The sequence below is a fragment of the Geminocystis sp. genome (assembly GCF_041753295.1).
GTDB lineage: Bacteria > Cyanobacteriota > Cyanobacteriia > Cyanobacteriales > Cyanobacteriaceae > Geminocystis.
Genome location: NZ_JBGSUU010000120.1, coordinates 1 through 53,317 on the forward strand (window position 1 = coordinate 1; position 53,317 = coordinate 53,317).

General features: G+C 32.2%; 59 protein-coding genes, 2 tRNA genes and 1 pseudogene. 33 read left to right on the forward strand and 29 right to left on the reverse strand.

Annotation, left to right across the window (positions count from 1 at the left end; translation table 11 throughout):
- The 6 genes and pseudogenes from ACEW8E_RS14785 to ACEW8E_RS14810 form a co-directional block, all read right to left on the reverse strand.
- A pseudogene (locus tag ACEW8E_RS14785) lies at window positions 1–881 on the reverse strand (class I SAM-dependent DNA methyltransferase); the annotation flags it as partial.
- A gap of 157 nt (window positions 882–1,038) precedes the next feature.
- Window positions 1,039–1,548, reverse strand: coding sequence for an inorganic diphosphatase (locus tag ACEW8E_RS14790; RefSeq protein ID WP_373481124.1), 510 nt, complete (start codon window positions 1,546–1,548; stop codon window positions 1,039–1,041).
- A 189-nt stretch (window positions 1,549–1,737) separates the two neighbouring features.
- Entirely contained in the window at window positions 1,738–2,619 is an 882-nt protein-coding gene (gene truB, locus ACEW8E_RS14795; RefSeq protein ID WP_373481125.1) for a tRNA pseudouridine(55) synthase TruB, read from the reverse strand.
- A gap of 63 nt (window positions 2,620–2,682) precedes the next feature.
- A complete protein-coding gene (gene arsB / locus ACEW8E_RS14800; RefSeq protein ID WP_373481126.1) occupies window positions 2,683–3,822 on the reverse strand; it encodes an ACR3 family arsenite efflux transporter in 1,140 nt (379 codons plus the stop codon).
- Between the two features lie 100 nt (window positions 3,823–3,922).
- Window positions 3,923–4,246, reverse strand: coding sequence for an ArsR/SmtB family transcription factor (locus tag ACEW8E_RS14805; RefSeq protein WP_373481127.1), 324 nt, complete (start codon window positions 4,244–4,246; stop codon window positions 3,923–3,925).
- Window positions 4,247–4,508: 262 nt separating this feature from the next.
- Window positions 4,509–5,111, reverse strand: a complete 603-nt coding sequence (locus tag ACEW8E_RS14810; protein ID WP_373481128.1) for a helix-turn-helix domain-containing protein — start codon at window positions 5,109–5,111, stop codon at window positions 4,509–4,511.
- Between the two features lie 141 nt (window positions 5,112–5,252).
- Between ACEW8E_RS14810 and ACEW8E_RS14815 the strand changes: the two genes are divergently transcribed.
- From ACEW8E_RS14815 to ACEW8E_RS14830, 4 genes are all read left to right on the forward strand, one after another.
- The gene (locus tag ACEW8E_RS14815) at window positions 5,253–6,023 is read left to right on the forward strand and encodes a DUF4388 domain-containing protein (RefSeq protein WP_373481129.1); all 771 of its coding nucleotides are present in this window, start codon (window positions 5,253–5,255) and stop codon (window positions 6,021–6,023) included.
- Between the two features lie 36 nt (window positions 6,024–6,059).
- The gene (dusB, locus tag ACEW8E_RS14820) at window positions 6,060–7,043 is read left to right on the forward strand and encodes a tRNA dihydrouridine synthase DusB (protein ID WP_373481130.1); all 984 of its coding nucleotides are present in this window, start codon (window positions 6,060–6,062) and stop codon (window positions 7,041–7,043) included.
- A 68-nt stretch (window positions 7,044–7,111) separates the two neighbouring features.
- Window positions 7,112–7,432, forward strand: coding sequence for a hypothetical protein (locus tag ACEW8E_RS14825; RefSeq protein ID WP_373481131.1), 321 nt, complete (start codon window positions 7,112–7,114; stop codon window positions 7,430–7,432).
- 2 nt (window positions 7,433–7,434) lie between these two features.
- Window positions 7,435–7,824, forward strand: a complete 390-nt coding sequence (locus tag ACEW8E_RS14830; protein ID WP_373481132.1) for a DUF6516 family protein — start codon at window positions 7,435–7,437, stop codon at window positions 7,822–7,824.
- 116 nt (window positions 7,825–7,940) lie between these two features.
- Here ACEW8E_RS14830 and ACEW8E_RS14835 read toward each other — a convergent pair whose 3' ends face one another.
- Both ACEW8E_RS14835 and ACEW8E_RS14840 read right to left on the reverse strand, forming a co-directional pair.
- The gene (locus tag ACEW8E_RS14835; RefSeq protein WP_373481133.1) at window positions 7,941–8,561 is read right to left on the reverse strand and encodes a hypothetical protein; all 621 of its coding nucleotides are present in this window, start codon (window positions 8,559–8,561) and stop codon (window positions 7,941–7,943) included.
- A 138-nt stretch (window positions 8,562–8,699) separates the two neighbouring features.
- Window positions 8,700–8,828 carry a hypothetical protein gene (locus ACEW8E_RS14840; RefSeq protein ID WP_373481134.1) on the reverse strand — a complete coding sequence of 43 codons (129 nt, stop codon included), beginning with the start codon at window positions 8,826–8,828 and terminating at the stop codon, window positions 8,700–8,702.
- Between the two features lie 214 nt (window positions 8,829–9,042).
- On the opposite strand from ACEW8E_RS14840, the gene ACEW8E_RS14845 reads away from it, so the two are divergent.
- The 4 genes from ACEW8E_RS14845 (at window position 9,043) to ACEW8E_RS14860 (ending at window position 12,754) form a co-directional block, all read left to right on the forward strand.
- Complete coding sequence (locus ACEW8E_RS14845; protein WP_373481135.1) at window positions 9,043–9,996, forward strand: TAXI family TRAP transporter solute-binding subunit; 954 nt, start codon at window positions 9,043–9,045, stop codon at window positions 9,994–9,996.
- A 54-nt stretch (window positions 9,997–10,050) separates the two neighbouring features.
- Window positions 10,051–10,671, forward strand: coding sequence for a DUF3011 domain-containing protein (locus tag ACEW8E_RS14850; protein ID WP_373481136.1), 621 nt, complete (start codon window positions 10,051–10,053; stop codon window positions 10,669–10,671).
- A gap of 95 nt (window positions 10,672–10,766) precedes the next feature.
- Window positions 10,767–11,693, forward strand: a complete 927-nt coding sequence (locus tag ACEW8E_RS14855; protein ID WP_373481137.1) for a heme A synthase — start codon at window positions 10,767–10,769, stop codon at window positions 11,691–11,693.
- A gap of 134 nt (window positions 11,694–11,827) precedes the next feature.
- A complete protein-coding gene (locus tag ACEW8E_RS14860) occupies window positions 11,828–12,754 on the forward strand; it encodes a heme o synthase (RefSeq protein ID WP_373481138.1) in 927 nt (308 codons plus the stop codon).
- An 81-nt stretch (window positions 12,755–12,835) separates the two neighbouring features.
- Here the strand turns inward: ACEW8E_RS14860 and ACEW8E_RS14865 are convergent, their stop codons facing one another.
- Window positions 12,836–13,771, reverse strand: a complete 936-nt coding sequence (locus tag ACEW8E_RS14865; RefSeq protein WP_373481139.1) for a DNA polymerase III subunit delta' — start codon at window positions 13,769–13,771, stop codon at window positions 12,836–12,838.
- 186 nt (window positions 13,772–13,957) lie between these two features.
- Between ACEW8E_RS14865 and ACEW8E_RS14870 the strand changes: the two genes are divergently transcribed.
- Together ACEW8E_RS14870 and ACEW8E_RS14875 are read left to right on the forward strand one after the other, a co-directional pair.
- Window positions 13,958–17,206 (forward strand): efflux RND transporter permease subunit, encoded by a 3,249-nt coding sequence (locus ACEW8E_RS14870; protein WP_373481140.1) that lies wholly within the window; start codon window positions 13,958–13,960, stop codon window positions 17,204–17,206.
- Between the two features lie 155 nt (window positions 17,207–17,361).
- Window positions 17,362–18,204, forward strand: a complete 843-nt coding sequence (locus ACEW8E_RS14875) for a response regulator transcription factor (RefSeq protein WP_373481141.1) — start codon at window positions 17,362–17,364, stop codon at window positions 18,202–18,204.
- A 42-nt stretch (window positions 18,205–18,246) separates the two neighbouring features.
- Here the strand turns inward: ACEW8E_RS14875 and moaD are convergent, their stop codons facing one another.
- Entirely contained in the window at window positions 18,247–18,507 is a 261-nt protein-coding gene (gene moaD / locus ACEW8E_RS14880) for a molybdopterin converting factor subunit 1 (RefSeq protein ID WP_373481142.1), read from the reverse strand.
- A 29-nt stretch (window positions 18,508–18,536) separates the two neighbouring features.
- Entirely contained in the window at window positions 18,537–19,724 is a 1,188-nt protein-coding gene (locus tag ACEW8E_RS14885) for a TRC40/GET3/ArsA family transport-energizing ATPase (RefSeq protein ID WP_373481143.1), read from the reverse strand.
- 295 nt (window positions 19,725–20,019) lie between these two features.
- Here ACEW8E_RS14885 and ACEW8E_RS14890 point away from each other — a divergent pair, with 295 nt between their 5' ends.
- From ACEW8E_RS14890 to ACEW8E_RS14900, 3 genes are read left to right on the forward strand one after another with little or no spacing between them, the layout of a single operon-like run.
- Window positions 20,020–20,688 (forward strand): prepilin-type N-terminal cleavage/methylation domain-containing protein, encoded by a 669-nt coding sequence (locus tag ACEW8E_RS14890; protein ID WP_373481144.1) that lies wholly within the window; start codon window positions 20,020–20,022, stop codon window positions 20,686–20,688.
- On the forward strand, window positions 20,657–21,256 hold the full coding sequence (locus ACEW8E_RS14895) for a Tfp pilus assembly protein FimT/FimU (protein ID WP_373481145.1): 600 nt from the start codon (window positions 20,657–20,659) through the stop codon (window positions 21,254–21,256). The genes ACEW8E_RS14890 and ACEW8E_RS14895 overlap by 32 nt, the downstream gene beginning before the upstream one ends.
- A 38-nt stretch (window positions 21,257–21,294) precedes the next feature.
- Complete coding sequence (locus tag ACEW8E_RS14900) at window positions 21,295–22,005, forward strand: type II secretion system protein J (protein ID WP_373481146.1); 711 nt, start codon at window positions 21,295–21,297, stop codon at window positions 22,003–22,005.
- A 122-nt stretch (window positions 22,006–22,127) separates the two neighbouring features.
- On the opposite strand, the gene ACEW8E_RS14905 is transcribed toward ACEW8E_RS14900, so the two are convergent.
- Entirely contained in the window at window positions 22,128–24,365 is a 2,238-nt protein-coding gene (locus ACEW8E_RS14905) for a transglycosylase domain-containing protein (RefSeq protein WP_373481147.1), read from the reverse strand.
- A 174-nt stretch (window positions 24,366–24,539) separates the two neighbouring features.
- Here ACEW8E_RS14905 and ACEW8E_RS14910 point away from each other — a divergent pair.
- A tRNA-Arg gene (locus tag ACEW8E_RS14910) sits at window positions 24,540–24,613 on the forward strand.
- Window positions 24,614–24,903: 290 nt separating this feature from the next.
- Here ACEW8E_RS14910 and ACEW8E_RS14915 read toward each other — a convergent pair.
- A tRNA-Leu gene (locus ACEW8E_RS14915) sits at window positions 24,904–24,985 on the reverse strand.
- Entirely contained in the window at window positions 24,964–25,830 is an 867-nt protein-coding gene (locus ACEW8E_RS14920) for a M48 family metallopeptidase (RefSeq protein WP_373481148.1), read from the reverse strand. The genes ACEW8E_RS14915 and ACEW8E_RS14920 overlap by 22 nt, the downstream gene beginning before the upstream one ends.
- 241 nt (window positions 25,831–26,071) lie before the next feature.
- Between ACEW8E_RS14920 and ACEW8E_RS14925 the strand changes: the two genes are divergently transcribed.
- Window positions 26,072–26,407: a hypothetical protein gene (locus ACEW8E_RS14925; RefSeq protein ID WP_373481149.1), complete on the forward strand. Its 336-nt coding sequence runs from the start codon at window positions 26,072–26,074 to the stop codon at window positions 26,405–26,407.
- Between the two features lie 89 nt (window positions 26,408–26,496).
- On the opposite strand, the gene ACEW8E_RS14930 is transcribed toward ACEW8E_RS14925, so the two are convergent.
- On the reverse strand, window positions 26,497–27,252 hold the full coding sequence (locus tag ACEW8E_RS14930; RefSeq protein WP_373481150.1) for a sulfite exporter TauE/SafE family protein: 756 nt from the start codon (window positions 27,250–27,252) through the stop codon (window positions 26,497–26,499).
- Window positions 27,253–27,562: 310 nt separating this feature from the next.
- Between ACEW8E_RS14930 and ACEW8E_RS14935 the strand changes: the two genes are divergently transcribed.
- Together ACEW8E_RS14935 and ACEW8E_RS14940 are read left to right on the forward strand one after the other, a co-directional pair.
- Window positions 27,563–28,219 (forward strand): DUF4033 domain-containing protein, encoded by a 657-nt coding sequence (locus ACEW8E_RS14935; RefSeq protein WP_373481151.1) that lies wholly within the window; start codon window positions 27,563–27,565, stop codon window positions 28,217–28,219.
- A 266-nt stretch (window positions 28,220–28,485) separates the two neighbouring features.
- Window positions 28,486–29,382 carry a lysylphosphatidylglycerol synthase domain-containing protein gene (locus ACEW8E_RS14940; protein WP_373481152.1) on the forward strand — a complete coding sequence of 299 codons (897 nt, stop codon included), beginning with the start codon at window positions 28,486–28,488 and terminating at the stop codon, window positions 29,380–29,382.
- 52 nt (window positions 29,383–29,434) lie between these two features.
- Here the strand turns inward: ACEW8E_RS14940 and nadB are convergent, their stop codons facing one another.
- Window positions 29,435–31,111: an L-aspartate oxidase gene (gene nadB, locus ACEW8E_RS14945; protein ID WP_373481153.1), complete on the reverse strand. Its 1,677-nt coding sequence runs from the start codon at window positions 31,109–31,111 to the stop codon at window positions 29,435–29,437.
- Between the two features lie 252 nt (window positions 31,112–31,363).
- Between nadB and ACEW8E_RS14950 the strand changes: the two genes are divergently transcribed.
- The 3 genes from ACEW8E_RS14950 (at window position 31,364) to ACEW8E_RS14960 (ending at window position 32,588) form a co-directional block, all read left to right on the forward strand.
- Window positions 31,364–31,684, forward strand: a complete 321-nt coding sequence (locus ACEW8E_RS14950; RefSeq protein WP_373481154.1) for a hypothetical protein — start codon at window positions 31,364–31,366, stop codon at window positions 31,682–31,684.
- 81 nt (window positions 31,685–31,765) lie between these two features.
- Window positions 31,766–32,209 (forward strand): hypothetical protein, encoded by a 444-nt coding sequence (locus ACEW8E_RS14955; protein WP_373481155.1) that lies wholly within the window; start codon window positions 31,766–31,768, stop codon window positions 32,207–32,209.
- Window positions 32,210–32,270: 61 nt separating this feature from the next.
- Entirely contained in the window at window positions 32,271–32,588 is a 318-nt protein-coding gene (locus ACEW8E_RS14960; RefSeq protein ID WP_373481156.1) for a hypothetical protein, read from the forward strand.
- A 27-nt stretch (window positions 32,589–32,615) separates the two neighbouring features.
- Here ACEW8E_RS14960 and proC read toward each other — a convergent pair whose 3' ends face one another.
- From proC to ACEW8E_RS14975, 3 genes are all read right to left on the reverse strand, one after another.
- On the reverse strand, window positions 32,616–33,419 hold the full coding sequence (gene proC / locus ACEW8E_RS14965; protein ID WP_373481157.1) for a pyrroline-5-carboxylate reductase: 804 nt from the start codon (window positions 33,417–33,419) through the stop codon (window positions 32,616–32,618).
- Between the two features lie 62 nt (window positions 33,420–33,481).
- Window positions 33,482–34,132 carry a cell division protein SepF gene (locus ACEW8E_RS14970; RefSeq protein ID WP_373481158.1) on the reverse strand — a complete coding sequence of 217 codons (651 nt, stop codon included), beginning with the start codon at window positions 34,130–34,132 and terminating at the stop codon, window positions 33,482–33,484.
- Between the two features lie 179 nt (window positions 34,133–34,311).
- Window positions 34,312–35,622, reverse strand: a complete 1,311-nt coding sequence (locus tag ACEW8E_RS14975) for a dihydroorotase (protein WP_373481159.1) — start codon at window positions 35,620–35,622, stop codon at window positions 34,312–34,314.
- Between the two features lie 125 nt (window positions 35,623–35,747).
- On the opposite strand from ACEW8E_RS14975, the gene ACEW8E_RS14980 reads away from it, so the two are divergent.
- Window positions 35,748–37,259 carry a hypothetical protein gene (locus tag ACEW8E_RS14980; protein WP_373481160.1) on the forward strand — a complete coding sequence of 504 codons (1,512 nt, stop codon included), beginning with the start codon at window positions 35,748–35,750 and terminating at the stop codon, window positions 37,257–37,259.
- A 74-nt stretch (window positions 37,260–37,333) separates the two neighbouring features.
- Here the strand turns inward: ACEW8E_RS14980 and ACEW8E_RS14985 are convergent, their stop codons facing one another.
- The 3 genes from ACEW8E_RS14985 to ACEW8E_RS14995 form a co-directional block, all read right to left on the reverse strand.
- Window positions 37,334–37,615: a DUF4090 family protein gene (locus tag ACEW8E_RS14985; RefSeq protein ID WP_373481161.1), complete on the reverse strand. Its 282-nt coding sequence runs from the start codon at window positions 37,613–37,615 to the stop codon at window positions 37,334–37,336.
- A 380-nt stretch (window positions 37,616–37,995) separates the two neighbouring features.
- Entirely contained in the window at window positions 37,996–38,346 is a 351-nt protein-coding gene (locus ACEW8E_RS14990) for a carbon dioxide-concentrating mechanism protein CcmK (protein WP_373481162.1), read from the reverse strand.
- A 115-nt stretch (window positions 38,347–38,461) separates the two neighbouring features.
- Entirely contained in the window at window positions 38,462–38,770 is a 309-nt protein-coding gene (locus ACEW8E_RS14995; protein WP_373481163.1) for a carbon dioxide-concentrating mechanism protein CcmK, read from the reverse strand.
- A 165-nt stretch (window positions 38,771–38,935) separates the two neighbouring features.
- Here ACEW8E_RS14995 and ACEW8E_RS15000 point away from each other — a divergent pair, with 165 nt between their 5' ends.
- Both ACEW8E_RS15000 and sipA read left to right on the forward strand, forming a co-directional pair.
- The gene (locus ACEW8E_RS15000) at window positions 38,936–39,937 is read left to right on the forward strand and encodes a sirohydrochlorin chelatase (protein WP_373481182.1); all 1,002 of its coding nucleotides are present in this window, start codon (window positions 38,936–38,938) and stop codon (window positions 39,935–39,937) included.
- Between the two features lie 79 nt (window positions 39,938–40,016).
- The gene (gene sipA / locus ACEW8E_RS15005; RefSeq protein ID WP_373481164.1) at window positions 40,017–40,235 is read left to right on the forward strand and encodes a regulatory protein SipA; all 219 of its coding nucleotides are present in this window, start codon (window positions 40,017–40,019) and stop codon (window positions 40,233–40,235) included.
- A 24-nt stretch (window positions 40,236–40,259) separates the two neighbouring features.
- On the opposite strand, the gene ACEW8E_RS15010 is transcribed toward sipA, so the two are convergent.
- The 4 genes from ACEW8E_RS15010 to ACEW8E_RS15025 form a co-directional block, all read right to left on the reverse strand.
- Window positions 40,260–41,102, reverse strand: coding sequence for a hypothetical protein (locus ACEW8E_RS15010; protein WP_373481165.1), 843 nt, complete (start codon window positions 41,100–41,102; stop codon window positions 40,260–40,262).
- Between the two features lie 13 nt (window positions 41,103–41,115).
- Entirely contained in the window at window positions 41,116–42,204 is a 1,089-nt protein-coding gene (locus ACEW8E_RS15015; RefSeq protein ID WP_373481166.1) for an HpaII family restriction endonuclease, read from the reverse strand.
- Between the two features lie 5 nt (window positions 42,205–42,209).
- Entirely contained in the window at window positions 42,210–43,295 is a 1,086-nt protein-coding gene (locus ACEW8E_RS15020; protein ID WP_373481167.1) for a DNA cytosine methyltransferase, read from the reverse strand.
- Between the two features lie 121 nt (window positions 43,296–43,416).
- The gene (locus tag ACEW8E_RS15025) at window positions 43,417–43,782 is read right to left on the reverse strand and encodes a hypothetical protein (protein WP_373481168.1); all 366 of its coding nucleotides are present in this window, start codon (window positions 43,780–43,782) and stop codon (window positions 43,417–43,419) included.
- Window positions 43,783–43,927: 145 nt separating this feature from the next.
- On the opposite strand from ACEW8E_RS15025, the gene ACEW8E_RS15030 reads away from it, so the two are divergent.
- From ACEW8E_RS15030 to ACEW8E_RS15045, 4 genes are read left to right on the forward strand one after another with little or no spacing between them, the layout of a single operon-like run.
- The gene (locus ACEW8E_RS15030; RefSeq protein ID WP_373481169.1) at window positions 43,928–44,362 is read left to right on the forward strand and encodes a tetratricopeptide repeat protein; all 435 of its coding nucleotides are present in this window, start codon (window positions 43,928–43,930) and stop codon (window positions 44,360–44,362) included.
- Between the two features lie 53 nt (window positions 44,363–44,415).
- On the forward strand, window positions 44,416–45,567 hold the full coding sequence (locus ACEW8E_RS15035) for a DegT/DnrJ/EryC1/StrS family aminotransferase (RefSeq protein ID WP_373481170.1): 1,152 nt from the start codon (window positions 44,416–44,418) through the stop codon (window positions 45,565–45,567).
- A 5-nt stretch (window positions 45,568–45,572) separates the two neighbouring features.
- A complete protein-coding gene (locus tag ACEW8E_RS15040; protein ID WP_373481171.1) occupies window positions 45,573–46,367 on the forward strand; it encodes an ABC transporter permease in 795 nt (264 codons plus the stop codon).
- A gap of 43 nt (window positions 46,368–46,410) precedes the next feature.
- Window positions 46,411–47,277: a bifunctional class I SAM-dependent methyltransferase/HIT family protein gene (locus tag ACEW8E_RS15045; RefSeq protein WP_373481172.1), complete on the forward strand. Its 867-nt coding sequence runs from the start codon at window positions 46,411–46,413 to the stop codon at window positions 47,275–47,277.
- A gap of 178 nt (window positions 47,278–47,455) precedes the next feature.
- Here the strand turns inward: ACEW8E_RS15045 and ebsA are convergent, their stop codons facing one another.
- A complete protein-coding gene (ebsA, locus tag ACEW8E_RS15050; protein ID WP_373481173.1) occupies window positions 47,456–47,833 on the reverse strand; it encodes a type IV pilus biogenesis protein EbsA in 378 nt (125 codons plus the stop codon).
- 131 nt (window positions 47,834–47,964) lie between these two features.
- Here ebsA and dusA point away from each other — a divergent pair, with 131 nt between their 5' ends.
- The 3 genes from dusA to ACEW8E_RS15065 all read left to right on the forward strand — a co-directional run bounded on the left by dusA (window position 47,965) and on the right by ACEW8E_RS15065 (window position 50,014).
- Window positions 47,965–48,933 (forward strand): tRNA dihydrouridine(20/20a) synthase DusA, encoded by a 969-nt coding sequence (gene dusA, locus ACEW8E_RS15055; RefSeq protein ID WP_373481174.1) that lies wholly within the window; start codon window positions 47,965–47,967, stop codon window positions 48,931–48,933.
- 16 nt (window positions 48,934–48,949) lie between these two features.
- The gene (rnc, locus tag ACEW8E_RS15060; protein WP_373481175.1) at window positions 48,950–49,663 is read left to right on the forward strand and encodes a ribonuclease III; all 714 of its coding nucleotides are present in this window, start codon (window positions 48,950–48,952) and stop codon (window positions 49,661–49,663) included.
- Between the two features lie 108 nt (window positions 49,664–49,771).
- The gene (locus ACEW8E_RS15065) at window positions 49,772–50,014 is read left to right on the forward strand and encodes a hypothetical protein (RefSeq protein ID WP_373481176.1); all 243 of its coding nucleotides are present in this window, start codon (window positions 49,772–49,774) and stop codon (window positions 50,012–50,014) included.
- On the opposite strand, the gene ACEW8E_RS15070 is transcribed toward ACEW8E_RS15065, so the two are convergent.
- Entirely contained in the window at window positions 50,011–50,457 is a 447-nt protein-coding gene (locus ACEW8E_RS15070; RefSeq protein WP_373481177.1) for a DUF3531 family protein, read from the reverse strand. The genes ACEW8E_RS15065 and ACEW8E_RS15070 overlap by 4 nt on opposite strands.
- 46 nt (window positions 50,458–50,503) lie before the next feature.
- Here ACEW8E_RS15070 and ACEW8E_RS15075 point away from each other — a divergent pair, with 46 nt between their 5' ends.
- On the forward strand, window positions 50,504–51,160 hold the full coding sequence (locus ACEW8E_RS15075; RefSeq protein WP_373481178.1) for a ComF family protein: 657 nt from the start codon (window positions 50,504–50,506) through the stop codon (window positions 51,158–51,160).
- A 104-nt stretch (window positions 51,161–51,264) separates the two neighbouring features.
- On the opposite strand, the gene ACEW8E_RS15080 is transcribed toward ACEW8E_RS15075, so the two are convergent.
- Window positions 51,265–51,432, reverse strand: coding sequence for an NblA/ycf18 family protein (locus ACEW8E_RS15080; protein ID WP_373481179.1), 168 nt, complete (start codon window positions 51,430–51,432; stop codon window positions 51,265–51,267).
- 256 nt (window positions 51,433–51,688) lie between these two features.
- On the opposite strand from ACEW8E_RS15080, the gene ACEW8E_RS15085 reads away from it, so the two are divergent.
- Both ACEW8E_RS15085 and gloB read left to right on the forward strand, forming a co-directional pair.
- Complete coding sequence (locus ACEW8E_RS15085; protein WP_373481180.1) at window positions 51,689–52,024, forward strand: hypothetical protein; 336 nt, start codon at window positions 51,689–51,691, stop codon at window positions 52,022–52,024.
- A gap of 363 nt (window positions 52,025–52,387) precedes the next feature.
- Window positions 52,388–53,161, forward strand: a complete 774-nt coding sequence (gloB, locus tag ACEW8E_RS15090) for a hydroxyacylglutathione hydrolase (protein WP_373481181.1) — start codon at window positions 52,388–52,390, stop codon at window positions 53,159–53,161.
- Window positions 53,162–53,317: the final 156 nt, after the last annotated feature.

Below are 53,317 nucleotides of genomic sequence, written 5' to 3' on the forward strand. Positions count from 1 at the left end.
AACTTATTATAAGTATCTAATTGATAGATAGTATTTTCTAAAAGTGAGCCTTGATAACGTTTATTTTCTGGTAATCTTTCAATTAATTTTTTACTCCCTTGTTTTACTTCTGTTAAGCCGATTATGTGTAATAATTCACTATAGAAACCTTGATCTAAACTATTACTATCATTGGCGAAAGGTAACTTTAATAAATGTTGGGGCGATAAAAATTTATACAGTAAAGTTAAATAAAAATCTTCTTCTGTTTCATAATCTTTGAGGTTAAAATTAATGCAATTTTCTTTTAACTCTAATTCAACTTTATTGATAGCATTAAAGGCAATTTCTTCATAAAATAACTTTGTCTTTTCACTGGTTAATCTTTTTTCTTGAAAATCATTAAATTGTTTAACTAAAAACTTGTCTTGATAAAATAATCTTTCAAATAAATCCGCCCGAAAAACAAACCAATCATAAATATTAGTAATAATTAAATACTTAATCTCAAAATTTTGATTGGTGATTCTTTCTCGCAAATAATATAATAATAACTGTTGTAAACCCTTGCAATTAAATATATTAGATGTTATCATTTCCCTATTATTATGAGGGCGTTTAGTTTCTATAATTACCCCAATTTTACTATTAATATCTTTTCCGTTATAAATAACTAAATCATTATTATCTTGAGTATTGATATAATGATTTGTGCTGTAATAAGTATCTTTTAGAAAAGTTATTAAATTATTTTTATTAAATTCCTCTTTTTCGTTAATTTCTTTATCTGTTATCCTCAATAAAATCTCTAAATTATCCTTAAACTTATTAATATCTTGTCGTAATAGTTTAACTTTTAAAAAGGCTTTATTTAAACTTTCACGGATTTTTTTGTTAACCATAACAGACAATCAAAAGAGTTTTTCTATCTAATATATAACAGAAAAACAGTTAGTTAGAATCATATTTTATTAAGGTAATTCCTAATTCCTATTAAGAGGTGAAACCAATTCACCCCTACAGTATTCCCCGTTTCCTTTCTAATTTCTAATTTCTAATTTATTTATACGCTTTAACGCATTCTTCCACTAAAGGTGCAACTTGATCAATATCTTTCCAACCTAAAATATTAGTTTCTTTTTTTTCTAGGTTTTTATAGCTACGGAAAAATTCGGCAATCTCGTCTAAAATATGAGGTGCAACATCCTTCATCGATTTAACATGATCATAGCGCGGATCTTCTGCTGGTACACATAAAATTTTCTCATCACGATCACCACCATCAATCATTTCTAACATACAAATAGGACGAGAGGCAATAACGCAACCGGGAAAAGTAGGCTCATCCATCATAACCATACCATCAAGAGGATCACCATCATCAGCTAAAGTATTAGGCACAAAACCGTAATCATAGGGATATTTCACTGAAGAAAATAATACTCTATCTAAGATAAAAGCATTCATATCCTTGTCAAACTCATATTTATTTTTGCCACCCCCGGGGATTTCAATTAAAACGTTGATAATACCAGCTTTGGGTTGTGCAGGAATTCTTGATAAATCCATTTTTAATATTTCCTTAACTTAATTTAACAAATACCGTTAATATTTAACCATAAATTGATAAAGCAAAAAAATAATCTTAACTGAAATATCAAAAGAAACTCGACAAGCTAAATTTTTAAGAAAAAAAGCGTTATAAATATTAAGTAAATACAAACTTTTTTGACAAGTATGAATATATTTTCATCGAGATTAAATCACCACTTTAGGTTTAAGTAATGTTATATCTTCATTTATTATTAATTCACTAATACCGATAAATTTAGAAACGTAGTTATAAGTACGATAAAATTCTTGATTAAGATTATTATTGATAGTTATTTTTTGCCCTTGACACCATTTTTTACTTTCTTCTTCATTAAGATAAATTGACGGTAAATTTTTTAAAGGTAAATCAAGGTTAATTAAACTTAAATTTTCAGTTTCTTTTCCTTCTATTATTTGCTCAAAATTGAGACTATTTTCCATCATCATATCACAACTAAGAGTTCTATTTAAAGCCGATAAAGTCGCCCCTGTGCCTAGTTTTTCTCCTAAATCACGAGCTATAGATCTAATGTAAGTACCACCACCACAAAAAATATGTAAATCTAACTCAGGAAAATCACCATTTTGCCAATGTAAAATATCAATTTTAGTAATAATAACTTCTCTTTTTGGTATATCTATTACTTGCCCTTTTCTTGCCAATTCATATAATTTTTTTCCGTCTTGTTTAATGGCACTATAAGCTGGAGGTATTTGCTCAATTTTGCCGATAAAATCTTTTAAAAAAGGGGTAATTTTTTCTAAAGTTAAATGTTTAGCAGAAGTTTTTTTGATAACATCTCCTTCTAAATCATCCGTAGTTGTGACAACCCCAAATCTGATTTTTCCTTGATATGCTTTTTCTGTGGGTAAAAATTGCAGTAAACGAGTCGCTTTACCAATGGCGATGGGTAAAACTCCCGTAGCCGATGGATCTAATGTACCACCATGACCAATTTTCTTTGTGTTTAAAATCTTCCTCAATTTCGCAACACAATCATGAGAGGTAAAATTTTGCGGTTTATTTAGGTTAAGAAAACCATCCATGACAATTAATAATTAACAGTGAATAATGAACAATTATGACTGATTATTTACTTTAAGAGTTAATTAGTGTAGTATCAAGTTAGGATCTAGTAAAGTTGCTTTATCAGGCTCTCTTCTAAACCAAGGAGCAGTTTTTTTACATATTTCTACTAACATTAACATAACTGGTACTTCAATTAAAACTCCTACCACTGTCGCTAACGCCGCACCAGAATTTAACCCAAATAACATCACGGCTGTGGCGATCGCAACTTCAAAATGATTACTAGCACCGACTAAAGCAGCGGGTGCAGCATCTTCGTAAGCTAAATCCATTTTTAAAGCGATAGTATAAGTAATTAAAAAGATAAAATTAGTTTGAATAAATAAAGGAATTGCGATTAATAAAATATGCAAAGGATTATTAACAATTAACTCACCTTTAAAAGCGAATAATAAAATTAAAGTTAACAATAAAGCAGAAATAGCAATAGGAGAAAGATATTGTAAAAACTGATTTTCAAACCATTTTCGCCCTTTATATTTAAAGATAAAATAACGACTAAAAATAGCACAAATTAAAGGTAAACCGACATAAATTAATACCGATAAAATGATAGTTTCCCAAGGCACAATTAAATTATTTGCAGATAATAACCACTTACCTAAAGGCGCATATAAAAACAACATTGCCAGAGAATTTACCGCTACCATTACTAAAGTATGCCCTTGATTACTATAGGAAAGATAACCCCACATTAACACCATAGCAGTACAAGGAGCGATCCCTAATAAAATTGTACCAGCAATATAAGAATTTGCTAGAGTAACCTCTGCGCCTCTAATAATTTCCGTTTGCGTTAGTAAAGGAGAGAATAACCAACCAAGGAAAAATTTAGCGAAGATAACCATAGAAAAAGGTTTAATTAACCAATTTACCACCAAAGTTAAAATTACAGGTTTAGGAGTTTTTACCGCTTTTAGCGCCTGAGAAAAATCGATTTTTACCATAATCGGATACATCATGAAAAATAAACAGATAGCGATAGGAATGGAGAGGTTATAAACACTCATACTATCGAGAGTTTTGGCAACATCGGGGAAAATTCTCCCTAAACCAATACCTAAAACAATGCAGACAATAATCCAAATCGTTAGATATTTCTCAAAAAAACTTAAGCTATTACCAGCTTTTACTGCGCGGGAATTAATTTGATTATCCATAACTATAAATCAAGAAAACTTGAGTTGAAAATTAAAATTAACTATGTTTATTATACTCTTAACTATTTTCAAAACAAGAAAAATTGATTTGTAATTATCTTTAAGGCTCACAAATACGGGTAGGAAGCAATACAATTGAGCGTCTAAATTCAGATAAATATTGTTCTAAAGCTACTAATTGAGATAAATTGATACTGTAATATGTCCATTTTCCTTGTTGACGAGTATTAACTAAACCTGTTTCTCGTAAAGTCTTCAAATGAAAAGATAACTTTGATTGCGGTATATTAAGAATTTCTTTAATTTCACAAACACATAATTCTCTGGTGCGTAATAAGTTTAAGACTTCCATTCTAATGCTATCGGATAAAGCATGAAACCCTAAGATAATAGTTTCTTGACTGTGAATTTGAGTGAATGTCATAGAGTATTTGTTAATTTTTAATTTAATTATATACTAACTTTAAATACAATAATACTTGTTATTCTTAATAATAGTTAAAATTTATGGCAAAAGATAAACTATTATCCTCTATTATTGTTTCTTTTTTTTTATATTTTTTGATTTTTTTTTCAGAAAAACTCTTGACATTTTATTGATCTTTTGTTATGATTAGAATATAAAATAAAGCCACATTTTTCTGACCCGTTGCGGTCGGGGGAGGTGGCTTGTCCATTTTTTATGATCAATTATTAACACTTACTTTCGCACGATATAATAACTTTTCTCTCTGGCGATAACCAACATAACGTATTTTTACTTGTGGGATATTATCAGGATTTAAGTCAGAATCTTCCATCAAATCATGTTCTTCGGGGTTATAATCGACTATATCCCCCACTTTTCCGATAGGATTAATTTCCCATCTCCAGAGTAATTCTTCTAAAGGTTGAAGTAGGGGTAAAAGACGAGAAGCAGGTAAATCAGGATTATGATTAACACCATGAATAAATGTCGGTAATTGCAATAATAAAGATTCTAAAATTAAAATGGTTTCCTGTTGATATTCAGTGATTAATAGTTGATTATCTAAGGATAAATTATAATTTTTCTGAGGGAAATTTTTATCGGTATTTTCAAAATCTAAATAATCGATTAAACTAGCAAGAGAAATATCTAAAGTGGTAGCAATTTTTTTGAGAATTCCTAAAGGAATCTTATCCAATAAACCATTTTCAATACGATAAAAATGTAATTCTGATACATTACTTTGACGACTCAATTGAAGATAAGTAGTAATTTTTGCGTTGTGCATTAATTGATGTAAAATTGTGGGTGTCTTATCCATAAAAATGTCTCTTATTGAAATAGTTTTTAACCTTACTCAAATAACGATAAACTAAAGAATGTTTAAGTAAAGTTCCTTCCATCATAACTACTAACCTAAAATCAATTTAAGTAACCTAATCATTCAATCTAAATTGTAATAATGACAGAATCGAGTAAATCTCCTAAAATTCCTATCCGAGAATTTATTGGCACAAGACAATCTAACTTATTTCAAACCCTCAAACAACCACAGTTTACAGGAGAATTGATCCTTGGTTCAATAAAAGGGGAAGAATGGATTTTTTATCTTTATCTTGGCAGAATAGTTTACGCCACAGGAGGCAGACATTCCGTTAGAAGATGGATGAGAAATGTCACTAGATTTGCACCAGCGTTGATTACTTATTTACCCACAGTGGATAAAAAAATCTTTCGTCAAGAGAGTTTTCAGAAATGTTGGGAGTATGAATTACTTAATCATTGGTTACAAGAGCAACTCGTCACAAGACAACAATTAAATCAGATCATTCGTACTATGATCATTGAAATATTATTAGACATTACCCAAGCCATGGAAATAGTATTTCAGCTAAACGCCTCACAATCATTGTCAACTCAGTTACTTTTTATTGATGCAGATCAAGTTATTGTAGAAGCATGGGAAGATTGGCAAAAATGGCAAGGAGCAAAATTAGCAGATCGTTCTCCTAATGATTGTCCCATAATTCGTCAACCAGATCAACTTAAGCAACGTACATCGGAAAAAACTTATATGATCATGAGTAAGTTATTTAATGGCAAAAATACCTTGCGAGATTTGAGTTTACAACTAAACCAAGATATTATGCAAATGACAAGGTTAATGTTACCTTATATTCAACTAGGGTTAATTGATTTAGTTTCCATCCCCGATTTACCTTTACCTTTTTAATAGTGGGTTATATTCTCATTGATAAATAAATCATTTTTGCTACAAAAACTCTCAACACCGTTACAAATTGGTGACGTTATTATTAATAGTCGAGTCTTGCAATCGCCATTATCAGGGGTAACAGATTTAGTGTTTCGTCGTTTAGTTAGACGTTATGCACCAGAATCCATGATATATACAGAGATGGTAAACGCCACAGAAATAAACCATCTTAAACAATTACCTAGATTAATGGAAATTGATGCAGATGAGCAACCCATTAGTATTCAACTTTTTGACTGTCGCCCTGATTTTATGGCACAAGCCGCCGAAAAAGCCGTCACCGAAGGTGCAAAAACCATTGATATAAATATGGGATGCCCAGTAAATAAGATTACCAGAAAAGGGGGTGGCTCAGGCTTATTACGTCAACCAGAAATTGCCCAAGCCATTGTTAAAGAGGTAAAACAGGCGGTAAATGTACCAGTGACGGTGAAAACTCGTCTTGGTTGGAATGATGACGAAATCAATATCATTGAATTTGCTCAAAAAATGGAAGAAGCAGGAGCAAGTATGATAACTGTACATGGACGTACTCGTGAGCAAGGTTATACGGGCACAGCAAGATGGGATATAATCGCTCAAGTCAAGGAAAAATTAACAATTCCTGTCATCGCCAACGGTGATATTTTTTCGGTGGAAGATGCCCTTCGTTGCCTCGAAATTACTAACGCTGATGGGGTTATGTGTTCTCGTGGTACTCTGGGTTATCCGTTTTTAGTGGGGGAAATTGACTTTTACCTCAAAAATGGCAAAAATTCCGTCTCTCCCACCATCAAGGAGCGTTTAGACTGTGCTAAAGAGCATTTAATCGGCTTATGGGAATATAAAGGACAAAAAGGCATATTTCAAGCTCGTAAACATTTAGGATGGTATTGTAAAGGCTTTAGTGGTGCATCAGAACTACGGGATCAATGTTCTCGTATCAATAGCGTTGAGGAAGGATTAAAGTTAATTAATAATGTACATTTAAAAGAATAATTAGATAATTAAGAACTTAAAATCTAAAATATTTTATAATAAATAAATTTTAATCTCTAAAAAAATTAATGATAACTCAAGATAAAATACTCAATCAATTACAACTGCTAGAAACGCTTTCTAAACAAGGATTTTATAGTGATAAATTTGCTATATCTTTGACAAATATTATTCTCGAAGAAATTAAAAGTATCGAGCAAGATATTCAAGAAATAAAAGTTGATTTACAAACTTTTGAACAACAATATAAATTATCCTCTGAAGAGTTTTATCAACAATTTAAGACTGGAAAACTAGGAGATGAAATAGACTTTGTTGAATGGAGTACTTTTTATCGAATGTGGTACTTATTACAAGAGCGATTAAATTTACTTAAATCTCAACTTTAATAATGATTGCACAAGAATATATTAACCAGATTAAACTAAGGTTAAAAAGAAGTAAAGTTGTTGATAAGTTAGAAATTATTAAAGAAAAAGTAATCTCAGATCAAGGATATTTTAGAGCTAAAATAATTTTAGAAAATGGAGATTTTTTAGAAGTAGCTGAATTTTTTAAAGTAGAAAATAAACAGTGTATTACTGTTACTTATCGCTATCAATGGATGAGTGAAAATAAACAACAATTAAGAAAACGTTGGGATAATGTAGAGCATTTTTCTGATTTAGCAAATTTTCCCCATCATGTTCATATTGATAATGAGTTTACCGTAAAACCTAGTGAGTTGAGAAATATTATACAAATTATGAATTTAATTGAAACAAAAATAAATATTAACTAAAATTACTAAAAAACTATAATAATTAAGAAATATTTTGTCAATTCATCGGATTATTTAGTATTGCGATCGCCATTTTTTATCTTAAAATAACGATCATTTACTAGCTGAAAAAACACCTATTTAGCGCATTTATCACTAGAATTATAGACAATACTACTATAACGTCCTTCCACCGTACCTACTTCCACACAATAGCCCGTTTTATCTTCAATATAGTAGGCACTTTTACCGCCATCGAAAGTTACGGTATTACGATAAGTATAACCTCGTTTGATCAATTCTCCTTCGGCTTGTCCTGCTTTTGCATCAACTAAATCTTGTAATGTGGGAGGTGTTGTGCTATAAAGATTTTCAGGAGTTTTTCCTTTAGAATGAGATGAAGTTGAACGAGATGGAGATGGTGCTTTTTCTCCCTGATAAACATAAACGGATTCATTTTTGAAACGAAAGATAAAAGTATTACCATCAATTTCTCTAATGACAGAATTACCATTTTGATCAGTATATTTATTATTAGCCTGTTTTGGTGTTAATTCGTAAGTAACGCCATCTTCCCGTTGAATGGTAATAAAACCTTGACGTTGAGAAAAAGTACAATTGACGACACCAGAAGCCTTATCTTCTCCTTTTGGGTAAATGTCACAACGGGAATTAATAGTATCTGCTTGGGCAATACTAGAAAAAGAAACCGTGGAAATAACAGCGATGGTTGATAATAAAGCGTTTTTGATTTTCATGTTTTTTAAATTGATGTGATTAAAATATTGTGAGTGGATTTTTGAGTTTTTCCTTACTTTTGATCTTTAAAAAAAGTAATCCTATTAAAGATACATTTTTTGTGTAAAAAGATATATTATTTAACTATCAATTTTTTACTATAGTTTACCTTCATCGGCCATAGAAAAAATATAGTTATAAAACTCTGTACCTGTTTTTTTATTGATGATTACCACATGACTTGTGCCTTTATCATACATAACTCGCACTTGTTTATCTTCTCCCATAAACCTATTGTGTGGATAAAGTTAAAGATTTCATGATAATTTAATGGATGAGTTTGAAAGATACTTTTAACCTTTAAAAAAAGTTAGATATTTATATGTTATTCTTGTCAATGTCAAAAATCAAGAAATGTTTTGTAATGTAAATTAATTTATTCTGAATAGGAATTTTAAACTAAAATTTGAAAAGTAAACCTTAAAATCATTGAGTAAAATTTTGAATAAGAAAAAATCATTATCTAATATAGTCAGTGGATTATTGGGAATAGTAACAATACCTTTTATTTCCTTTCAAATTCCAGCCTTTGCGCAACCATCACCCTCAGAAATTAAGTTAGTTACGGGGAATGAAGTTGGGGAATATTATTCTATTGCCAAAGACATCGAAAAACTGGCAAGACAAAACAATGTAGATATTGATGTGATACCTACTAGAGGTGGATTACAAAATATTCATGATGTTTTTATGTATGAAAGCATACCTTTAGGTATTATTCAAGGTGACGTATTGGCTTTCCTCAATATTTTTGCTAACTATGATGAAGAAATTAGAGTTAAAGCTGAAAGTATGAGAGTAGTATTACCTCTCTATCAAGAACAAATTTACGTTATCGCTCGTAAAGATATTAAATCTATGCAAGATTTATCAGGAAAAATAGTTTCCATTGGGGATGAAGGTAGCGGTACAAGCATGACTGCTTCCACTTTACTATATCAATTAGGAATTAATCCAAAAGAATTAGTTACCTATGATATTAAAAAAGGAATTGATGCCTTGCGTAACAGCAAAATTGACGCTTTATTTTATGTGGTAGGAAGTCCTGCTAAAGTATTGCAACAACAAATCGTATCTGAAGATAATTTTCATGTTTTACCTTTAAGTTTGCCCACCACTACTGAAGATGAGTTTTACACTAAGTTATATTCTAAAGTGACTTTACCAGCAAATACTTATAGTTGGCAAACAGAAGCCATAGAAACCTTAGCGGTGCAATCTTTCTTGTTTACTGTAGAAAATGATGACTGTAGTCAAGTAACTCCCGTGGCTTCCTTAATTAAAAATAATTTATCATGGTTACAAAAAAATGGCAATCCCATGTGGCAAAAAGTTGACTTAAAACCACTACAAACTCAAGAATTAAGTAGAATGTCTAAATGTATTAAGCCTTAATCTTGTCTTTTCACTTAAACAAAAACCTAACAACTTTAATCAAGAATATTCATCATGAAAAATTTACATAAATTAGCCTTAATTAGTGTTATTGGCTTTGGTTTCTTTTCTCAAGCTAATCCCGTTTCTGCGCAACAACAAAGAATTACTTGTCAATCTCAAAATGGGCGCTATCGTTTTTGTGAAACTAATACTAGAGGAGGAGTCAAATTTATTCGTCAAATTAGCAATGCAGAATGTCGTCAAGGGAGTACTTGGGGTTATGATAGAAATGGTATTTGGGTAGATCAAGGTTGTAGTGCTGAATTCTCTGTCAGAGATAGAGGTGGCAATAATAACAATAATAATAACAATAATAACTATAATAATGGAGGAGATAGTACAGCTGCCATTGTGGGGGGCGTTTTAGCAGTAGGTGCCATCGCAGCAGTATTGGCATCTGGTTCTAATAATAACAATAATAACAATAATAATTCTTTTAATGATACTGTAACTTGTGGTTCTGAGCGAGGTAATTTCACCCGTTGTAATACAAATATTAGTCGTCGTGATCGAGTTGTTTTGAAACGTCAATTAAGTAACTCTGGATGTTGGGAAAACGATACATGGGGTTATGATAGTAACGGTATTTGGGTTGACGGAGGTTGTCGAGGATTATTTGAAATTCAACGTTAACAATAGTTAATTGTAGATAGTCAAAAAATGAGTAAAAGTAACTAAAACCTGAGTTAAAATCAAAATAATCATAACTTCAATGACATTTTTTTGATATGACAGAATCAATTTTTTATCCTTCTCATACTCAGGATGACACTTCTTCTCAACCTTTGAAATGGATTCGTTGGTTAGTGTGGAAAATTGCTTTTGCTACTTTAGCTTTAATGGCTATTGGGGCGGCTACAAGGGTTATGAATGCGGGATTAGCTTGTCCTGATTGGCCTTTGTGCTATGGTCAAGTTATACCCACTCAACAAATGAATTTACAAGTATTTTTAGAGTGGTTTCATCGTCTTGATGCAGGGTTAATCGGTTTAAGTACAATTGTTTTAGTTATTTTATCTTGGTGGCATAAAGCAAAATTACCTCAATGGTTGCCTATTAGTTCAACTTTTGCCCTGAGTTTAATCGTTTTTCAAGGAGTTTTAGGGGGTTTAACCGTTACTCAATTACTCCGCTTTGATATTGTTACCGCTCATTTAGGTACAGCTTTACTATTTTTTTCGACTCTCGTGGCCATGGCATCTAGTTTAACACCCTATCAAGGTAATGCCACAGTAGGTAATTTAACGGGAATAAGTATCACTGCAACGATATTAGTTTATCTTCAATGTTTATTAGGAGGTTTAGTAGCCTCTCAATGGGCATTACATCAATGTTTTGGGGGAAATCAATTATGTATCGTGATGAATAGTCATATCATCGGGGTTTTTCCTGCGACTATTGCGACTTTAACCTTAATTATTTTAGCGTGGCGAACTCCTGCTTTAAGCCTAAAACTAAGAAAATTAACTAAATACATCGCTTTAATTTTAGTTAGTCAAATATTACTGGGTATAACTACTTTTTACCTTCATTTACAAGTTGAACCTCTTACTATTGCTCATCATACTATGGGAGCAGGATTACTGGGAATATTAGTTGCTTTTAGTGTTTTTGCGAAAAAAGATATTAAAGTAAGTTCTGTTCAAGAATTGTGAGTTAACATTGACAGTAAGTAATAGGTAATAGTGCTTAAATTGATTCTTATTTTTAATCAATAATAACTGTTTATTCCTCATTACTTTATATACCTTTAGGTATCAACATATCATTATCTTATTTAACAATTACCATGATTGGATCTAGTATCTCACCTCGCAACGAAAATTTTAGACAAGTAATTCAAAGCTACTATCAACTAACCAAACCTCGCATTATTCCCTTACTATTAATTACCACCGCTGCCTCGATGTTTATGGCTTCTGAGGGTAATATCGATCCAATTTTACTCATTATCACCCTTTTAGGGGGTACATTAGCCGCCGCTTCTGCTCAAACTTTTAACTGTGTTTATGATCAAGATATTGATTATGACATGAAAAGAACCAGAAAACGCCCCATTCCTTCAGGTAAAGTGCAATCTAACCATGCTATTATTTTCGGAATTATTTTAGGTGTTTTATCCTTTTCTTTACTTGCTATTTGGGTAAACTTACTTTCTGCTTTACTGGCAATTTCAGGTATCATTTTCTATATGCTCATTTATACCCATTGGTTAAAACGTCATACAACGCAAAATATCGTCATTGGTGGTGCGGCTGGGGCAATTCCGCCTTTGGTAGGTTGGGCCGCCGTTACAGGGGATTTAAGTTGGAGTGCTTGGGCAATTTTTATGCTAATATTTTTATGGACTCCTCCTCATTTTTGGGCATTAGCATTAATGATTTCCGATGATTATGCAGAAGTAGGTGTACCCATGTTACCTGTTGTAGAAGGTGCATCTTATACTGTCAAACAAATTTGGGTTTATACTCTCATAACCGTTGCCTTTAGTTTTATTTTAATTTATCCTTTACATAGTTTAGGCTTGGTTTATTTCGGTTTTGCCACAATATTAGGTATAACTTTTATTGTCAAAGCATGGCAATTATTACAACAACCTGAAGATAAAGAAACGGCAAAATCCATGTTTAAATATTCTATTCTGTATATGATGCTTTTATGCACAGGAATAGTTATCGATACTCTACCGAATATTAATCAATACACCATTTTTTGATATTAGGGAAAATAGAAGACAAAAGTTAGAAAAATTGACTTTTACTGAGTTAAATTTGATTTTTTCTACTTTGTCAATTCATTAAATTATATCTAAGAAAAAACAATCCCAAACTAACCGAGGTTGTACATAACGTAGTAAAGTTTTTTTGACTTTTTCTAAACTTTCAATTAACTTAATTTTTCTTTCTTTATCCCAATATAAATACTGTAAATAATCCGCTAACCAAATTTGACTGTCTAATTCTAATTCTTTAGTAATTTCTTTTGCTAAAATTAAGCCATCAATAGCATTGTTAGGCAATTTAGTTAATTTTGATAGTAAATCTGAAGGAATTTCTCGTAATTTTTGCCAATCAGAAATCGCTTTACCCGGACATCCTTGAGAGAGTTTAATTAACTGAGGATAATCTAAAACTTGTGCCGCATCTTCTCGGTATAAAACTAATTTTAAATGATCTTCACTGAGGCGAGAAAAAGGAATTATTTGACACCGTGAAACTAAAGTTGACAAAATAGAATCCATACTCGGTGCAATTAAAATAATTGTAGCTTTTCCCGGTTCTTCTAAAGTTTTTAATAGGGCATTTCCTGCGGATTCTGCCATTAATTCTGCGGATTCAATTACCACTACTGAGTGATCGCACTTCAGGGGAGGACGACTTAAAAATTGACTAATATCTCTGATTTGTTCAATTCTAATTTTTGGAGCTGTTTTACGTTTTAAGGCTTTTTCTGTTGCTTCTTTAGCCGTTAATAACGTTCCTTTATCGTTGTAAGTTGGTTCTACCCATAAAAAGTCAGGATGATTTCCTGCATATATTTTTTTACAAGCACAAGCGTAATTTTCTGTGTCATTAATCATTAACATTTCTGTAAAACACTTCGCCGCAAAGGCTTTTCCGACACCATGCGCCCCTACAAATAAATAAGCCGGAGCTACACGATTTTTGGCGATCGCCCGTTCTAATAATTCTACCGCAAGAGGTTGTCCGATTAATTTAGCAAGAGGTTTCATGGTAATTAGGAATTAGGAAGAAAACGGGGAGATAAATATTAACAATTATAAAATGGGAAAGTAATAAAAAACTTATTGACAAAATTAGTTAAGATTTCTAACTTATGGATATAATTACCTTGAGTTTTGTTTATTTTAGATTAAATCAGTATTATTAATTTATCGGTATTCATCCACCACTAATCTATGTCTCTTTCTTCAGAATTTATTAAACGTCCAGTATTAACAACGGTTTGCACTATAGTAATTATTCTTATAGGAGTAATCTGTATGGCACTGTTACCCTTAGATAAATTACCGCAAATCGCCCCAAAACGAGTATCTGTTACCGCTAACTATGTAGGTGCAGATGCCAAAACCACTGTTGATAACGTTACCAGCGTGTTAGAAAGAGAAATTAACGGTACAGCAGATATTCGATGGATTAGCTCAAATACTGCTAATACTGGGCAAAGCACTATTAACGTTAGTTTTCCTGTAGAAGTTGATAGTAACACCGCTCAAGTATTAGTACAAAACCGAGTCGCTCAAGCTCAATCTAGTTTACCAGCTATCGTTAACCAATCAGGGGTAACAACGGAGCAACAATCTCCCAGCGTCACCTTAGCTTATGGTTTTTACTCCGAAAAAGGAGAAGATGGTAAATATTTATACGATTCCACATTTTTGTATAATTATCTTGATCGCTATATGTGGAACGAATTGGCAAGAATTGAAGGAGTCGGAAGTTTAACCGCTCTAGGTTCTTCTACCTATGCGATGCGAATATGGCTAGATCCTAGTAAATTAGCGGCTAGGGGTTTAACAGCTACGGATGTTGTTTCTGTAATTCAAGAGCAAAATTTTGATATTGGTACAGGTGGTATTGGTAGATTACCTAATCCTGATGAACAACAATTTGAAATTCCCTTAAAAGTACAAGGACGTTTTGTTACAGAAGAAGAAGCAGAAAATATTGTAGTCAAGGTGGGAGATAATGGAACTTTAATTAAAATAGGTGATATTGGTAGAGCAGAATTAGGAGTTGAAAATTACAATACATTAGTTCTTCTTGATGGTGATAATCCTGCGGTTACTTTAATCATCTATCAATTACCCGGTAGTAACGCCCTTGATACTGCTAACGCTATTAAAGCCAAAATGGAGGAATTAAGAAAATCTTTTCCCCCCGGCTATAAAGATGTGGTTGTTTTAGATAACACCGAGTTTATTGATGCGGCACTAAAAGACTTAGTTGTTACCTTATTACAAGCGATCGCACTGGTAGTTTTAGTTATTTTCGTATTTTTACAAGATTGGCGTACCACCATTATTCCCTCCGTTGCCATTCCTGTAGCCTTAATTGGTTCGATGATTGCCTTAAAAGCCTTGGGTTTTACCCTAAATCAATTAACCTTATTCGCTTGTGTATTAGCCACAGGTTTAGTAGTGGATGATGGTATCGTAATTGTAGAATCAGTATCTAATAAATTAGCCCAGAGAATGCGTCCCCTTCAAGCCGCCTTTGACTCTATGGATGAGTTATTCGGAGCAGTAATCGCTACTTCGGTGGTATTAATGGCGGTGTTTATTCCCGTATCTTTCTTCCCCGGCACAACGGGCATTGTTTATAAACAATTTGCGTTAACCATCGCCGCCGCCGTTTTATTTTCTACCTTTAACGCTTTAACTTTTTCCCCTACTATGTCAGGGATATTACTTAAAGCACCACAAAAAACAAAAGGTCCTTTAGGGGTATTTTTTGAATTATTTAACCGTTTCTTTGACGCTTTTAAGGAGGGATATAAAAAAGTTATCACCTTCCTCACGAAACTCAAAACCATTATTATGATTATCTTTATCAGTGGTTTAATTCTCACAGGGTGGATGTATCAAACCATACCTCAAGGATTTATTCCCGAAGAAGATCAAGGATACTTTTTTGTTATCGTTAGCGCTCAACCCGGGGTTTCTCTTAACTATACCCAAGATATTAATAGAAAAATCATGACTGAAATCATCGAGTTTGAGGAAGTTGATCACGCTATGGCGTTAACGGGATTTTCCTTTGACGGGATTAACAGTAATCAGGGTTTATTCTTCGTTAAGTTAAAAAATTGGGCAGAAAGAGAAGGGGCAGAACACTCAGTATTTGGGGTTATACGCCGTTTAAATCCTATTTTCCGTCAAAAAATTGATAATGCAAGAGTTTTCGCCGCTAATGCTCCTCCTGTGGATGGTTTAAGTAACTTTAGTGGTTTAGAACTTTATATTCAAGATCGTCAGTTATCAGGGATGGATGCTTTAATTGATAACACTCAACGGATAATTGCGGCGGCGAATCAACGTCCTGAAATTGCTGGGGCATTTACTACTTTTACCTTTAACTCTCCCATCTTAGAGGCGAAAATCAATCGAGAAAAAGTCAAAGCGATGGATGTGGATATAAATGTTGTTTTGGCAAACCTACAAACCTATCTCGGTGGAAACTATATCAATCAATTTGTTTTAGATGGGCGATTATATCGAGTTTTTGCTCAGGCTGACGGGGATTTTCGCTCTAATCCTGATGATATTGGTAAAATTTATGTGCGTAGTCGTAGCGGTGCAATGGTGCAGATGAGCGATATGTTAACCCTAGAAGAAAGTACCTATCCTCCCATCGTTACGAACTATAATGTTTATCCTGCCATCAAAGTTAACGTATCACCAGCCCAAGGATATAGCTCAGGGCAAGTTATCCAAATCATGGAAGAAGTGGCAAACGCCACCTTACAGCCCGGTTTTGGCTTTGAATGGACAAACACCGCCGCCGAAGAAAAAACCGCAGGAGGTGCTGCACCCATTGTTTTTGGCTTAGGTTTTGTGATGGTATTCTTAGTATTAGCCTCTCAGTATGAAAGCTATATTGATCCGACTATTATTATGTTAACTGTACCTTTATCGATTTTAGGGGCATTAGGAGGCATCTGGTTAAGAGTTCAATTTCAAGGCACAGAAAGTATTTGGCCCGTACTTGATAACAATATCTATGTGCAAGTCGGTTTAGTAATGCTTATCGGGATGTCTAGTAAAAACGCCATTCTCATTGTGGAATTTGCCAACCAAGCCCGTACTTTAGGTATGAGTATAACTAATGCAGCAATCTATGCTTCTACTGAGCGTTTTCGCCCTATTTTAATGACAACTATTTCTACCTTATTCGGCTTTTTACCTTTATTAGTGGCCAGTGGTGCTGGTAGTATTAGTCGTTGGTCATTAGGTACATCTGTATTTGGTGGGATGATTATTTCTACAATCTTGAGTTTGTTATTTGTGCCTAACCTTTATATCGTTATTAAGAGTTTTGAAGATAGTGTCTTGAAAGGCGAGAAAAAACCACCTAAATCTAATCATAGTGATAAAAATGGCGGTACTCCTACCATTTCTTCTCCTAGTTTTAGTGAAAAATCTTAATAACCTCAAATTTATTTTGGTAATATAGCAATCCTATTTGATTCCTAAGAAAATAACAAGTTAGTTGCCCCCATTTTGGGGGTTTATCATAGCGAATGTCAAATTTAAGATAGTTAAAGTATTCTATGTAACAGTATCTTGACAATTCATTGGTTATGCTTAAGGTATCAAAGATTCATGATATTGGTATAGCTGAAGTGATTTATATATCTATTATTGAAGGTAATTCTAATTTGCGATCGCTGTTGGGATGGCATTTACAACAAGTAGGGTATGTTACCCATCAATACGGTAGTATTCAACAAGCGAGAAACAGTTTAACAACTAATCCACCTACTCTAGTTATTTTAGATTCAGATTTGCCCGATGGGGATGGTTTAGAGTTTTGTCAATGGTTATATCAATCACATCAAGCATTAATTTTAATGTTGTCAGCGAAAATAACAGAGAAAGATGTAGTAAAAGGCTTAAAAGCTGGTGCTGATGATTACTTAAAAAAACCTTTTGGAATGCAAGAATTTTTAGGTAGAGTGGAATCTTTATTACGACGTTTTCGAGTGAATAATGCACCTTTAGTGTTAGATTTTGGAGACTTAAAAATTGATTTAGTACAAAGAAGAGTTGAATTTAGAGGGGAATTTATCGATCTCACACCACAAGAATTTAGCTTATTATATGTATTAAGTCAAGCTCAAGGAATACCATTAAGTCGTTCCGAATTATTGCGTAAAGCATGGCCAGAAGCTATCGAAAATCAAAGAACTATTGATACTCATGTGTTATCATTGCGCAAGAAAATAGAACTTGATCCTCGTCAGCCTAATTTAATTCAGACAGTACGCAATGTTGGTTATCGCTTTAATTTAGAGATATTACAACATCAATATCAAGAAAATTTTGCCCCCAAGAATTATCAATCCAAAAATCAACTTCCCAATAGTCCATATTTAGGTAACGGTAGAGTCACCACAGAAAAACTATTAGCAAAACAAATATAGTAATTCTAATGTAGGGTGGGCAATGCCCACCTATAGCCTTAATTAACCACCACTAACAGGAGGAATTAAGGCGATTTCGTCACCATGTTTAATAACAAAATTAGGGTTAACAAATTCTAAATTTACTGCTAATTTTGTGATTTTACCCCATTTTGCTAACTCTGGTTTTTGTTCAAAAATGACATTTAAAATATCTTTTACTTGACTTTTTTGAGGTATTTTTAAAGTAATTTCATCTTGTTGATATACTTCTTGATATATGGCAAATAATTTGACTTTTACAGTAATTAAATCTAAAAACATGGGACAAATTTATAAATATTATTACTGAATTATTTATTCATATTAGCGAACTTAATTTTCAAGTAATCATCTTCCATTTTTGCCCCTGATGGATTTAAAGCAGCTAAGGCTTGAGGTAAAACTAAATTACGGCGATGATTCCCGATTCTGATGTTTAACTCATCTCCTGTTTTATTTAATTTAACTTGTTCTTTAGGAATACCCGGAAGATATAATTCTAAACTATAATTACCATCATCTTGAACTATTCTAATGGTATTTTCTGCATAATATACCTTACTGGGATCTTCATCTTCAGCATAAAGAATATCTTTTAATCTTTCTAAGGCTTTTAAACCACACATTTCTTCAGAGAATAATGGTGCTTCCTTAATAGGTAAAGGATGAAAATTATCGTAGATTTCTTGCTTATAAATAGCTTGATTTTCTTTCCATTTTTTGAAGAATGGATCTTCTACTTCTTCAGGTATAATGCGATTAGCAATAATTAAATCTGTGGATACATTATATAAACTTAAATAAGCGTGGGCGCGCAAAGATTCTTTAATAACCATTTTTTCAGGATTTGTAACTAATCTGACAGAAGTTTGGCTATTATCAGTTAATACTTTCTCTAAGGCTTCTATTTGTTGATAAAACTCATAAGGAGCGTCCATAACTTCATTGGTAGGCAATGAAAATCCCGCAATAGGTTTAAAAATAGGCTCAAAGAAAGGACGTAAAGCCGCCGACATACTTTGAAAGGGTTTATAAAACCTTCTCATATACCAACCGCTAATTTCTGGTAAACTTAATAATCTAAGGGCAGTACCTGTTGGGGCGGAATCAATAATTAAGACATCGAAATCTCCTTCATCGTAATGTCTCTTCATCCGCACTAAGCCGAAAATTTCATCCATACCGGGTAAAATAGCTAATTCTTGAGCTTGTACTCCGTCTAATCCCCTAGCTTGTAAAACTTCAGTGATATAGCGTTTAACTGCACCCCAATTACCTTCTAATTCCATCAAAGCATCTAATTCTGCACCCCAAAGGTTATTAACCACAGGTTGAGGATCATGACCTAATTCTATATCAAAACTGTCTGCTAAAGAGTGAGCAGGATCTGTACTTAAAACTAAGGTTTTATAGCCTAATTCGGCACATTTAAGCCCAGTAGCAGCGGCAACGGATGTTTTACCGACTCCCCCTTTTCCAGTCATCAAAATTACACGCATTATTTTTGAGTTAAATTAATTAAATAAATGTTTATAATTACTATCTTCTTTACAATATAACGTTTTGTAACGATGTTGCCATTTATTCTTTAAAATTGTTAAAAACTAAAATCTGACCATAATATTGCGTATAATTACTAATGCTTAAAAGTACTAAGATCGTTATGATCAAAGTAGAGCAATTATTAATATCATGTTATTAAATTTATCCTCAATTTCTCTGAAAAGTAAACAATGATATTTAATAGTTAAACAATTATATTATTGATTAAATTTTGAAAAGAGGTTAGAGATAATGTTAAATAACTTAGTCTTTCCATTAATAAATAATTTTTCTTCTCACTCTATAAATGATTCTTTTTACCCTATCTTAAAAGATAAAAACCAAAACAAACAAAAAGGTTTTTCTATTCTTGAAGTATTAGTTACTATTTTAGTTATTAGTGGTTTTTTATTAGGCTCTTTACAGGCAACAGTTTTAGCCACTTTTTTAAGAGTACAATCTCAAGATAAACAAGAAACAGCGAACTGGTTACAACAAGATTTAGAATTAATTAAGTATCAGGCTTTTGTGTTAGATAATGTTAGCGAGCCTACAGGATTAAGTGTTTCTAAGGATAATGCTTGTACTCAATCTAGATATGGTGAGAGATTTCAAGACTTTATTGATGATAGTCATGACGGAAGTTCAAATCCTAGCGCTATTCGAGTAGAAATTCCTAGTAACAGTGGTAAATTTTACAGTGTATTTAGACAATATATTGCGACGAACAATAATTTAACGATTAATTATATTGTGGCTTATGCTCCCGGGGCTAATTCTAATGCAGCCCATCCTCGTTATAAATTGAATGATGCTTATGAATTATCCACTTTACCTAGTTTAGAAAATACAAATATTGTAACAACTTTATACATGGAGGTTATTCCTAATGCTGCCTTTGATTGCACTCCCAATCTTTAAAATTTCTCAAAAACAAAAGGGTTTTACTTTATTAGAATTAATTGCAGTTTGTGCTATTATCGGTGTTGTTTCTGCCGTTGCTGCACCTAATTTAATCGATTCTAAAAGACAAGAAGAAGTTAATAAAACTTTCACGAAAATTAGAAGTACTTTAATTGAAGCTCAAACTAATGCTAACCGTAAAAGTACTGATTGCACCGTCAGCATTAGCAATAATAATGCTACTTATAGTATTACGGGAAATCCATCTGGTTGCGTTTTAGAGCCTTTTTCCGTTGATAAAAATATCGTTAGTGTAACAAAAAGTAATTTTAGTAATGATCCCACTTTTTCTAATGGTAACAATGACGGTATGGAATTTGATTTAAAAAGTACAACGGTGGACTCAGGCACTTTATGGATTGCCAGAAAAGATTTTTCAGGAAAAGTTTTGCCAGAATCAGCTAAATGTATTGTAGTATCTAGTATTGGCATGATTAGAACAGGTATTTTCGCAGGTACATCATCAAAGCCTACTTGTAACAATATCGAAAATAAACGTTATGACAATTCCGTGACTTCTCCTTAATCTATGATTAATTTTACTTGTTTGTGGGGGATAAAAAAATGAGTTATAAAAAGTTATATAAATATTTATTAAATTTACCAAAACAGAATACTAAAGGCATTTCTTTGACGGAATTATTAATCGCTTTAGTTTTAGGTAGTATTGTTTTAACCGCCGCCGCTAGTGGTTTTATTAATCTTTTACGAGCAAATCAAAATTTAGAATCAAAAACCGTTAGGAATGCTAGTTTAACACGGGCTTTAACTTTTATGCAAGAAGATATAAAACAAGGTAAGAAAGTAGAAGCTGTTACACCTACCATAGACTCTAAATGTGACTCTTCAAAACTTAATTCTCAGGAATGTTTAAAAGTAACTACTTCAGATAATAGTACTATTTATTATGGTTTTAAAGATATAAGTAAAAATAGTCAAGTATTTTTGAAACCCGCTATTTTAAAAAGACAAGAATATGATTCTACAGGCACTGCGATTTTTCAAAATTCACAATCTCAGCCTTGGGAAGATGAATATACTACTGTGGCTGATGCTTTAATTGGTGTCAATGAAAACCAACCTATCATCAGTTGTTCTCAAGATGGTGTTTCATGGTCTAATAATATAATTTATGGTAGAAATAATCAAAAAAAAGGTGGTTTTAATTTTTGCCTTAACGGTGATCGTGTCATCAGAGTTTTATTATATGGATATATAGATAAAAATAACGATCCAATTCATATGAGTACAGTAATTTTTGCCAGATCCGAGTAATATTTAACTAGGAAATGGGGAGATATTGCATCAGATCAAAAATGCTTAATAAGCAAAAATAGAAAAATCAATTTTAGTATAGTTTAAGTCAATTTTAAGCCTTTTGTCCTTTGCTATGCACCCTATAAAATTTTTTTCATATAATCACCCCATAAAATAGCGGCTTGTCCACTGCTACTATTTGTAGGAGAATTGTTATCATTACCTAACCAAATTCCCGTTACTAAATTATCCTTAACAACATAACCAATAAACCATAAATCAACACCTTTATTAGTTGTGCCCGTTTTACCTGCTTCATCTTTACCTACATAAGCACCTTTTCCCGTACCAGCAGTAATTACTTGATGCAACATTTTATTCATAGTTGAGGCTGTAGTAGGTTTAATTACTTGTTTTTGTTCGTCTTTATTCTCGTTAAAACGGTAAATTTCTCGACAGGTTTTATGATTTTGGAAATCTTCACAATCTCTTCCATCTCGGATTACCTTAATAGCGTGAGGACGTGACCAAATTCCTTGATTAGCAAAAGCAGTATAAGCACCAGTCATTTCTAATACATTTACTTCACTTTGTCCTAATATTAACCCCGGTAAAGCATTTAACTCTGATTTGATACCCATTTTTTTAGCTGTCTCTACTACTTTATTTAAACCAACATCTTTAGCTACCCTTAAGGCGATGGCATTTTCTGATAAAGCTAAACCTTGATACATATTTGTAGCCCCTCCCGTACGCTCACAAGCTCTATAGAGGAATCCTTGCCATAGTAACCCTCCACAAGAATAGCTCTTATTTGCTGAAATACCACTTTCTAAGGCTGCTGCATAAGCAAAAACCTTAAAAGTTGACCCCGGTTGTCTTTTGGCTTGACTAGCACGATTAAACTGACTTTCTTTATAATCTTTTCCTCCCACTAAAGCAACGATTTCACCGTTTTTAGCTTTAATAGTGGCCATCGCCCCTTGAGAGAAATTATTTTGTTTACCGTTAGTATTCAGGTGATTCTTAAGGCTTTCTTCAGCTATAGCTTGAACTTTAGGGTTTAAAGCCGTTTCGATGACGAAATCTCCTTCTTGAGTTAAATTATCCCCCAATAGGCGATTCATCTCTTGGAAAACGTGACTATAATAATAAGGTGCTAAGATATTCGATAAAGTTTCCTGTGCTTTAGGACTAATTTCAATTCTTGAGCGTCTAGCTTCCGATGCTTCATCTTTAGTAATCATACCAGCGTTTAACATCCTTTCAATGACTCGGTTACGGAATTGGATAGCCGTATCATAATCTTGTACAGGATTATAAGCGTTTGGTGCTGGTAAAATACCCACTAAAGTAGCAGCTTGGGCAATGTTTAAGTCTTTAGCGGATTTATCGAAATAAAATTTAGCGGCATCTTCAAAACCATATAAATTAACTCCTAAATAAACTCGATTAAGATAAGTTTTTATGATTTCGTCTTTGCTGTAAACCGTTTCTAATTTGAAAGCTACCATCATTTCTCGTAACTTTCTCTGTAAATTATTATCTCTCCCCACCGCAGGATATAAACTTCTGGCTAATTGTTGGGTTATAGTACTCGCACCCTGTTTTACTTCACCCTGTTTATTTACTAATATTGCCCTTAAAATGCCTAAAGGATCAACTCCAAAATGCCAATAATAACGACTGTCTTCTGATGCCATCAAGGCTTTAGGTAAATAAGGGGAAAACTCTTTTAAATTTTCTAACTCTCGATGAGGGGAATCAATGCGAGGTGAAAGTAAGGTTTTACCATCTTCAGCATACATTACTGTTGAACCCCCCACATGATCAGGGATAGGATACACGTCATATTTTGTCCATTCAAAGCCTATCCAAGCCATCATGAAGAATAAACCCACTCCGCTAGTAATTAAACCATAACGGGCAAAAGTTAACCATTTCGGTGGACATTTATCAAAGCGAATTTCAATAACATCTGCTAATTCTGGAGGACCTAAAGTGATAATATCATTATGATTGAGAGTAATAGATTGATAACGCTGATTGCCGCAATAAACGCCATTAGTAGAGTTTAAGTCTTTGATAATAAACTGCCCAGGGTTGTTACTATCTCTTTCGATGACACAATGAGTTTGACTGATAATCGCACTACGGATCACAATATCACAACTTTTAGTACTTCTTCCTATGATATAGCGATCGCCCAATAAAGGATAAAAAGAAGTATGTTTTTCTTGTCCATTTTTAACATGAATACCCTGTACTTTTGCGTTGGGTTTTAAAGTAGGAATCGATAACTGACTTTGAAGATTATGCCATACTTGTGTAACGACTTTACTGACAGAAGAATCCGAGTTACCAGAGCGATTATCCATAATTTACAGCTACACAAAGTCAAGAAAAGAATTTTTAACCATACAAGTATAACTTTTTTCTTCGATAAAGGAAAGAAAGAGGGGAAGTAGCAAACTATCATTTCACCAGAAGGGAAACTATAAAAACTTGCATTTTTACTGGTCATTTGTTATTATAGATAAGTGTTGAAAAAAGGGTGTGTAGCTTAGTGGATTAGAGCGGCTGACTACGGATCAGCAGGTCGGGGGTTCGAGTCCCTCCACGCCCGTGCTTTTTAAATATATTTAATATAAAAATAAAACTCTTTACTTAGTTTTTCATGTTCTTTCCATCAGTGGATTTCGTTGATCAAAAAAATATCTGAACAAATGTATTCACAGCCAGATAAAAATACAAAAAAGTTAAACAGAGTTAAAAGAATTTATAAATACTATTATTTTCCTGTCATCTAAGATAAACAAAAAATTTAAGCATAAAGTGAGGAAACTATGAGCAAGTATAAGTCTTTAACACTAAAGAAAGAGATTGAAACGTAGATATAGTAAGAGAAGTAGAGAATGGGCAGAGCGAGGGTCGAACTCGCATGACCTAAGCCGCCACATTTTGAGTGTGGTGCGTCTACCAATTTCGCCATCCGCCCAGATAGTTACTTTCGTCATTATAACTCATTTTTCTAGTTTTGAGCAACTGAGAATAATTGGGAGAATTTGCCCAGTTTTCGATTTCTTTTGCTCTAATTATGGGTACAGGATGGGTTAATTGTGAGGTTTGCATTTCTTTTAACAAAATTCCGATGTCTGTGTCACTCATGGCTTTATATTCTTTTACTTGTGCCATAAAGGCTTCTAAATTTAGTTTATGAGCGATACTTGGTGAGCCTCCTGTTAATTTCATCAATACTGACATGACTATTGACGGTTTTTGCACGACTAACAAAGCACTGCGATCGCAACTGAATTCGGCACAACGAACCCATTGTAATAATTGACTTTGAAGGGATTGAGCGACAAAAGTTCCCCAAGAAGGAATTAAACCTGCGGCTAATACCATGATATTAGCTAAAGAAAGATAAACCCCATGTTCACATTTAAGATGTCCTAATTCATGGGCAATAACGGCTTTAATTTCTTCGGGGGTGAGAATTTCTAGTAAAGAAGTATGAATAACAATAAAAGGTTTTTTGCCTCGAATAGCTAAAGTATAAGCGTTAGGTGTAGGATTTTGTTGAATGTAGAGTTGGGGTGGTTCAATATCTAAAATTTCAGACGCAGATATAAGTAGTTCATATAAATCAGGTAATTGTTTTTCGCTGATGAGAATACTAGAGGCGATATTATTAAGATAAAAAAAATCTTCAGCAACATTTCCTAAAAGGCTTCTCATGGCTAAATCTAAAGCGGGAATTTGTTTTAATTTAGTAGTAGCTTCTAAATCGAGGGGATGACGAAAGTGATCTGCTTTGAGTCCAATTAGTTTAACTGTCATAGTTATCGTTAATAAATTATTTTCTGTACATTGTAACAACAACCTTCTAAATAGGAGAAAAACACCGTAAAAAGAAATTTATGTTTCGATTTTCATAATTAATATTTCATTTTAAGCACTTTTGTGTAATAATAAATAGTAAATATTTGTAAATATTTTGTCCGATTTATGGCAACATAGGGCAGTTTTATACTACTCTAGTCTTACCTAATGTCTAAATAATTAAAAGGAAGGAAAAATTATGCGTGGTTCACACAGAACTTCAACAACTCAAATGGAAGTAACCAGTATCCGTTTAGAGAAAACTCTTAAAGATAGTTTAAAATCTTTATCTGGTAGTCAAGGTTATCAAACTTTAATCAGAGATATTCTCTGGAATTATGTACAACAAAAATCTGGGGAATATCGTCCTAATTTCTCAAAAACTGACATTCGTGCGACTATTCCTGCCACTGCAAGAAAAGATGAAAGTTGTGTCTTAAGTGGTAAATTAATTTCTGAAGATGACGAAATGCTTTTAGCTTTAACCATTCATGGTGATTTTGTACCCGTATCTGAAGAAGCCTTAAAAAAGTAAATAATTAATAGGGTTATTTACCCTAACTGAAGCTAGATTCTGTGTTAGTAAACATTTTGATTTATTGATACGGAATTTAGTTTTTTTATTTAATTAATCCATTTTAATAAATTTCTAACGGCGAGAAAAATTACGGTAATAATGAAAATTCTTCTTAACCAAAGATTGCTCATTTTTAAGGCAAATTTTGCTCCAATTATTGCACCAAAAAACATAGTTATACCTAAAATTATTCCTAGTTTATAATCAATAATTCCTTGAGTCATAAAAATAAAAGTGGCGATTAATGAGGAAAAAATATTCAACACTTTTGTTATGGCTACTGCTTCCATAAATGTCATGTTTAGAAAAGCAATAAAACAAGCGGTAAGAGTAGTAACATAACCACCGCTAAAAAATCCTCCATAAATACCTAAGAGAAAAGTTAAAGCGTAACCAATTTTTTGTGCTGTCGGAGAAGATTCTTCGATTTTTTCTACTCCTTTATTCCGATTAATCACAGAAAAAATTGTCACTACAATCATAGAAATAGAGATAAGTAAAGGCATCGTTTTTGAGGGAATAATTATCACTAATAATGCCCCAAATATTGAACCGATAATAGTTAAAATAATTAAGAGAGATAAATCTTGACGTTTAAGTAAGTCTCCTTTTAAAAAGGGAATTGTGCCACCAATACTCATAAAGATTAAAGCAAACATATTCGTAGCGATGGCATTTGCTGGGGAAATACCAAATTCAAGCATAACGGGAATTGTAACTAAGGAATTACTCCCTGTTACCACGCCAATGATGCTAGTAAAAAGAAAAATGATGACTAGAGAGATTAATTGACTTGTTATCATATATAGTAAAAATTTTAAATTATTAATTATTATTAAAATCATAATAAAAATAGATTAAATCCTTCATAATATTTAGAGAAAAAAATCTTAAACTAATTCTAATAATGAAAATATAGTTAAATTTTTGAGGATTGATTGAAGGAATAATTTTGATAACTTAAAATATTAATATTATTTTCTATAATATTTGAAAAGTCAATGTATTTTGATCAAATATGATCATGTAAGTTTCAAGAAAAATTAAGTAATTATTTAATTGTTTAATGATAAAGGTTACACTCAAGGAGAGTTATAACAGAAAATACCATTTATGATGAATAAGAGTGAAAAAACACAATATAAAGATAATGTAATTGATAAACTGTTTATTGCTTTATTTTCCCGTAAAATGGCTAAAGCTGTGGGGAAAAGTACAAATTTCAAAGGTTATGATGGTTTTGTGGATTTATCGCAACAAATAATGAAAGGGCGCACAGCACAACAACAACAAGAATTAGTCGCTATCGTGCTAAAATCTTTAGTACCTTCTCCTGCTTTATATTTGATTCGTAATCTTTTTTCCCCTACAAAATGGGTATGTGAATCTAATGCGTGGTTTGCCACAATTTTATTTGAATGGTTAGTTGGCAAATCTGAAATTAAAGAAATCGAAATTGTCACGGAAGATAATCAAATTAATCGGCAAAAAAGCGGAGTTAAAATAAAAAAATGTCGTTATCTTGAAGAAAGTGGTTGTGTGGGAATGTGTATAAATATGTGTAAATTGCCTACTCAAAAATTTTTTACTGAGTCTTTTGGCATTCCTTTAACCATGACTCCTGATTTTGAAGATTTAAGTTGTGAAATGATTTTCGGAAAGTATCCTCCAGCTTTAGAAACAGAAGAAGCTAGTCGTCAACCTTGTTTACAAACTTATTGTCCTACTGCTAATATTTCATCTGAACCTTGTCCTAAGATTTATCAATAAATGTTTGATTTTTATTGGATATTTCTTTCAGACATTTACTATAAAGTTAATATTAGATTTTGTCAAGATAATATCTCCATTTACGAAAGTTGTCATATTTTTAAAAGCCTATAAATAGTCAGTTTTCAGGTATAGTAATATTTATAAATTTATTTTTTAATCTTTGATTATTTGTTAGTTATTTTAGATTAATATTTTAATTAATTTTATTATTTATTTGGTTTTTGACTACTTTTATTACTTTTTTTACAACTATTATTTAATAAATGAAATTAGGTAAAAAATTTTTACGTTGGCTAATTTTAGGAATAACTTTCTTTTTTATCTTTTCTACATTTAAAAATTATTGGCGAGAAGTTATTGAAGTTAAATTCAACTTTTTTATTTACTTAATGCTATGTTTAAGTTTATTTTTTAATTTGTTTGCTCATATTTTTTCTGCTTGGGTTTGGACTTGGATTTTAGCTATTTTTCAAGCAAAGTTAAAGGGATTTAAAGCTATTAAAGTTTACTTAATTACAAATATTAGTAAGTATTTACCGGGTAATATTTGGCATTTTGTGGGAAGAGTAAAAGCTATTCAAAATGAAGGTGATAGTTTAGCTTTAGCTACTGTTAGCGTTATTCTTGAACCTTTATTAATGGCAGTTGCTGCTTTCTTAATTACTATCTTTAGTGTTAGTTTTGGTATCATTAGAGTTAATTTTTCTCTTCTAATTTTTACAATTCAATGTATTATTATCTTTCTAGTTTTAATGGGTATTCATCCTAAGATAATTAATCATATTTTAACCAAATTAGCTAAAGGTAAAGGTAGTAAAAATATTGTTAATTTAACTCAATATCCTTTATTACCATTACTGGGGGAATTAGGTTTTTTATTACTTAGAGGAATAGCTTTTCTGTTGATTATAAATGCTTTTATTCCTCTCAAAATAAGTTTAATTTTACCTGTTTTAAGTACCTTTAGTTTTGCTTGGTTATTAGGTTTAATTGTACCCGGTGCCCCCGGAGGAATTGGGGTTTTTGAAGCAACGGCGATCGCAACTTTAAATCCAACTTTTTTTCCTCCTCAAAATGTATTAATAGTAGTGGCGTTATTTCGTCTTATTAGTATTTTAGCTGAGTTAATTAGTGCAGGAATTGCTTTTATTAAACAATGAAAATGATCAAAATAAATTGATTGAAACCCAATAATTTCGTCATGATTAATAATTAATTTCCTTGCCACCAACTATTATTTTTAACTAAAGTGTGAATTTGCCAGTTATCATCAGTGTGAGGATAATCAAGGCGATAATGTCCACCTCGGCTTTCCGTGCGAAATGAAGCACTTTTGAGAATTAAATAACCCACATCGAGCAAATTAATAGTTTCAGTGGCTAATTTTAACTGTTGTTGAGCTTGAGATGAAGTTAAATTATATTCATGAGATGAGGAAATATTGTTAATAAACTGATAAATAGAAAGTGTTTCGAGTTGAATACGCCAATTATCAATTTGGTGAAGTGCTTTTTCTAATCCTTCTTTGGTGCGACAAATTCCTGCACCTTCCCACATCGTAATAGGTAAAGAAGCTCGAATATAACTAATTAACTCCATTTCTTCTTCCCAATCATCATCAATATTTTGTTGATTACTAATAGTTATAGAAGGTTGAGAAAAAGAATCTAAAGATAAATGACGGAAATTTTCAGCAAAAACAACACACTCCAATAAAGAATTACTCGCTAAACGATTTGCCCCATGAACGCCAGTACTAGCAGTTTCGCCGATGGCATATAAACCATTGATAGAGGTTTGATTTTGAAGATTAACACAAACGCCTCCCATCCAATAATGAGCGGCAGGAGACACGGGAATTCGTTGAGAAAACAAATCTATTCCCCATTGTTGACACTTATCGATGATATTCGGAAAGCGATATTCAATGCGAGAAGGAGAAATGGGGCGTAAATCAAGATATACTTTACCAAGAGCAGGATTTTCACAGGTTTTGTGTAAATGACTGTAAATAGCTCGACTTACCACATCCCTAGGGGCTAATTCACCTTTTTCGTGGTAGTCAAAAGCGAAACGTTTTCCTTCTTCATCTACTAAATGAGCGCCTTCTCCTCTAACAGCTTCACTGATTAAAAAATGAGGAGTATTAGGCATATTTAACGCCGTCGGGTGAAATTGAACAAACTCTAAATCCCGTAAAATAGCACCGCTACGCCACGCTAAAGCCACGCCATCCCCTGTGCTAACGTGAGGATTAGTAGTTTGGGCAAAAACTTGTCCACCGCCTCCTGTGGCTAAAATAACGGCTTTGGCTGATAACCAACGAATTTGATTTTCATAGAGTAAACTAATGCCAAGACATTGATTTTTGCTCTCATTTAACCATAAACTAAGGGCGTAAGCCTGTTCATATACTTGAATATGTGGACTATCTAAGACTTTTTGACGGAGAATAGAAACAATAGCTCTACCTGTAGTGTCGGCTGCATGAAGTACTCTAGGGAAAGAATGAGCCGCTTCTAAAGTCATGGCTAATGGATGAGGAATATTATTATTATCATCTTTTACCCGATCAAAATCTACCCCCATTTCTAGTAAAGATTGAATAGAGATAGCGGCATTTTCTACTAAATATTTAACGGCGTGGGTATCACATAAACCAGCCCCTGCTTTGAGGGTATCTTGTAAATGAAACAGAGGAGAATCATCGGGGTTAATAGCTGCCGCAATACCTCCTTGTGCCCAATCACTAGCACCTCTTTTTAATTTATCCTTAGTAACTAAAGCGATACGGAAATTATTTGGCAAACATAAAGCTGTATATAAACCTGCAGCACCAGAGCCAACAATAATGACATCAAAGTTACTAGGAAAAGGTGACTCTTGCATTCTTTTTATTAAAATTAGTTGAGGGAAAAAGCCCGATAAAAATAACGAGATTAATATATTTCTGCTAATTGTACCGAAAGATTAACATCTGCGCACAAATAAATTAGGAGATGGAAGATAGAAAGGAAACAGGGAAGAATATTGAATAATCGATAAACTCATTATTTAAAACCTGACACCTGAAACCTAATCAGCTTTTAAGTTTTTCAACTACAATAAGAGAAAATATTGTTTTATGGGGGTGGTAAGTTTATGGCTGATTCAGAGAATTTATTAAAAAAAGCCTTTTATTTAGGAGTGGGCATTGCTAGTTATGCGGTGGAAAAAGCTAACGATACTTTTCAAGAATTAAAACAACAAGCGGAAAAAATCGCCCTTAATCCAGATTTTAGCCAAGAATTGCAAAAAATGGCGGATGAAATGGTAAATAAAGGGAAAATAAATGCAGAAGAAGCACATAAATTTGTGGATGAAATCCTTAAACAGAATCAAACTAAAGGGGTTAAAAGTGAAGATATAAATAAAAATTCTCAACCGCGCACCATTGAAATTATCACTGATGAAGATGAGTAATTAAAGAAATTTTAAGAGGTTTACAATAATATTCAATAATTGAGTTAAATTAGTGATGAGATCTTTCTTTGTTTTCAACTAATGGATAATTGGGAAAATACTTTCAAAAATTGGCTAAATGCGGTGGAGGGTGAATTTGAGTCACTGTACAAACAAATCAACCAAGATTGGCAGAAAAATAATCAGGAATGGGAAAAAAAAATAAATGAGTTAACCGAAGAAGTAGAAGAAATATTGACAACGGAATTAACTCAATTTTTAGCAGAAATAGATGATTTATTTACAGAAATCGTGGAATTATTTATCGATGAGGAATCTCAAGAAGATATTTTTTATGATGATGATTTTTATGATGAATTAAATTCTTTCTTTGACAATGACAATATCAAACCCAATCCACAAATACACCCCGCTTGTCAAGGTTGTCGTAATTATCACGGGCGAAGTTATAACGGTAATTTATTAGTTTGTGGTATGCACCCTTACGGTTGGGATGGTGATACTTGTCCAGACTGGGAAGATTAATTATTGATAATTGTTATGGAAGAAAAAACTTTAAAATCGTAAATATTTAAGAGATTATTTTATGAGTCAAATTATTGAAGTTAATATTGCTGATGTCTTGTTGAGACTTGAGGCAAAAATGGACAAGTTAGAAAACAAAATTGAAAAGTTAGAAGACAAAATCGATCATTTAGCTAATGAGGTTAATGAGGTAAAAATCAATGTTACTAAACTTGATGAAAAATTAAACAGTGTAAAAAGCGATGTTAAGACTAATTTTGATGGTTTAGATAAAAGATTAGTAAATATAGAATTTGTTGCTCGTTCAATAGCAAGTGGTATAATTATTGCTTTACTTTTGGCTTTGACTCGTTATCTTTTCCCTAATGTCACTTTGTGATGTGCAGCACTTTTTTTCATAATTATCTTAACCTAATTCTTGAGATCTTTTATAAGCAGCCGTTACAGCCGATATAATAGCATTACGAAAGCCATTTTTTTCTAATTGTGCAACTCCAGCGATAGTTGTACCTCCGGGGCTTGTAACTTGATCTTTTAATAAGGCTGGATGTAAATTCTTTTGTTTCACTAATTGTGCTGTACCTAAAACCGTTTGAGTTGCCAATTCTAAGGCGATAACACGGGGTAAACCTGAAGCGACTCCTCCATCAGCTAAAGCCTCAATCATCAATGCTACAAAAGCTGGTCCTGAGCCTGATAAACCCGTGACGGCATCCATTAAATATTCTGGTATTTCAATTACCGAACCAATAGCCTTAAAAAGAGACAGAGTAAGACTTAATTGATTTTCCGACACCAAATTATTTGGGGTAATAGCAGTCATGGCTTCCCCGACAATAGCGGGGGTATTAGGCATTACTCTGACTAGGGGAAATTGCGGAAATCCTTGGGCTAATTTATCTAAAGAAACTCCAGCTAAAATTGAGATAATTAAGGGTTTTTTCTCTTGAGAATTTAAGGTTAAATTAGAGATTACCGTTGACAAAATCTGGGGTTTAATTCCTAAGATGATAACGTCAGAATTATCTAAAATTTGTTGATTTTCTGCGGTAGTAATAACGCCGTATTTTTCTTGCCAAAATTGACGACGATTAACCGAAGGTTCACTAATAATAATATCTGAGGAAGAATAAATATTTTTTTCAATTAAGCAGGAAATAATCGCTTCTGCCATTACTCCACCGCCAATAACACCTAGTTTTAAAGACACTTTTTTTATAAAAAATTATTACTTATGACTTTTCTATTATTACTTATTACCTATTATTTCATTTATTGTGCAATGGGATCAGAAAGAGGTGTGGAATCATTTTCCCACAAGGATTCAGAAAAAGAACTACCTAAAGTATTGTTGCTACTTACAATAGATTCTCTCACTTGATAAGAACTACCTGATATAGTACTCACTTTTACGCTTCTAGGAGTGAATAAAAAGATACTTTCTCCAATTCTTTCTTGATGGCCGTCAATGGCATAAGTACCACCTGCGACAAAATCCACAGCTCTTTGTGCCTCATCAGGTTCCATTACATTTAAGTTTAATACTACACATCTTTGTTCTCTCAAGGTTTGAATTACTTGGGGAATCTCATCAAAAGTGTGGGGCTCGATTACAACTACTTCATTCACGGCGGTACTAACTCCTGGCATTCCAATTACATTACTAGGTAAACTACTATCCATATCTAAATAAGATGGCGAAGGCAATTCCATTTGATTTTGAGATTTATCCCGTTGACGACGACGAGAAGGAGTAGAAGATTGTATGGGAGATTCGGGTTGTTTTTCCACGATGGGCTCGACAATTTTTTCTTCTTGGGGTAAATCTTGAGTTACTAAGTTCTCAATTTCGTCCTCGTAATATTGGTAATCTTGTTGACCTCCACCAATAATATCTTTTAATTTGCCTAAAAAATTACTCACTTGTTTAATTCCTCAATGACTCTAGTATAATAGTACAAACTTTGTGATTTCATCCAAAAATTTATGGAGATTTTTCTTTACTTTATAATTGCAATAATGATCACAAAAATAAATCTTATTTTACTCAGATTTTGGTTCAACTTTCAAATTCAGTGTTGAAACTAAAAATTAGTCTGGAATTAACCAAAACTTAGGGCTTTTCCCCTTACATTGGTATTAAGTTTTCCGTTTTCTAAGGCAATATCACCATTCACAATAGTATATATAGGCCAACCTGTTAAATTCCAACCTTCAAAAGGACTCCAACCGCATTTTGTGGCTAAATTTTCCTTTAACACTGGTTTATAGTTGTTTAAATCCACTAAAATCAAATCAGCGTCATAGCCTACTTTTATTTCTCCTTTATTCGGTATTTCATAGAGTTTTGCTGGATTTGTACACATCCATTGTACGACTTGAACTAGGGTACAACGTCCTTTTTTATATTCTGTTAACATCAGTGGTAATGAAGTCTCAACTCCCGGCATTCCTGAAGGGCTATGGGGATAGGGTTTCGCTTTTTCTTCTAAGGTGTGAGGGGCATGATCTGTTGCAATACAGTCGATTACTCCATCTAATAATGCTCTCCATAAAATTTCGTTATTTTCAGGCGATCGCAAAGGGGGATTCATTTGTGCTAAAGTCCCGATTCTTTCGTAATCATTGGTATTGAGTAGAAGATGTTGAGGGGTTACTTCCGTAGAAATCCAAGGAGTCTTGTTTTCTCGTAAATATTCAGCCTCGATACCAGTGCTAAGATGAAGAATGTGTAAACGCCGTTGATATTTATTAGCTAATTTTACCGCCAATTTAGTGGCATTAAGGGCGGCTTGTTCATCTTGAATGACAGAATGAATGGCTGGATCTGTGTTATCTTTAAACAGTTTTTTCCTTTCTATAATTCTAGCTTGATCTTCAGCATGAACAGCAATTAAACGATTACCTTTAGCGAAAATAGGTTCAATTTCAGCCTCAGTACTGACTAATAATGCACCATGATTTGATCCCATAAAAATTTTTATACCACAAGCTGGATTAGCGTTGCGTAAATCGTCTAAATTTTCCGCCGTAGCCCCCATAAAGAAGCCGTAATTAACTAAACATTTTTGACTAGCAAGGTACAACTTATCGTCTAATATTGCCTGAGTGGTAGTTAAAGGGATGGTATTAGGCATTTCGAGGAAAGATGTGACTCCCCCCTTAGCACAGGCACAAGAAGCAGTAAAAAGGTCTTCTTTATGGGTTAATCCGGGGTCACGAAAATGCACTTGGGGATCGATTACCCCGGGTAGTAAAGTTAAGCCAGTAGCATCGATAATTCGGGCAGAATCGGCAGTTAATTCTGTGCCAATTTCAGCAATTTTACCGTCTTTGATGAGCAAATCTCCTAACAAAATACCGCCGTTAGGTAATAAAATCTCCCCATGATGAATTAATAAATTAGATGTCATAGTTATAATTAATAATTGATAATGAATAATTATTTACACAATATTCCGATAGTTTCACAAATATTTTTTGAATGAATAAATTATTTATATCTATCTATTGCTATTATAGTTTAATATTTTAATCAATGAAAAATAATCAATCGACAAAATCTCAACAAAAATTATCTTTTTTTTTCAAACTTTTAAATTGGTATTCAGATCAATTATTTATTGCTAGAATCATGGCAATTATTTCTGTCTTAAATTTTGGAGTTGTCATTTTTGATTTAACTTATATTCCGTTAAGAGATATATGGTTAAACGGTAAAGTAACAGTAGGGAAAATTAAAATTGCTTCCCATGAATTTAACGGTATAACCTTTAAGATTTTACCTCAATCCTTGAGAGAGAAAATTATTAAATATGATGCTATTAAAGGAATCGAACCTTATCGAGATACTCAAGAATATTTAGAAGAAGTTAAGAGATTAGAAAAAAGTATTAATCAGTCTGGATTAGACAGTGAAGAAACTGCAAAAATTTTATATAATTTAAGAGAAATGAGTGCAAGTATGATCTCAGAGGATCCTTTTAGAATAGCTAATAAAAGTGGAACTTTAGAGATAATTAAAAATAGAATGCGAGAACATATGAGCATATATATAGATAATCCTAGAGATTCCTCTACCGTTGCGTTTACATCTTTTTGGACAAAAAATCATCTTAAAAATAATAATTTAGAAAGACAATTAACTTTTTTTAACAAACAAATAAAACCGTTAATTAGAACTAATTTTTTCCGTCCGATGGGAGAAAATGGACAATTTGTTGATTATTTTGGCTTGATAGATTTTCCTTTTATTGTCATCATTTTTTATGATTTTATTCTTCGTTGTCTATTTATTAGTATTCGCTATGAAGGAGTTAAAATTCAAGATGCTATTTTATGGCGTTGGTATGATTTAATTTTCTTTTTACCTACTTTTAGATGGTTAAGAATTATTCCGATAATTATTCGTTTAGATGAAGCTAAATTATTAGATTCTAAGAGAATTAAAAAACAACTAAGTAAAGGTTTTGTTGCACAAATTGCAGGAGATATCACCCAAGTTGTGATACTCAGAATTGTTAATCAAGTTCAAAAAACTATTGAAAAAGGAGAGATTGAAAAAATATTATTTAAAGAAGAAGATAGAAGGGAATATATTAACTTAAACAATGTTAATGAAACAGCAGAAATTATCAAAATATTAATGAATTTAGTCGCCTATGAAATGTTACCAGAAATTCGTCCAGAAGTTGAAATTTTACTTACTTATATTTTTGAAAAAACTATTACTGAATCACCTATTTATCAAAACATTAATTATTTACCTTTACTAAAAAATTTTCCTCAAGATATTAGTAATAAATTAGCGACTCAATCTTATCAAATCTTTTTAAATACTATTAATAATATGTTAAAAGAAGACCTTATTTTTGAACAACATTTAGAACAAATTATCAATAAATCTGTTAAGATTATGAGTTTACGTCCTAATGCTAAATATGATATTAATAAAATAGAAGAATTATTAGTTATTTTACTCGAAGAAGTTAAAGTCAATTATATTCAACAATTATCGGAGGAAGATATTGAAGCATTAATGAAAAATTAATCATTAGTTATACTTAATATTCCTCAATAAATTTTGAGTTTTTCTAAGTTCTAATAAATTCTATTTTGTGATGACTATTTACTATAATAAAAAGCAATTTCTTTATCTTTTAAAGGAGCAAAATTAGCATCAATTAACTTCTGATTAAGTTCGTCTTGGGGTATATGTTTCGCTCCAATTCGCACAATTCTTGAACGCATAGTATTACTTACTCCACTACGTTGTCTTTGTCCTTCTAATCCCATCACTTGATTATATAAATCTATTTTTGCTGTAGGGATTTCACTGCCATCAAAATCAATTCCTTTTGCGATCGCCTCATCAACTGCATCAGCTCCAGTAGTTAAATTAGTCATAATAAATTCATAATAGCTTTTCAAATTTTTATATTATCACTAGAAGGAAAAATGTCAAGAAAATTAATTACATTAGATTTAATTCTTCCTAATTTTTTATTACTATGAATTTGTGATAGTTAATTTTTAAAACTTCTATATTTTCTATACTAATCTAAATTTGGAATCTCTTTTTTTATCTGGGTAAATTATGATATTTTTATTATCTATCTACAATAACATTTACTATTAAGCAATAAATTTTGAGTCTTTTATAAGTGCAAATAGGTCTTATTTTTGCTGAGTTTTATTTATGATAAAAAGTAATTTTTTTGAGCTTTTAAAGTTAGTAAAAACATAAAATATTACGTCTATACGAACTATTAAAAACTCCCAGAAAATTAATTTAAAGCACGAGAGGAAGAATTTCCTTCCACCGCTTGACGGTAAGGCTCAACGGCATCAGTATAGTCAATTGGTAGCACAGCACAAACATTTTCATGAGGACGGGGAATGATAACCCATGATTCAAGTGCCGCACCTTCAGCACGGTTTACGGCTTCAATTCCTGCTGCCATAGCGGTTTTGACTTCAGAAACAGAGCCTCTGATATTGATATTAAAACGAGCGCTACCGACTCGAATATAACCCACAAGGGTGACTCTACCAGCTTTTACCATAGCATCGGCGGCGGCTAAAACACCCGGAAATCCTTTAGTTTCGAGAGATCCAACGGCGGCTTGTGAAGGCATAAAAAATTCTCCTTTAATAATGAATAAAAATAAATTGGTTGGTTAAATTATTATCTAAATTTGCTCTATTTTCTGGCTCGAAATCAATGGATTAATTCGAGGTTGAAACATAAAATTAAGAGCGATAAGGTTGGGAAACCTCTGTATATTCGATAGGTAAAACATCTACGACATTAGGAGGAGGATTAGGGACAATGTAATGAGTTTGAACGACACCGCCAAAAACATTACCAGCTTCTCTAATACCTTCAGTCATAGCTTTTTCAACTTCGGAAACAGGTCCACGAATAGCTACAATAAAGTCACCTTTTTCTGCTTTATCAAAATAAACCACCGTTACACGAGCGGCTTTTACCATAGTATCAGCGGCGGCTAAAATAGAGGGAAACCCTAAAGTTTGAATTACTCCTACTGCTTCTGGCATCGGTTGTTTAAAAAAAATAACTAATCAACGGTAATATTATCACTTCTTGGTTACTAATGAGTGAATAAGTTAATTAATCAATATCCCCCTGTTAAGCATTTACGTTGGTTTCAGGGGATCTGTATAATTAGAGTAAATATTATCGCTATTGGTGGCAAAAATTTAATGGAAAAAATATCTACAGATTATCTCAAAATCTCCTTAAAGCCTTTACCTTTAAAACGTCCTTTACTAATGATCGGTCATGGTACAAGAGATGAGGATGGTCGTCAAGTGTTTATGAATTTTGTTCATGCCTATCAAGAATTGGATAAATCTCGCCCCGTAATTCCTTGTTTTTTAGAATTGACTACCCCAACAATCGCCGAAGGAGTTGAACATTGTATTAATTTAGGCTATACAGATATTTCTGCTCTGCCGATTCTTTTATTTGCTGCCCGTCATAATAAATTTGATGTTACCAATGAATTAGATCGTAGTAGGATAAAATATCCTCAATTACAATTTCATTATGGACGACATTTTGGCATCAATCCCAGTATTATCGAACTTTGGCAAAAACGTTTAGCACAATTAGATGAATTAGAATATAATCCCCATAACATTTCCCGTGAAGATACAGTGTTATTATTTGTGGGTAGAGGCTCAAGTGATCCTGATGCCAACGGTGATGTATATAAACTAGCCCGTATTTTGTGGGAAGGTAGTGGATATAATACCGTAGAAACCTGCTTTGTGGGAATTTCTCATCCTCGCTTAGAAGAAGGATTCCGCCGCGCTTTGTTATATCAACCAAAAAGAATTATTGTCTTGCCCTATTTTCTATTTATGGGTGCTTTAATGAAAAAAATAGAAACTATTTCGACAGAATATCAAAAATTATATCCTCAAATTGATATTACCTGTTTACCTGAAATGGGTATCCAACCTGAATTATTGCAGTTAATTAGGGAAAGGGAAATCGAAACTCAACTAGGAGAAGTAAAAATGAATTGTGAAATGTGTAAGTTTCGCCTAAATGCGTTACAAAATGAGGATAGTCACCATCACCATCATGATCATTCTCAGGATCACATTCACCATCATGATCATTCTCATCATCACCATGATAGCGATCCCTTGGTAGAACCAATAGCTTATCATGAACGTATTTGGCAAACTCCTTAATTGATTAGGAATTAGCAAGGAAACTGGGAATTAGGAATTAGGAATTAAGAATTAGGAAAGACACGGGAATAATAAAATTATGACATCAGTAAATATTAAATCAGGGGATCGGGTGAAAGTGATAAAAATACCACCATACATCAAGACGGCGGATTTCATGCCCATGTTAAGATCATCTAGCTTGATTAATTTAGGAGAAGAAGGAATTGTTTTGAATCCACGCCCTGCTGGTTATTGGGCTATTCGCTTTACTCAAGGTACTTTTTTATTAGAATCAAAATATTTTCAAGTATTATAAAATATTGATAGTTTTTTCTCTGAATTAGTCAGCCCGTAACAAATATAATCCCGAAGGAGTATTTTCATCAGGCAAAATCTCCTTACTGCTTTTCAGGTTACGACTTTCGCACAAATCCGCAAAGGCTTCTAAACTCTCTAATCTCGCTAATAATTCGCTTAAACCGTCTAAATACTCTGCGATCGCAATCTGTTTTTGTATCCATGATTTAGGGTATCTTTCTTGGGCGTAAGACATTTCAAACTCAACACTTGCCTCATTTTTTTTGCGTCTGACTTGATCCTGATTTAAACTAAGATCACTAGGGGAAATATCCTTAATTCTGGTGACTCTTTCGGGGGTGATATATTCCGCAAAGGGAGAAGCGGAAAAACGATACGCCGTTGACAATGACGAATTACCCTCTTTTATCAGGCTATTACTCCAATTATGAGCGACAGTTTTAAACTTCTCCACCTCCTCCCGTAACATTCCTTTTGCTTCCTGATGTTGCCCCATTTGTAACAGTAAATGGGCTTCCGTAGCCGTAGCAACCGCCCATCCTTGAATCGATACATCACTATTTAACAGCAATTCTGCCTCTAATTCTGGGGTTGACTGCATCGCCTGACTACTTAAAAATAAACGAGTATTGGTAGCGGTTTTTAGAGCTAATCGGGGAGATTCATGGGGAAAACGTTTTAAATCTTCTAATTCTGCTTGTAAGGTAGTGATTTCTTTAATTAACATCGCTTTATGAATGTTAGAAATCGCTTTCCCTAGATTTTCCTGTTTTTCTCGACTATCCTGCACCAATAAATATAGATAAGCTAATTGCCCTGAAACCACATCTAAACGACTATTAACATCATTAAATCCTCGCTCCATAGTTTAGTTACTTTTATGTGATAAATCTGATTTGTAAATTTAATTTAATAAATAAATCTCCATTTTCTTTATACAATTTCCCAAAGTCATGTCTTGAGGTACTAGCAGTTTCTAACTTTGTATTATTAAACAAATAATTCTCAAATAAATGTTTATGATAGATATGATAACAAATTATTTCTCCATCATCTTTAACAATTAAATATCCACCATCTGCATCATAATTTCCTTCCCAAACTTGTGAGGGAAGCATTCCTAATGCAACATCTGTCAAAAATCTTTTCACTTTATAAGTATAAAAATCATGATTATTTGATAAGTCATAATTTAAGGGATTAACTTTTTTTATTTCATCAACTAGATCAATCATTTTTGAATAACGAGAAGAATAAAATTTTAATAGTATTTCACTGAAAATATGAGGTAAAAAGCTATCTATTAAAATTAAGTTATTCTCGAAAATTTTTTGCTCTGTTTTAACAAACTCTAAGTCCCCAGTTTTATTAATAATTATGTTAATTCTATCTCTTACTTTTTGTCTTGTATCAATAGAGTTAATTTGGTTAATTTCCTCATCAGATAATTTTCCATTGATTTTATAAATAAAATTAGTAGTTTTTCCCGCATTTAATAAAGTTGATGGACTACCTAATTGAGATTTTATGCTAAATCCTAAAGTAGATGCTTGATTTATTTTTGGATCATAAATAACAATATTTATATCTTTCTTATTAGAAGAATTTGCTTTTAAAGAATAGCAATAATTTCTATTCATAAAATCTTCTATTTCAGGAATATCAAAAGTAGTTTGATTGGTAATTTTAATTTTTTCTAATAAAAACTGTGCTTTTTCGGCAAATTCAATTATAGATATTTTTAATAATTCTCTATCATCATTGGATACGATGATTAAGTCAAGCTCACTATCAATAGAGTATTCATACTTTTTATTTAATTCATTTCTCAAAACTTTAATAATAGGGTAAATGATATTACTAATTTTGTTTAAATTTTCATCTCCACGATAAAGAAATTTATCAGATAAGATTTTAAACAAAGCATAAATTTCACTCCATTCGCCTTTATTTCCTTTTATACTCATAATTACTAAATTATTTCTAATTTTTCTAATATTTTTTTTGCGACAATTTCAATAGCAGGTATCGCTACAGAATTACCAAATTGTTTATAAGCAGAAGCATCAGCAACGGGAATAATAAATTTATCAGGAAATCCTTGTAATCTAGCCCATTCTCTGGGTGTCATTCTTCTAATTCCCTCACGATTTACCTCCCCTTTTATCTTTGTTATAGGTGTAAAATTTGTCAATCTATGATCATAAATTAAATTTCTTTCACGCCCCATTCCTCCCACTAATAAGGCATTAGCAATACCATCATCTGATATAATTTCATAGCCAAAACCATTACCCTTATTTTCATGTCTTTGTTTATGTTTTATAAGAGTGTCTAAATATTGTGTAGATAAATAATATTTAACTGAGACTTCTTTTTCTTCTATAATATCTTTAATACAAACTTTTTTTGCTATAGGTTTAGGATATTCAAAACTGTTAATATTTAAACTTTTATGGAAACCAATAATAAAAATTCTTTCTCTATTTTGAGGTACTCCAAAGTGTTTAGCATTAATAATTTGTGGTTCAGGTACAAAATAATTTAAGTCATGTCTTAAAGTATTTAAAATAGTATTTAAAGTTCTTCCTTTATCATGATTAAGTAAACCCTTAACATTCTCTAAAAAAAATGCTTTAGGTTGATGATTTTTGATAATTTCTGCTACATCAAAAAATAAAGTACCTCTGGTATCTTCAAAACCTCCTCTTTTACCAGCAATAGAAAATGCTTGACAGGGAAAACCAGCCGATAAAATGTCAAATTGTGAAGGAATTAATTGCTTTATTTCTTTTTTTGTTATATCTCCAAAAGGTATTTCTCCAAAATTTGCTTGATAAGTTTGTTGGGCTTTCTCATCCCATTCACTGGAAAAAACACATAAACCTCCTAAATTTTGTAAAGCGATTTTAAAACCACCAATTCCAGCAAATAAATCAATAAATTTAAACTTAGGATATTGAGGAGAAGGAAAAGGTATTTTTGTTTCTTTTTTAATCTGATTGATGATTTTATTAGCATCAATAGTTAAACTTAATTCTAGTTGACTGGTAATCATTTTTACTTTTTATATTTATCTCAATAAGTTTTTATTATCTCATTAAAATTATTATTATCTAATTATAGTTTGCCATAGTTATTATCTTACTTTTTCCTTATCAAAAACATCGAGGGAGAGCTTATGCTGTTTTTAGGGTTGAGTTCGATCGCACTTCTGGGGTAACATTAGAGTTAGTATGTAAAGGATTCGTACCCCATGCACATTGAGCATAGTATAAAAGACGGGCATTGAAAGGGATAATATCAGGCAAAGATGGAAGATTTAACTGCTCTTGTATTTCCGTTTTTAACTGTTGTAAACGCACATCAAGAGGCTTATCATCCGAACCCCGTTGATCAACTCGGTTTAAAATAAAAATCATAGAATCCGTGCGCCCTTGTAGATATTCAACGACTCTTTTTAATTCCGTTAATAATTTTTGGCGATGTTGCTCATCTACCTGCATATAATCTAAGATAACTAAACTAAAAGCCTTACCCACCATTGGAAATTTTCGGTGGATAACTGACTGAAGGAAAATTTATCTTTTACCACTACAATCCTATAGTTACTTAAAATAAATGTTTGTAAAATTAGTACTATTATAAAATATTGACAATTCATGATTATTGTTTTTTTATTTATTCTTTATGACAAAAGTAACTCCTAAACAGATTTTTAAAAAAGGTTTTATTATTATTTCAGGCTTGGCTTTTTTCTGGTTTTCAGCTTATAGCGTGATTGAAATGATGACAAAACCTGCTACACCTCCCGTCAATTCCAGTCAAGGAGAGAATTTATCCCCAGAGAGTTCATTGTTAAAAGAAGCGAAAGGTTATGAATTAGTCTTGGAAAAAGAGCCTAATAATCGTTTTGCTTTAGAAAAATTGGTGGAAATTCAACTACAGTTAAAAAATTTATCTGCTGCCTTACCACTAATGGAAAAATTAGTTGAGATTGAGCCTCAAAATACTAAGTATCAAGAAGTCTTAAATATTATTAAGCAAGGTTTAGCACAACAAAATTCTCCTACTCCCCCCGTTAATAATTCTCCTAATCCTCCCGTTAATAATGAAGGAAAATAGTGTAAACTCTAAGGTTAATCTTTGTTACTTCTTCATCTGACTATAGCATTTACATGAAAATTCCTGTTCTTGATTTAAAACCTCAATATCAATTGCTTAAACCCGAAATTGATCAGGCGATCGCCAATGTATTAGAATCAACACAATTTGTATTAGGACCTGAAGTCAAACTATTAGAAACGGAAATTGCTGATTATTTAGGGGTGAAACACGCAATTGGGGTAAATTCAGGTACAGATGCGTTAATAATTGCCTTAAGGGCGTTAAACATCGGTATAGGGGATGAAGTTATTACCACGTCTTTTTCGTTTTATGCTACAGCAGAATCTATCAGTTTAGTAGGTGCAAAACCGATTTTTGTAGATATTGAAGAGGGCGACTTTAACATAAATAGCAGTCAAATTAAAGACAAAATTACCAGTAAAACGAAGGCTATCATGCCAGTGCATTTATATGGGCAACCAGCGGCGATGACGGAAATATTAACCATTGCGAAAGAATATGGTTTAAAAGTGATAGAAGATTGCGCCCAAGCCTTTGGAGCGGTTTATTATGGAGATTGTTTAGGATGTCATCAAAGTTGTAAGGATAGCCAACGACAGAATTTGACACAAAAATATGTTGGTGGTATTGGCGATGTTGGGGCGTATTCTTTTTATCCCACAAAAAATTTAGGTGCTTATGGTGATGGTGGTATGATTGTTACCAATAATGACGATATTGCTGAATTAGCCAAAATGTTACGAGTACATGGGGCAAAGAAAAACTATCATAATGAATTAGTGGGTTATAATTCTCGTCTTGACAGTTTACAAGCCTGTGTTTTAAGGGTGAAATTAAAATACATAAATCAATGGAATGAAGCAAGAAGAAATATTGCCAAAAATTATAATCATTTATTAGCAAATAATCAGAATATTATTACTCCAAATATTAGCAAAGGACACGTTTTTCATCAATATACTATCAGAGTTAAAAATGGTAAACGAGATGAATTAAAGGAATACTTAGCTAAAAATGATATTGGAAGCATGATTTATTATCCTATCCCTCAAGATCAATTACCAGTATATCAAGAAAAATATCAACCTAATCCTATAACTATGAAATTAGCTGGAGAAGTTTTAAGTTTACCGATTTTTCCTGAATTATCCTTAGAAAGAGTAACGGAAGTAGCCCAAATAATTAATAGTTTTAACACATAATAAAAATGAAAATAATTAATAATATTATTGCTATTTTACAAAAAGAATTACAAGGTTATTTTTCCTCTCCTTTAGCCTTTAGTATCGCTGGAATTTTTTGGTTAATTTCGGGTTTATTTTTTATATTTATTCTGTTAAGTGATCAAGGAGTAATCCAAAATGTTGCAATTCAAGAACAAGGAGGTAATACTGTTAATATTGATGTAGTTTATGAATTTATGCAGATATTTTTTGGCGTAATAGGCTCGTTAAGTATGTTTATTTTACCAATTTTATCTATGGGTTTATATGCTGAAGAAAGAAAAAAAGGTACAATAGAATTATTAGCAACTTCTCCCGTTTTTAATTGGGTGGTAGCCATAGGTAAATTATTAGCAGTATTATTATTTTTTATTACCATGATTATGCCTATTTTATTGTATGAAGCCATTGCATTTAGTGGAGCGACACCGGCTGTAAATCCTCAAGTAGTAATCTTAGCTCATGTTGGCTTAATTTTAATGGCGGCTTCAATTTTATCTTTAGGGATGTTTATTTCTTCCCTTACAGACAGTACAATTTTTTCGGCAATTTTAACATTTATCTTAGTTATTTTTATCTCAATTTTGGATGCTATAGGGAATCTTTTTGGTGGGCAAATAGGCGAAATTATCGCTCATTTTTCTTTACTTAAAAACTATGAAAATTTTGTGAGAGGAATTTTTGAAAGTAGTAATTTACTTGTTTTTTGTACTTATATTATTTTAGGCTTATTTTTAACTTCTCAATCTATTGAAATTATAAGATTTACCAGAAAATAAATATTTATTAAACGATAAATTAGTAATAAAACACGGTTAAAGAATGAGAGATAATTTCAGACAAAATAAATATACTCATTTAACAGCGATAGAAAGAGATAAGTTATCTTTTCCTGCAAAGTATTTATTAACTAATCATCTTTTAAAAGGTGATATTCTCGACTTTGGTTGTGGTTATGGTAAAGATGTCGAAGTATTGCATTCTCAAGGTTTTTTAATAGAAGGATATGATAACTATTATTTTCCAAAATATCCACAGAAAAAATATGATACTATTTACTGTTTTTATGTTTTAAATGTACTTTTTAGTGAGTCACAAGAATCGGTAATAATGGCAATATCACAACTATTAAAGCCAAAAGGAAAGGCTTATTTTGCTGTCAGGAGAGATTTAAAAATCGAAGGATTTAGGAAACATTATATTCATAAAAAAATGACTTATCAGTGTTTAGTCAAATTACCTTTTAAATCTATTTATTTAGATGAGTTTTGCGAAATTTATGAATATCAACATTATAACCAACAAAAAAATAACGTCAATCGTTGTATATTTTGCAACCCTTACAGTAAATTAACTTTACTCACAGAATCTAGTTTAGCTTACTCTATTTTAGACGGTTATCCTCTTAGTAAAGGGCATAGTTTAATCATTCCGAAAACCCATGAAGAAAATTATTTTAATTTACCTTTTTTTCTTCAAAGTCACTGTTGGCAAATGGTAAATGAAGTGCAAAAAATTATCACAGAGAAATATCATCCTGATGGTTTTAATATAGGTTTCAATATACATCAAGCTGGAGGGCAAAAAGTCAAACATACTCACATTCATTTAATTCCTCGTTATCAAGGAGATAATCAAGGAAAAAAACATGGTATTAGGTGCGTTATTCCTGAAAATTCTTACTCTTAATTAGGGGTTGTGCATGGGAATCAGAAGACTTTAAAATCAATGATTTTTACCGTTAACTTGATAATAAAGTGTACAGTTTTAGGGATTTTTAGTCAAAAACTTAGCATTTTGCCCTTATTTTTATATTCATATCTTCTACATAAAACTTTATATATGATACCTGACATCTAATACCTGATTAGTCATCGAGACGTAAAAGTTTACGATAAAACTGTTGAGAAAAATCTGTTTGTCGAAACTTTTTAAAATTTTTAATAACTAAAATGAGATATTCTATAAATTTTGAGTTAGATAAATTAATTTCATAACTTAAATCAGCGTTACCGTCAAATTGAATACGACAACGAGTCATTTCCGCAGGTAAACGAGATACATACCAAATAGCCACAAAAGGAATATTCGTTTTTCCTTCGATGATTCTTTCTCCTTCAAGGTATCCCTGTTGATATAAACTTAAAGCATAGGGTAATATTTCATGTTGTTCTTTTCCATAGTAAGGTTGATACATAAGAGTATCCGCTTTACTTGCTGCTTGTAATTTCTCAATACTAGACATCTTTTTTCCCTATTTTTGCCACAATTTAAGTCTTACGATTGTTTATTTTAACTCTTAATTTGTCCTAAATTCAATCAACTTCTAACAGTAACAATTTACCATCTTTCTTTTTAATCTCTCTTTAATTATCTATGTCTCAAGTTATTAGTATTGCGCCAATGATGGATTATACCGACAGACATTTTCGTTATGTGATGCGTAAAATGACTAAAAAAACTCTACTTTACACAGAAATGATCACTACTCAAGCCATTATACACGGCGATCGCCATAAGTTATTAGACTTTAGTGAAGAAGAAAAACCAGTAAGTTTACAATTAGGGGGGGATAATGAAGAAGAGTTAGGAGAATGTGCCAAAATAGGACAAGAATGGGGGTATGATGAAATTAATCTTAACGTAGGTTGTCCTAGCTCAAGAGTACAAAATGGAAACTTTGGCGCTTGTTTAATGGCAAAACCAGAAATTGTAGCTAAATGCGTGGAAAAAATGCAAAAAGCTGTGAATATTCCCGTGACAGTAAAACATCGTATCGGTATTGATAATCAAGACAGCTATGAAGATATGGTTAACTTCGTCAAAATTGTTGCTAATAGTGGTTGTCAAAAATTTATTGTACACGCAAGGAAGGCATGGTTACAAGGATTAAGCCCAAAAGAAAATCGAGATATTCCTCCCTTACGTTATCAAGATGTTTATCAACTTAAACAAGAATTTCCTCACCTTACCATCGAAATTAACGGCGGAATTACCACGATGGAAGAAACAAAACATCATCTCAAGTTTGTCGATGGAGTGATGATAGGAAGGGCGGCTTATGATAACCCTTATCTTTTGGCTTCCATAGATCAAGAAATTTATGGAGAAACCACTCCTATCCTGACTCGTCAAGAAATTATCGAATCTCTTTATCCTTATATTGACTTTTGGACAGCAAAGAAACTAAAATTAAACACTATCATGCGCCATCTATTGCAAATTTTTGCTAAACAATCTGGCACAAAGCAATGGAAACGTTATCTTTCTGAAAATGGTAATACTTTTAATGGTGGTAGTGATATTGTTCGTCAAGCATTAAAAGAATTAGTAATTAGTAATTAGTCAATTATTACGGGGTATGTCAATTCAAGATCAAAGAAGAAAACGAGAACTGTTAAAATTATTAGAAAAACTAGGAGTTAAGAATGTGTCGGCGGTGAATTTTTCTCTGTTAGACTTAGCACTAACTCACAAAAGTATTTCTTTAACTCGTAACTACGAACATTTAGAATTTGTGGGAGATGCAGTTATTCGTCTGGTGTCAGCAGAAGTATTATTAGAAACCTATCCTCATTTACCCGTAGGAGAATTTGCCGCTATAAGATCTATTATAGTCAGCGATCGCTTTTTAGCAGAAATTGCCGAAGAATATAGTTTTAATTTATACCTTTTAAGTAGTCCTTCCGTGAGAAATGATAAATTAGGAAAAATGTCTCGTTTAGCAGATGCTTTTGAGGCGGTTTTAGGAGCATTATATGAAAGTACAAAAAACATGAGCTTAATTAGATCGTGGCTCGATCCTATCTTACAACAAAAAGCGGCAGAAGTTCATGCAGATCCAGCCAGAGAAAATTATAAAGATGCTTTACAAGAATGGAGTCAAGGAAAATATAAACTTTTGCCAACATATAAAGTAAAACAAAGCGAAACTTTTAATGATGAAAATGGACGTTTTACGGCGGAAGTATGGTTAAAAGAAGAATTATTAGGAGTAGGTAAAGGAGATACAAAAAAAGCCTCTCAACAAGCAGCCGCTCAACAGGCTTATAATTCCATTATGAATAATTATTAGAAGGGAAAAATTTAACAAATTCCTTCAATGTCTTTTGCTTAAATATTAGATTGCTAATACGCAAGTTACTATTATAAGATGAAATAATTAAATTGTAATAGTTAGTTTATGAAAGAAAATTTCTTAATGTGGTTAGATCGTTTTCTTGTAGTTGATGTATTTGTAGTAATTATTGGTTTTATTTGGTTTGCCATGGCGTTGGTAGGAAAATCTATAGGTATTCCTTTAGGATGGGATATCTGGTATCAACTATGGCAACCTGTATTTAATCCAGCTATTGGAATTTTATTTACAGGTGCATTATTAAGTGGAATAATCAAAAAAGTTCAGGAAAAATTGAGTAAAAGTTAATTATCTAAAATACTAGATTCAAGATTTTTTTCTATTTCCCAATCTTCATTTTCACCGCCGATAATTAATTGATTAATACCAACATATTCTTTACCTAATTCTCTTAGGGAGTTAATTAATATATCAAGGGCAATTAAATCGCTAGTGCCTAAATCAAACCAACATCTACCCCAATTACTTAAAAACTCAAATTCTCCCATATTGTGCATCGGTGACATAAGAGCATTATCGGCTAAATCTTCGTCATATTGCATATAATTAAGATCGATACCCACTTCTTGTATTTGTAAATTTTCGGCATTAAATCCTCCTAATTTGCCCAAATAAAACCATGAGTTAAAAACTTCTTCTACATATTGTTTTTCCATTTGTGAAGGGATATTTTCAAATTCTAACCAAATCCATAAATCAAAAGGATTAAATTCTCTAAATCTTATTTCCATTTTTTTTAGTTATTAAAACAGTAAAATAATTAAGCAGTTTTAGTATATGTTCAACAATATTTTATCATTATTTGTTAAACCTAATTGCCCTCTTTGTCAACGAACTACTAAACAAATTATTTGTCAATATTGTGAGCAAAAATTACGCAGTTGTCAACTTATTGATTATAAACAATTTAGTGATCCAAATTTTCTTTTATTTCCTTGGGGTAAATATGACAGTTATTTAAAACAAGCCATCGCCTCTTTTAAATTTGATAGAAAAAAAGACATGGGGGAATTACTGGGAATGTGGTTAGGGGAAGCATGGCTAGAATGTGGATGGGGAAAAATATATAAGAAGATGACGGTAATACCCATACCTTTGCATCCAGAAAAATTGAAAACCAGAGGTTTTAACCAAGCGGAGTTAATTGCAAGTAGTTTTTGTGACGTAACGGGGTATCAACTCAAAACTAATTTACTCATAAGGGTTAAAAATACAGAAGCAATGTTTGGATTAAACCCTCAACAAAGAAAAACAAATATTAATGAAGCCTTTGGTTTAGGGAAAGACTACCATAAAATCAATAAATCTCAACCCATTCTTATGATAGACGACATTTACACCACAGGTGCAACGGTAAATGAAGGGAAAAAAGTATTAACACAGAAAAATTTAAAAATCATTGGGGTTGCAACGGTATCCGTAACGAAGTTTTAAAAAATATTGACGTTGCTTAGAAGGAAAAATTATCTAAAAAGGTTAAGAGTGACTTACATTGCCGAAAAACAATGATCATCTATTCTAAAGCAACGCCTTTCAAATTAAGCATTTTTAAGTAATTGTTTCATGAGGTTATCTTTCACCATCATCTGACGAAATACCTCCATTAAATACTCTTGAGCTTGTTCTTGACTTAGCCTTTTCACTTGATCTTTTAAGACTTCTAACTTAAATTGTTGTTCAAGACTTAATTTAGCTGGTGTTTCCATAATATTCACTCCTCGATTTAGCTGTTAGATAATAAGCTAACATATGGATATTAAAACCGCAACTTTGTCAAGAGATCTGTTTTTATTGTTACAATTTTTAACAAAACCTCTAAAAACTTGAAAATTTGGATAATTAAAATACAATTATTAGATAATTATAAATATAAAATTATGATGGTTAATCAATAAAGCATTTCTTAAACTGCTTTTTTTTACTAACTTTTTGTCGTTTAATCTTAAGGAGAAAAAATCAATTATGTCTTATTCCTTCGACATTGTTGGAGTCACTCCAATCCTGGATTTTTTTTATTATCAACAGCAAGTAGAACAAAACCCAAACCGTAGTAAAGCCTATTTGGGTAGTTATCAGTGTAGCTTAGATGGGTTTATCAAATCTATTCAAATGATTCCTGAAAAGCCTCAATGGAATTGGGATGAAGTTATCGAAAGTATTGTTGACTTTTGGTTACATCAAGAGGAAACTATTGAAACATGGAAACAAACTCTGGATAATTCTCACCAACCAAACTTAATTATTGCCAGAGTTGCTAATGTTAAATGGTTAAGAGATGAGTTTCAATCATTACTTTAAGGTAATTATGAGTTACCAATTAGCAATTAGTAACTCATAATTAAAAATTCTCCTAACTTCTAACTCCTAACTTCTAACTTCTAACTTCTAACTCACCTGAGTTCGAGATTAAAAATCTTTTAAAATAAGGGTTATAGAGTAATAAGTGTTCAAATTTTCAGGAAGAGGAATAATTAAATCAAAGTAGATAATAGCCAAAAATAAATTTTTCATAAGTTGAAATCAATTCTTCATGAATAACGGGGTTTTTGTGCCAATAATTTTGGTAATAAATTACCATTAAGTTATGTTAGTTTTTCAATAACTGTCAAAAACTATTTATAAGAAGTTAACCAAAAAGTAAAAATTTACACTATTATTTTGATGAATATTATTAGAATTCCAGTTTTAAGCGATAACTACATATTTTTACTTCATGATGTAAATACCAATCAAGTTGCTGTAGTTGATCCTGCTATACCAGAACCAGTTTTAACAGAAATTAAGAAGTTAGGTGCGGATTTAGTGGCAATTTTTAACACTCATCATCATTTTGATCATGTGGGCGGTAATAAGGAATTATTAAAATATTATCCTAATGCGGTGGTTTATGGAGGTATTAAAGATAAGGGTAGAATTCCCCAGCAACAAGTATTTTTAGAAGAAGGCGATACTGTAGAATTTGGTGATAGAAAAGCAGATGTTTATTTTGTACCAGGTCACACTTACGCTCATATTGCTTATTATTTTCCCCCCCTCAATGAGTTAGATTGGGGTGAATTATTTTGTGGTGATACTTTATTTGCAGGTGGTTGTGGTAGGTTATTTGAAGGTACACCGACAGATATGGTTAATTCTTTAACTAAATTTCGTAATCTTCCTGATTCTACTAGGGTATGGTGTGCTCATGAATATACTCTTAGTAATTTAAAGTTTGCTATTACCATCGATAAAGACAATCCAGATTTACAGCAACGTTATCAACAAGTTGTGGGCGATCGCCAAAAAGATATTCCGACAATACCTTCTTCTGTCAAAATCGAAAAATTAACAAATCCTTTTTTACGATGGGATAACCCGAAAATAAAAGAGGCTATGGGTTTAAATGAACCAGAAAGGGTTTTTGGACGTTTAAGAGGAATGAAAGATAACTTTTAACAAACTAAGGTTATTATCATTCGTTAGAAGTTAAATAAATCAACAAAAAGTCAAGATAATAGTAATAAAAATTAACAAATAGCTGAAAGCCTTATAAATGTTAATATTTGAGAGTATTCCCTTTTTCCCAACCACGGATGACTAAGAAAATTAACC

Excerpts from the sequence above, each read along its gene's own strand:
- ACEW8E_RS14865 (WP_373481139.1), bottom strand. The coding sequence starts at position 13,771 with ATGAAACCTCTTGCTAAATTAATCGGACAACCTCTTGCGGTAGAATTA.
- ACEW8E_RS14895 (WP_373481145.1), top strand. The coding sequence starts at position 20,657 with ATGCTGCCTTTGATTGCACTCCCAATCTTTAAAATTTCTCAAAAACAA.
- ACEW8E_RS14935 (WP_373481151.1), top strand. The coding sequence starts at position 27,563 with ATGATGAATAAGAGTGAAAAAACACAATATAAAGATAATGTAATTGAT.
- ACEW8E_RS14960 (WP_373481156.1), top strand. The coding sequence starts at position 32,271 with ATGAGTCAAATTATTGAAGTTAATATTGCTGATGTCTTGTTGAGACTT.
- ACEW8E_RS15040 (WP_373481171.1), top strand. The coding sequence starts at position 45,573 with ATGAAAATAATTAATAATATTATTGCTATTTTACAAAAAGAATTACAA.
- ACEW8E_RS14955 (WP_373481155.1), top strand. The coding sequence starts at position 31,766 with ATGGATAATTGGGAAAATACTTTCAAAAATTGGCTAAATGCGGTGGAG.
- arsB (WP_373481126.1), bottom strand. The coding sequence starts at position 3,822 with ATGGATAATCAAATTAATTCCCGCGCAGTAAAAGCTGGTAATAGCTTA.
- ACEW8E_RS14870 (WP_373481140.1), top strand. The coding sequence starts at position 13,958 with ATGTCTCTTTCTTCAGAATTTATTAAACGTCCAGTATTAACAACGGTT.
- ACEW8E_RS15025 (WP_373481168.1), bottom strand. The coding sequence starts at position 43,782 with ATGGTGGGTAAGGCTTTTAGTTTAGTTATCTTAGATTATATGCAGGTA.
- ACEW8E_RS15035 (WP_373481170.1), top strand. The coding sequence starts at position 44,416 with ATGAAAATTCCTGTTCTTGATTTAAAACCTCAATATCAATTGCTTAAA.
- ACEW8E_RS14830 (WP_373481132.1), top strand. The coding sequence starts at position 7,435 with ATGATTGCACAAGAATATATTAACCAGATTAAACTAAGGTTAAAAAGA.
- ACEW8E_RS15015 (WP_373481166.1), bottom strand. The coding sequence starts at position 42,204 with ATGAGTATAAAAGGAAATAAAGGCGAATGGAGTGAAATTTATGCTTTG.
- ACEW8E_RS15070 (WP_373481177.1), bottom strand. The coding sequence starts at position 50,457 with ATGGAAATAAGATTTAGAGAATTTAATCCTTTTGATTTATGGATTTGG.
- ACEW8E_RS14995 (WP_373481163.1), bottom strand. The coding sequence starts at position 38,770 with ATGCCAGAAGCAGTAGGAGTAATTCAAACTTTAGGGTTTCCCTCTATT.
- ACEW8E_RS14835 (WP_373481133.1), bottom strand. The coding sequence starts at position 8,561 with ATGAAAATCAAAAACGCTTTATTATCAACCATCGCTGTTATTTCCACG.
- ACEW8E_RS15080 (WP_373481179.1), bottom strand. The coding sequence starts at position 51,432 with ATGGAAACACCAGCTAAATTAAGTCTTGAACAACAATTTAAGTTAGAA.
- ACEW8E_RS14815 (WP_373481129.1), top strand. The coding sequence starts at position 5,253 with ATGACAGAATCGAGTAAATCTCCTAAAATTCCTATCCGAGAATTTATT.
- ACEW8E_RS14850 (WP_373481136.1), top strand. The coding sequence starts at position 10,051 with ATGAAAAATTTACATAAATTAGCCTTAATTAGTGTTATTGGCTTTGGT.
- ebsA (WP_373481173.1), bottom strand. The coding sequence starts at position 47,833 with ATGTCTAGTATTGAGAAATTACAAGCAGCAAGTAAAGCGGATACTCTT.
- ACEW8E_RS14860 (WP_373481138.1), top strand. The coding sequence starts at position 11,828 with ATGATTGGATCTAGTATCTCACCTCGCAACGAAAATTTTAGACAAGTA.
- ACEW8E_RS14990 (WP_373481162.1), bottom strand. The coding sequence starts at position 38,346 with ATGCCTTCACAAGCCGCCGTTGGATCTCTCGAAACTAAAGGATTTCCG.
- ACEW8E_RS15010 (WP_373481165.1), bottom strand. The coding sequence starts at position 41,102 with ATGGAGCGAGGATTTAATGATGTTAATAGTCGTTTAGATGTGGTTTCA.
- ACEW8E_RS14920 (WP_373481148.1), bottom strand. The coding sequence starts at position 25,830 with ATGACAGTTAAACTAATTGGACTCAAAGCAGATCACTTTCGTCATCCC.
- truB (WP_373481125.1), bottom strand. The coding sequence starts at position 2,619 with ATGGATGGTTTTCTTAACCTAAATAAACCGCAAAATTTTACCTCTCAT.
- nadB (WP_373481153.1), bottom strand. The coding sequence starts at position 31,111 with ATGCAAGAGTCACCTTTTCCTAGTAACTTTGATGTCATTATTGTTGGC.
- ACEW8E_RS14940 (WP_373481152.1), top strand. The coding sequence starts at position 28,486 with ATGAAATTAGGTAAAAAATTTTTACGTTGGCTAATTTTAGGAATAACT.
- ACEW8E_RS15045 (WP_373481172.1), top strand. The coding sequence starts at position 46,411 with ATGAGAGATAATTTCAGACAAAATAAATATACTCATTTAACAGCGATA.
- sipA (WP_373481164.1), top strand. The coding sequence starts at position 40,017 with ATGACATCAGTAAATATTAAATCAGGGGATCGGGTGAAAGTGATAAAA.
- ACEW8E_RS15030 (WP_373481169.1), top strand. The coding sequence starts at position 43,928 with ATGACAAAAGTAACTCCTAAACAGATTTTTAAAAAAGGTTTTATTATT.
- ACEW8E_RS14900 (WP_373481146.1), top strand. The coding sequence starts at position 21,295 with ATGAGTTATAAAAAGTTATATAAATATTTATTAAATTTACCAAAACAG.
- ACEW8E_RS14885 (WP_373481143.1), bottom strand. The coding sequence starts at position 19,724 with ATGCGTGTAATTTTGATGACTGGAAAAGGGGGAGTCGGTAAAACATCC.
- ACEW8E_RS14975 (WP_373481159.1), bottom strand. The coding sequence starts at position 35,622 with ATGACATCTAATTTATTAATTCATCATGGGGAGATTTTATTACCTAAC.
- ACEW8E_RS15020 (WP_373481167.1), bottom strand. The coding sequence starts at position 43,295 with ATGATTACCAGTCAACTAGAATTAAGTTTAACTATTGATGCTAATAAA.
- ACEW8E_RS15085 (WP_373481180.1), top strand. The coding sequence starts at position 51,689 with ATGTCTTATTCCTTCGACATTGTTGGAGTCACTCCAATCCTGGATTTT.
- ACEW8E_RS14930 (WP_373481150.1), bottom strand. The coding sequence starts at position 27,252 with ATGATAACAAGTCAATTAATCTCTCTAGTCATCATTTTTCTTTTTACT.
- ACEW8E_RS14805 (WP_373481127.1), bottom strand. The coding sequence starts at position 4,246 with ATGACATTCACTCAAATTCACAGTCAAGAAACTATTATCTTAGGGTTT.
- ACEW8E_RS14980 (WP_373481160.1), top strand. The coding sequence starts at position 35,748 with ATGAAAAATAATCAATCGACAAAATCTCAACAAAAATTATCTTTTTTT.
- ACEW8E_RS14925 (WP_373481149.1), top strand. The coding sequence starts at position 26,072 with ATGCGTGGTTCACACAGAACTTCAACAACTCAAATGGAAGTAACCAGT.
- ACEW8E_RS14810 (WP_373481128.1), bottom strand. The coding sequence starts at position 5,111 with ATGGATAAGACACCCACAATTTTACATCAATTAATGCACAACGCAAAA.
- rnc (WP_373481175.1), top strand. The coding sequence starts at position 48,950 with ATGTCAATTCAAGATCAAAGAAGAAAACGAGAACTGTTAAAATTATTA.
- ACEW8E_RS14950 (WP_373481154.1), top strand. The coding sequence starts at position 31,364 with ATGGCTGATTCAGAGAATTTATTAAAAAAAGCCTTTTATTTAGGAGTG.
- ACEW8E_RS14840 (WP_373481134.1), bottom strand. The coding sequence starts at position 8,828 with ATGGGAGAAGATAAACAAGTGCGAGTTATGTATGATAAAGGCACAAGT.
- ACEW8E_RS14825 (WP_373481131.1), top strand. The coding sequence starts at position 7,112 with ATGATAACTCAAGATAAAATACTCAATCAATTACAACTGCTAGAAACG.
- ACEW8E_RS14890 (WP_373481144.1), top strand. The coding sequence starts at position 20,020 with ATGTTAAATAACTTAGTCTTTCCATTAATAAATAATTTTTCTTCTCAC.
- ACEW8E_RS14985 (WP_373481161.1), bottom strand. The coding sequence starts at position 37,615 with ATGACTAATTTAACTACTGGAGCTGATGCAGTTGATGAGGCGATCGCA.
- ACEW8E_RS14905 (WP_373481147.1), bottom strand. The coding sequence starts at position 24,365 with ATGGATAATCGCTCTGGTAACTCGGATTCTTCTGTCAGTAAAGTCGTT.
- gloB (WP_373481181.1), top strand. The coding sequence starts at position 52,388 with ATGAATATTATTAGAATTCCAGTTTTAAGCGATAACTACATATTTTTA.
- ACEW8E_RS15000 (WP_373481182.1), top strand. The coding sequence starts at position 38,936 with ATGGAAAAAATATCTACAGATTATCTCAAAATCTCCTTAAAGCCTTTA.
- ACEW8E_RS14875 (WP_373481141.1), top strand. The coding sequence starts at position 17,362 with ATGCTTAAGGTATCAAAGATTCATGATATTGGTATAGCTGAAGTGATT.
- ACEW8E_RS14790 (WP_373481124.1), bottom strand. The coding sequence starts at position 1,548 with ATGGATTTATCAAGAATTCCTGCACAACCCAAAGCTGGTATTATCAAC.
- moaD (WP_373481142.1), bottom strand. The coding sequence starts at position 18,507 with ATGTTTTTAGATTTAATTACTGTAAAAGTCAAATTATTTGCCATATAT.
- ACEW8E_RS14855 (WP_373481137.1), top strand. The coding sequence starts at position 10,767 with ATGACAGAATCAATTTTTTATCCTTCTCATACTCAGGATGACACTTCT.
- ACEW8E_RS15075 (WP_373481178.1), top strand. The coding sequence starts at position 50,504 with ATGTTCAACAATATTTTATCATTATTTGTTAAACCTAATTGCCCTCTT.
- ACEW8E_RS15065 (WP_373481176.1), top strand. The coding sequence starts at position 49,772 with ATGAAAGAAAATTTCTTAATGTGGTTAGATCGTTTTCTTGTAGTTGAT.
- dusA (WP_373481174.1), top strand. The coding sequence starts at position 47,965 with ATGTCTCAAGTTATTAGTATTGCGCCAATGATGGATTATACCGACAGA.